This window comes from Methanosarcinales archaeon (assembly GCA_014859725.1).
Taxonomy (GTDB): domain Archaea; phylum Halobacteriota; class Methanosarcinia; order Methanosarcinales; family Methanocomedenaceae; genus Kmv04.
This window is the reverse complement of the sequence record JACUTQ010000001.1, coordinates 1-55,804: the sequence shown is the minus strand read 5'-3', so window position 1 is coordinate 55,804 and position 55,804 is coordinate 1. Positions and strand designations below refer to the sequence as shown.

Here is a 55,804-nt window from a genome sequence, read left to right as displayed (position 1 = left end):
GAAAATGTTATGGAAATTATTTTCATTCGGAACTACATATAATCGGAAGTACTGATATAACATTCAATGTGTAGTCCCGAAAAGATTTCGCATTCAATATCAACTTGAGATAATAGATCCTTTTTTATGAAAAACCTGGTGTTTTCAGGTTGTTTCTATTTTCGAACCATTTAACCCATTTCGTATAAACCTGGTTCAGATCTATTTCCCTCTGCCCGTCATGCATTTCATTCATTAACAACCAGAACATATTATTGGCCTGCCCTACTTTATCAGCTTCGAGCAGTTCGGGCCTGGTCCTCCCAGCCTCTGCAATAAGCCCTTTTATCTGTGATCGAATCTTGATATTAAGCAGTACTTCATCCACGCTTACTCCCCATTTTTTGGCGATCTTTCCAATCAGTTCTGACTGTCCCATATCAAGCAAGTCTGTAGGTTCGATACTATCGGCAACCGCATTGAACATCATCAGATCATTAAAGAACGTCCCGGACCCATCCCAATTGGCTGCCGTGACCTCTGAGACCTGGACAAGTCGTTTCTTTTTGCGCATACTACCGCTAATGCGGATATTTGAACAAACTACCACAGCATCAGTTGCCTTGAACGATTGTTCAGGCACTTCCAGGGCCCCAACGATCCGTTCATATACGGCCTGGGTGGATGCACCGTGAATAGTTCCCAGCACAGAATTACCGGCAGTACCCACCTGCATGGCCTCGTACAGTATCTTAGTTTCAAGCCCCCTGACCTCTCCAATGATCAAAGTGGAATTGCCCATTCGCAGTGCTGCCCTAAGAGCTGTATCAGGTGCGATCTCTGATTCGGAACCACCTACTGCCGAACGGGTGTTCATACCCTGCACCTTCCAGCCGAGGCGCTGAATATCCTGCAAAGGCAGCTCAGGAGTATCTTCAATAGTCAGGATACGGTATTTTTGCGGGATCTCTAACATCAATGCAGAGAGCAGGGATGTCTTACCGGCCCCCACAGCTCCTGCTATCAAAATAGATGAATTCCCGTCCACTAACAAACTTAATAATCCGGCAGCAAGGGGTGTCATAGCTCCTTTATTAATTAGCTTGGGGAGAGTCCAGGGTGTACGGGCATGTTTCCTGAAAGCATAGGCCAGTCCTCCCGCACTTAACGGATTACCGATACATGATACCCGTGATTTATATTCTGCCAGGTCCATATCCAGGATCGGGTTCGCCTCCCCGAAAGGGCGGCCGCTCAGTGCCCTGAACCGGGATATCATGGTATCAACATCTTCCTGCGACAGGAAGATATTTGATGAGCATTCTTCACCCTCGATTACCACGTGTACAGGGTTCATTTCTACTGGAGCATTGACATACACATCTGTAACTCTGCTATCAGACAGCACATCTTCCAGTATACCCAGTCCTGTAGTATATTTTGCCAGGATATCTGAGAATATTTTTATCTGGTCAGGTTTGAGCTTGAATCCCAGGTTACTGGCTTGTTCAGACAGCAATTGCTGGCTGCGTCGCCTGAAATATTCCCTGCTGTTTGCGGGATCCGCAAAATTCAGATCATTTGGGCGGTGGCGCATCAGATGCGAACGTACAGACTCCAGCAGTTTCAATTCATCAGGACGCAGGTTATATTCGGGTGGGATGATGAAGTATTGGCTCTCAGGCCTGTCAAAAAGGCTGTATATGGAAACTTCCATAACTCTGCCCCCGCTCCTGGACACATCATACCCTTCCAAAAAGACAGCATTATCTGGTGGTTCGGCATAAATACGCGACGTAGAGAACCTGGGTCTGGTATATGGCCTGATCAACCTTTCATAATAGTAACTGGAGGGTTTATTCAGGCTCAAGCCAATGACAAGTCCCTGGGTAGAGTTCTCCATCCTGGAGATAAGTTTATCAAAATCTCTCTTGCATCGATTTTCACTTTCATTCACGCATTGATCGACATTTTGATCATGATCAGACAGCATTTGGTATGCAAGAATGGGGTCTTTAGACATGGTTTCCAGGACTTTGCTAACAAATTCCTGACGCTCTTCAAGACATTTACCACACTCTGAAGGGACTTCAGCATATCTATAAACCTCCAGATTGTCGATGAACCCGGAGAGCATATATAACATTTCAAGACTGTCTGCTTCATAATCACGTTCATACAGGTGTGACAGGACAAGTCTGTCTACTACAGGTTCCCTGATCAGGATCTGGAAAATATTTTCCCGACAAAAAGGATTGTCAAGACCTGAATTACCAATATCACAGTTTCCACAATCGATAACTATGGATTTTTGTGAATCCATTAGGCGGGTTTTATATGAACAAATTCTTTTTACCTCTCTTTTTTTCAGATATTTTGTAAAGAAACTTCCAGTTAAATTTTTCTTTCTTGCTGATGCCAAAAAATACCCTCCATAAAATATGCAGGTAGTAAAACAGGACAGGATATATTAAGTTTGCTAAATTCTGCCGAATTATTAAAAGAAAATGAATATTATTGCAGTATTAAATTATGGAGTTAGTTATTGGTAATGGGGAGCTTGTCGTTTTACCTCACTAATTTCACACAAAATGGCCTAAAAATGGCATTTGCTTCTGTATTTGTATCCAATTTGAGACGTGTGTGCCTCACAATCTTTGTATCTGAGAAGCCTAACTTCCACATTATTAAGCGCATAAATCAAGTTTCTCTAGAATGTCATTTTGCTTTTTTATGGTTTCTGTAACCATAATATCTCCATTTGCCAACTGTATCTTTTTGATTTTCTCAAGTTCAAGAAGTAATTTCTCAACTGTATAATTCTTCAATAATCCAGTCTCTCTCATCTGGTTTATCAATCTCATCCTTATAATTAGACTTAAATAATTTACAAAAAGCAATCCTCTGATCGCACTTTCCTTTTTAGCATTGAGTGGTAAGGCCTTAAGATCATTTTTGAGGACATCGAACCCATTTTCCAAAGCATCTCTTTCACGATATGTCGAAAGACATGTCATCCAGTCAAACTCACCAGAGTAGAATATTAAAAAAGTTCCCATACGGTTGAGGCGCTGAGTGACTGCGTTCTTTTTCACCGTAACTTCAAAATGGTCATCTATCACTTTCCATTTAAAGTAATTGGCCATCTCTTTTGTCCTTTCTTTAAATACAAATTCAGCCTTCTTCCACTTTGGGATTGCTTTTTCCTGGACATATTCTCTAATATTATAGAGTCTAGTATAGAATGAATTTCTTTCATCCTGTTCTCTCTTTTGGTAATAATAACAATAGCCTTCAACCTTTGAATTGCTCAGATTAAGGGTAACCGGTTTGACGAATATGGGATTCTTGTTATATTTCTGGAGATATTGAGGTGCTTTAACATCTTTTTGAGCTTTGCTCATCAATTCTTTTACAGACTTTAATGCCCTCGGTGAGATAAGCCAGAGTCTCCAGCTCGACCTTGTAATTATTCATGATCAAAAACGTAGGTACTTGCCGACCATGATCTTTGAAGATCACCTGGCGAACCTTGAGGTTGGTCCGTAGCTAAGTGATTTCGCTCTCATACATCTTGAACTTGTTGAATTTACTTAGGCCATATGACCTCCTCTTCAAAACACCTATAAGTACGCTATGTGGCGTTATGCAAATCTTTGGCTCATTGAAAATAAATTCTCTGAACGGATAGATTTTGATGTTGTTCTGACCATTGTGGCTGATACGCTCTACAGATTGCTTGCTAAGGATTTGAAGAAATTTGAGGATTGTACTCCAAAGACTATCTTTTCCGATTTCATCAACTGCAGATGTAATGGAGAAGTGGATATCCTGACCAGGGTTCAATTATGAGACATAAACACTTGACGAAAATCGGTGTTCAACGCATAAATTATTAATAAAAGCCAGCCATTACATTCCCAACGAGGTCAAAACCATGAAAAAAGCAATAATAGAAACCGATAAAGGCAACATCACCGTGGAACTGTTCGATAAAGACGCACCCAACACGGTGGCAAACTTTGTGAAGCTAATAAATAAAGGATTCTACAACGGGCTCACCTTCCACAGGGTCCTCCCCAACTTCGTGATCCAGGGCGGCTGTCCCAAAGGCAACGGCACAGGCGGACCCGGCTATACTATAAAGTGCGAGATCAATCCCCGTAAACACCAGACCGGTACCCTTTCTATGGCCCATGCGGGAAAGAACACAGGTGGCAGCCAGTTCTTTATCACTCACTCGCCCCAGCCCCATCTTGACGGCATACACACCGTGTTCGGTCAGGTGATCGAAGGGATGGATGTGGTGAACAAGATCAAGCCGAATGACGTGATGAACAAGGTCAGTGTTGTTGAAGAGTAGAATGAAATATTCTTCTTTTTTTCCCTCAAAAATATTTGTTAATCTACTCTTTTAGAAGAAAATTTATTAAATAATAGCCACATATAAAATTACAGGGGTTCAGAAAATTAGTGTTGGTGTAAACAAAAAAACTGTTGAGCTAAACCTGAATACTCTTTGCCCTGTCAAAATTCAATCAAAGGAGTGAAAATATATGCCAAAATTTGAAGTGTTTACAGATAGAAGTGGTGAATTCCGATTCAGGCTTAAATCGCCAAATGGGCAGATAATTGCACAAAGTCAAGCGTATAAGAGTAAAGCGGGTTGCATGACCGGGATCGAATCAGTGAAGAAAAATGCTCCAATAGCAGAAATAATCGAAGTTGAGGAATAGGCTAACTACACTGAAAGAATAAAAATTGTGAAACTAGAGTGGTCAGGGTATCACCTTATTTTCTCTATTTTCAGCCTTTATTTCCTCTGAAAATTATTCCAATAAATAAATATTATGATAATGAACAGCATTCTTAAAGCTGAGATCTGTGAGAAATGCGCTCACCTGGATATCCCCCTAGTGGGTGTTGCATCCACAGATCGCTGGAAAAAACCATTGTTTTATCCCTGGATCCCTGAGGAATTTCATCCACAGTCGATTTTTAAGGAGGCTGTTTCTGTTATTGTGATCGGTCTACCTGTTAGCCTTCCTGTTATAGAGACCACTCCTTCCATTTATTACCATGAATTGTACCGGACTATCAATACCATGCTTGACCAGTATGGATACCGGCTGTCCAATTTTCTGAACAATAAAGGATATCCCTCAATATTCGTTCCCAGGGACGGATATGGTGATATCAGCATTTTAATAGAAAATCCAGTTGCATTCTTTTCCCACAGGCATGCTGCTTATCTGGCAGGTCTTGGAAATTTCGGTGTGAATAACACGCTGCTCACCAAAGCATACGGCCCCAGGGTAAGGTTCACATCCATTTTCACATCTGCTGATCTGCCTCCCGATCCCCTCATGGGAAAAGACCTGTGTATCAGGTGTATGGATTGCGTCAAGTGCTGCCCGGTAGGTGCTATTGATGAACAGGATTATCCAGAAGGAATAATCAATAAAAAGCACTGTGCCAGATACAGCGAACAGCTGCGCAACCGGTACATCTCACCATGCGGGGTTTGCATAAAAGTATGTCCGGTCGGGGATGACAGGGCACATTATGAGAGGCAGGACACTTCAATATATACGGATCCTAAAAAAAATCCTGAATACCAAAAATCGTGGGAACATGTAAGACAGTATGGTGGAAAATAGATCACATATTCTAAAAAACCAAAACATAACAATTATAATACTAAAGTGCAATTTACAATAAATATGGCAAAAAAGAAGCGAAAGAGAAATGTTGAACTTGAGAAAAAACCAAATAAAAACCTATTATATGCAGCAATAGCAGTAATCGCTGTCATAATTATTGCCTTTATATGGTCATTTTCGGGCACCTCTCCAGACGTACCGGAAGAAAAACGTCCCACATCTGGAAAATATTTGAAAATCAATGAACCCAGCACTTATGAACATGGAAAGGTAAAAATCATAGAATATTTCAAGTTTAATTGTGATCATTGTTATGGTTTGAATCAACAAATGCCTGAACTTGAGGAAAAATACGGCGATCAGCTTGAGATCACCTACAGGCCCATGCTGTGGGTAACTAATTCAGAAGACCAGCAATTCAGAAAGAGTAATGAAGCTTATATTGTCGCAGAAAGAATGGGCAAGGGTGATGAGATGAAAAGCGCCATGTTCGATGCCATGTTCATAGAGAGGAAAGATCTCTCAGATGTGGCCGTGCTTGAAGATATTGCCAGTAGCATTGGCCTGGGAGATGATTTTGCCACAGCATTAGAAAATGGAGAAGCAAAGGATGAAGCCCAGGAATATATCAATCTTGCCCAGCCCCTGGTTTCAGAGACACCAACTATAATCATTAACGGGAACCTGAAGGTCACTCCCACTATGACCGGCAGTGGAATCGATCAGATGGTAGATAATATGGATACGATTATCGGCTCGCTTTTGAGCTAGATAATTTCCATATACATGAGAACTGCAATAACTATTAACGTAATTCCAGTAAATAGACGCATTGCAGATCTTCTATTTTTCCTGAACTCTTCTACTTTTTCCGGATTCAGCCCGAAAGCAATGGCTGCGCCTATAATAAGGACAGGCAGTACAACTCCCAGATTATAGGATGCCAGATATAATATTCCTGCACTATCTCCGCTGCGGACCATATCAAGTATTACAAAATATACTGCACCTACACATGGTGCCTTGATAAGAGAGAACAATGCTCCCATAAAGAAGGCTGCTGGCAAACTCATATTCTTTGTTATATTTTCAGTCAAGCGGATGAATGACTTTGGAGTGTAGAATGAAGATTCAGTATTTTTCTTGATATGATAAGCATCATAAATATGCCACAGCCCTAACAGGGTGATCAGGATGATGATAATATTGGTAATAGTGCTCTGCAGGGCTGCGGACTGGTCAATTATTTGTAACAATCCGATGCCGACAATGAGGTAGGTTACAAATATACCCAGACTGAACATTAACACAATTAGCATTACATTCCGCCTTTTACCTGTTGTTGCCAGGGTAACGGATGCGATAAATGCCAGTATTGCAAGAAGACAAGGATTAAATCCTGCCAAAAATCCCACTACAAAAACAGATGGAATAGATAGTATGATCCTATCGTGCACTTCACCATTTTCTTGATCTGGATTGGCTATTGCTTCATTTAGCAGCGTTTCAAGTTCAGCTACATCTCCGTCATAATCGTCATAAGCAATTAGCTTCTTTTCATTAATCACAATAGAGGGGATGCCCGGGATCTTGTATTTTCGTGCCAGTTCAAGTCCTTCATCGGTTTTGACATTGTATTTTGAGAATGAGACCCCATCACCGTGAGATCTGATGATTTTATCAATTACAGGATATACCTTAGCACATTTCTGACAGGCAGGGTCATAGAAATATTCAACCAAAAATGCATTTGCCAAGGTGGTGTTGGTAATAGAAGAATCATTGATCAGGATATCATTATCTGTGACCTTATTCTCAGTAACATTACCTTCACTTTCAAGAATAATCTTCTTATAAGTCTCAAAAGAATTACTTTCAATGTTTATTGTGGCATTGAGGAAATACTCTCCTGGATCAAGAGCTGAACACTCCCCACAGGATGGCGTGTTAAACTCAAAATCAAATACGTTTATTCCTTTGTAGATCTTTGTTTTCTTTGTTTCACCAATAAATGGCTGACCAAATGCATTCTCAATTGCAGATACCTTGATTAATGCATCCGTATCTTTCAGGGATGAATATTCTACACGTACTTCCATGGTTTCGTTTGAATAGTACACGTCCCGGGAAGTTGTAATTATTAAAATTGGATCAATAGAGTCTGCCTCTATACTGCTGTTTTGATAAACTCCGCATATGTTTGCTAACACTCCATTTTTTTGGCAGGTGCCACTATAATTTTCTGACAGGCATATCTGAATTCCTGAAATACTATTGTTTTCAATTACCCCACTTATACAGACTTGTTTTTGTTGAAATTCATCTGGATTTGATATCAGATCCAAAAGCGAGACATCCTTGTATGTAGAACTCTCAATACAGCCGAAAACAAAAAATATTGCCAAAATAAGGATAATATGTAAATATTTCATTACCTTTTTCCTGTTATTAAAAAAGCTGCTTTTTGTGGGGTCCACAGTCAAGATTATTAAAATACATCATCAATCGTTTTTATTTTCAAACTTTTGAATAAATTTCCTTTACTCTTCCAACTTGTCCCTCTTTTAGTTTAACCTTTATTCCATGTGGATGATATGAAGATTTAGTTAATATTTTATCTACAATACCCTGAGTTATTTTACCAGTCTTTTGATCCTGCTTTAATACTATTCCAACACTTAATCCTTCGTTAAGATTTTTTCTGGTAGTACCACTATTCATAATGAAATTGTAATTTATTATTATTTGAACTTATACATTACCAATATTATTAACTCCCTTTTTAGGGCACAAATGTTCCAGCATGCACTCTTCATGTTTAGGTTTACGTGCCGAACACACGGCCCGTCCGTGAAGTATCAGGCGATATGAAAAATCACTCCACTCCTTTCTGGGGGCCAGTTTCATCAGGTCCTGCTCGATCTTATTGGGATCAGTATTATCAGTCAATCCCAGCCGATACGACAACCTCTTCACATGAGTGTCCACAGCAATGCCTTCCGTGATGCCGTAGGCACTGGACAACACAACATTGGCAGTCTTGCGGGCTACGCCGGGAAGAGTAATCAGTTCTTCCATGGTCCTTGGTACTTCGCCCCCGAACGTCTCAATGATCTCAATACTGCTGTTCTTAATGTTCTTTGCTTTCTGCCTGAAAAAACCCGAGGATTTGATATCCTGCTCGAGTTGTGCCAGATCAGCCCTGGCAAAATCCTCCACATTTTTGTATTTCTCAAAAAGTGTTTTGGTGATGATATTCACCCTCACATCAGTACTCTGGGCAGACAGGATGGTAGCCACCAGCAATTGATGTGGCGTGGAATAGGTAAGAGCGGTCCTGGATAAGGGATATTCTGTTTTCAATAATTCAACGATCTTCAGCATCCGCTCTTTTTCAGTCACGGTTATTCCTGCTCTGCAAGGTATTTTTCTGCCGATACCGCAGCCAGTGCCCCGTCCCCTACTGCAGTAGCTACCTGGCGAATCAGTGTAGTGCGGCAATCACCTGCACAAAACACGCCCGGGAGAGAAGTGGAAAGATCAGGTTTTGTGATGATAAAACCAGTTTCATCTTTGTCAGCATCCACAAAATCAGTATTTGGAATAATACCCACATACATGAACACCCCGCCCACTGATAGCTCTGTGATCTCTTCAGTAAGTTTGTTCTTGACCACAGCTTTCTCAACAGTGTCATTACCCTTAATAGCGATCAAATTGGAATTCCAGATAAATTCAATCTTCGGGTTTTTAAAGGCCTTCTCCTGGTTTATTTTCTCTGCCCTCAGTTCCTCCCTGCGATGTAACACATATACCTTGTTCACCATTTTTGTCAAAAACAATGCTTCCACAATGGCGCTGTCACCTCCACCCACAAGTGCCACATCCTTACCAGTAAAGAAGAAACCGTCACATGTCGCACAAGTAGAGACGCCTTTGCCCATAAATTCCTGCTCACCCGGGATACCCAGACTCTTTGGGTGGGTACCTGTGGCGATAATTACTGTTTTTGTTTTTATCTCCCCGTCTGAGGTGACCACTGTCTTAACAGAACCGCCGTCTTTGATCTGCAGGACCTCTGTGAATTTGATCTCAAGTTCGAATTTATTAACATGTTCTTCCATCTTCTGCATCAGTTCCATACCACTGATCTCAGGAAAACCGGGATAGTTCTCAAGCATGTGGGTTTTTATGATCTGACCGCCTATGCCCACTTTCTCGATAAGAAGAGAATTCATCAATGCACGTTTTGCATATATGCCTGCCGCCAGTCCTGCAGGACCGCCTCCAATAATAATTACGTCATATACCATAATATTTCATCCGACAATATTGATCTGTAGCTTGATAGCTCCGCTATATATCCTCTCCCCACTTTATATTTTTGCAGCTATTGGAACTTTTGATTGAAGCAAGGAATGCAGTAGACCTCTTTATTCTTTTCTTTGATCCTTGTCTCCATCACAGGCTCCCCACAATTATGACAGGCTACTGAGTTATGGATCTGAGCCTGTTGAGGTAATTCAATGGTAACATCCTCAATATCAAATAATTGCTGCTCATCCAGATCCAATAAATGTTTTATCCTCTCCTCCCTGTCTTCTTCCCGAAAAGCATCATTTTTTAAGCTAATCCGCACCCCACGACCGTCAGGCCGTATTGCTAGTGTATAAACATGCTTCCCATAATCTTTGAAAAAGAAGTTACCTTTTCCAAAGGTACAGCCAGTCATAACTTGTATGGCATCTACTGCACAGGAATTATTCTCAACGATCGTAACAAGTTCCTCATCCTCTGAACGCATGGCATGTATCTGTTTCATACCAGCTTTTGCTGCCCTGTAGCCGATCACAAGGCCGGGGCAGAGGTGTCCGTGGAAATCGATGATGGGTTGAAGGTCATCGGGGATGAAGGGTGCTTCCATTAATAATCAGGTTTGTCATTAAGGTTTATTAAGTTTTATGAGGAGTTTATCATTGTTACCTTTAGATCCGGTTAAAAATACCTATCCCGGTCAAAGATAAAGTTGTTACAATAACGCCTGCTATCAGCACTCCAAGGAAAATGGCTAATAGGGCATGCTTGAACTTAATTCCGACCACAAATGCAGCGGCACATCCAGTCCATGCTCCGGTTACAGGAAGAGGGATTGCCACAAAAATTGTAAGTGCCAGAGTACCGTATTTTTCAAATCTTTCGGTATGATTCCGGTGTGTCCTTGTAAACAGCCAGGTAAAAAATATATCCCCAACCTTCCACCTTCGCAGGAAGCTGGACACCGGTTCAAGGAACAACAGTAAGGGGATGACTGGTATCATATTGCCCACCACTGCCAGAATATATGCTTCAGGAACTGACATTTGGTATCCCCCCAATTCAACAGGGGCCAGGGCCAGTGGTATGGCACCTCTGAGCTCTGCTACAGGCATCATGGCAATTATAATAGTGGCTGCCCAATCAGGTATCCATGAGATCAGGGCAGCAATTTCAGCGCTAACTGACATCTCCTTTTCCGGCAAGTACAAAATAAGCTAGCAGCGCTTCTAATTGAATTCTTTCGTTGGCTCCTTCGGTCAGCCTGAAATCTATCTCTCCAATCCTGTCCATCAATTTCACTTTAAGTAGGTCAGGAATGGACCTGTCGAACATGGTCCTGTGTATCTGGACAATTACATCCTCACCAGAGAGACCCTGGTTGATCAGCAAATTATCCAGCTTAGTCCTGGCACCTATGAAATCGCCCATCAGGGCCAGGTCTATGAGTTCACCGATCTCTTCCGGTCTTGCAGTGGCAGTTATCTGATAGATGGATTCCATACCGATCTTCTTTTCCAGCAGTCCTGCAGCCTGCAAAGCATTAATTGCCTTTCTCATATCACCCTGGGATACATAGATCGCTGCATCCATCCCCTCATCAGTGACCTCCAGGCCTTCGTTTTGTGCAATATAGGCAATGCGCTGCTTTAAAGCTTCGTGGGATATGGGACTGAAGCGGTATACTGCACATCTGGACTGGATAGGATCAATGATCTTTGAAGAATAATTGCACGACAGGATAAAACGGCAGTTACTGGTATATTTCTCCATGGTACGGCGCAGCGCGCTCTGGGCATCCGAGGTCAGAGCATCAGCCTCATCAAGGAAAATGATCTTGAAATCAGCATCTCCCAGGGGAGCTGTCCTGGCAAAATTTTTGATCTTGTTGCGTACCACGTCAATGCCCCTTTCATCACTGGCATTTAGTTCAGTGAAATTATTTGTCCAGGTCTCGCCGAACAGGTCCTTAGCAACTGCAATAGCTGAAGCTGTTTTTCCCACACCCGGTGGGCCAGAGAACAGCAGATGGGGCAGGTTACCTGATTCCACATATGATTGAAGACGTTTGATAACTTCAACCTGCCCGACAACATCTTTTAACGTGGTGGGGCGGTATTTTTCGATCCAGATCTCTTCCTTTATTTTCTACCCTCCTTGTTGGATGGATGTATATGGGATTTGGTGTGTATAAGGTTTGTTGAATTCTTTTCAGGTAAACAGTAATGGAACTATATCCAGATATATAATTTCACATATACAAACATCCCCAAAACCAATGCCCCGACCCAGACTAAAAAAGCAGCCTTCATATATTTTTTTACTTTCCATTTCCATTGGTTGGAAACAAATAATATTCCAAGAATTACAGCGACAGATCCCAGGATTTTATGGACAAGCATTATGGATTGAAGATATAAGGGGATATAACCATGTATTGACGAATAAACCATATATGAGATCGAAATAATGGCTCCCATATAGGAAAACGTGGCTATTTTTCCGTGTTTTGGGAGATCTGTTTTCACCCTGGTTATGGAATAGATGAGCAGTACAAAGACTAAAACCTGAACCGTGAATGACACATCAGACAGCGTGATCAGTCGTTCATCAAAATACCATATCATAATCAGTCCCCTTTATTATTAGAATCAGGGTGTTTGTATAAAAAATGTTATACTTGAAACTCCATTAACGTTATGTTTATCAAAAATAAAGAATATTTTTATATATGACCCGAAAAGAGCCCAAATATGATATGTTGTTCAATGAAAGCACATTCAATGCCACTTTTTTAATAGGCCCTGACCCATGGGATGCACGTTTTGACTTTAGCGTCTTTCGGGAGGCCAGGCTCAAATTAAAAAATATTGGTTTTGATTTGACAAAACATATTATCGGGTTAGAAGAGTTCGAAACAGGGTTTACTTATAAGCACAATAATATCAGAGCACGTATTCGATTAGTACACGGCCGGATTTATCAGGAAGACCTGATCGAGCTCTGGAATAAAGCATTGGTACAAGAAGATCTGATATACCTCAAATCCCATGCTGGATACGGCAAACATCTTAGTCTTAGTAATGATGTGAGTTTCTTTACTGATGCTATGAGGGAAGGATTTCATCATCCAAATAAAAAACAATATCAATTGTACTATCTGGACTGCTGCAAGAGCGAAATGTATTATAGGGATGTATTTCGGGACTATGTTGGAAGTGTAGACCTCATTCTGCATAAATGGTTCTGCAATTATAGAATAATCGGACCAGTGGTCATTCTATTGAAAGAACTAATTGCAGGATCGAATTTTGAGACTATTGTAGCAGAAATGAACAATGAATATGGAATACCACATTTCGATGTTGAGGATGATCCTGCCGATATGAAACCTGATAGAAAGATGATCACATATTCGGTAAAATAAAAAAATGGAAAAATGGTAGATTAAGCCATAATTTTCCCGAAAGGACTTTCGAATAAATAACGTAAGAACATCTTTGATTGATCACCCATTCCTTCTTCACTACCAAACAACAGCCTTGAAAGTGTGGGTTTATTTTCATAAACCACTGTAGGTTTACCTTCAATATTTCCCAATTCTGCGGCAATGTTAATAGCATCATAAAAGTTTCCAGTCTCATCCACCAGGCCCAGTTCAACAGCTCTGCTGCCTGTATATACCCTACCATCAGCCAGTGCTTTCACATCTTCCTGGCTCATGTTCCTGCTCTGTGCGACTTCATTAACAAATCTCTGGAATACTTCCTGGATAACTTGATCAGAATAATTCTTTTCTGCATCTGTCAACCCTCTCCAGTCACCACCCATATCTTTGAATTCGCCGCTTTTGGCAACATAGAATTCAATCCCCTCCTCCTCGTAGAAAGCAGAACGGTTCTCAAATAACCAGATAACACCAATGCTGCCGGTCATAGTATCAGGATTAGCAATAATACGATCTGTTGGAGCTGAGATATAGTATGCCGCACTGGCAGCTACATCTCCCATGGAAACTACAACAGGCTTTTTTTCTTTGGCTTTTTTTATTTCGGTCACTATCTCCTGCGCCGCTGCCGGAGAGCCGCCGGGACTATTGACCCTGAGGACAATAGCCTTTACGTTCTTATTATCTGCTGCATCCTGAATGCTTTTACTGATATCTTCGGATGAGGCATATCCTAAATCACCAGGAATATTTCCCGTGATCATCGTCCCCTGGACATAGATCACCGAAACCTTATTGGAATCCATGGGAAGGCCCCCTGAATCCCCAAAAATAGCTAACAAACTTCCTGCTATTATTATCATTAACACCAGGACTGCTAATAAATAGACGAAACCGCGTGTTACAGACGATTCCTTCCGATGGGAATTTTTCGGAACTGGCTTATCGGGGGGAAAATATTCGGGTTTTTCATTCAATTCTGTTTGATTAATATCCTGATAATCCATATTATCTCTTAAATGTATATTTAGATATTAAAAAATAGTGGGTCAGAATGACCCAAGAATATATTTCCAGAATTGAATTTTCCACAATTTAGTTTGTTACTATTGAATAATCCTTCAATGCATGCTTCATATACGTGGCATGACCCACTTCTATCAGCTTTTTAGTGACGGCCATGGGTTCATCATCCATAGTGATCTTACCGTTTTCGATCATGATAGCTCTATGTGCCAGTTCATTCACAAAATCCATGTGATGGCTAATGAAAACAATGGTAGTATTGAACTGTGCATTGAACCTTTTAAGGGAATTGGCCACCTCTCGCAAAGTACGTGGGTCCAGATCTCCGAATGGTTCATCCAATAATAGATATTCAGGTTGTGTGATAGTCGCCAGGGCCAGTGCAGCCCTTACATTTTCTCCACCACTTAACTGGTATGGTTTTGCGTTAAGTGCAGATATGGGCAGCCACATAGCTTCAAAGATCGGTTCTGCATATTTCTTGACCTCATCCATAGTACTACTTGGGAAGAGGATGCTGATAATATCCAATTGATATCCCATCTCTTCCAGTTGCTCCTGGGCTTTTTCTCCGCCAATATCTGTCAACCGGTAAATAATATCAAGATCTTCATCAGGAATGCTCAATTCCTTTGCCTTTTTACGGGCATTCTCTATAACGTGCATACCCTTAACTCCCAGTTTATATGCCAGTTGATGCTTGATGGGTGAATTAGGGTACAGCGCAAATTCCTGGTACATGATACTGGTCCTTCTGCGAAGTTCCATTCGACTGGGATTATAGATGGTGATATCTACCCAATCATTGTCAACCAGGTAGCTTATCTCACCTTCATCAGGATAAATGAGCCCGTCCATGGCATGAAGCAATGTGGTCTTACCTCCGCCGCTGGGTCCTATGATTGCAGTGATCTCGCCTTTATTGAATTCAATGCTCATATCTTCAATATCCAGTACCTCTCCCTGGCGTATCAAATAATACCGTTGACTCACATTTTCAACCTTAATAACAGGAATTTTTTCTTTTATGTCAGGAAGTGGTACTATGGGTCGAATGTCCTTAAGGAATTCTTTAATTATGGTTTTTGGTTCACCCTGGGCCACGATCTTACCGTCTTCGAGCAATATTAGTTTGTCTGCAAGATAACCATGTATCTCAGGGAGATGTGAGACAACTATGGTCATGATCCCGGTTTCCTGATGAACCTTTTTTATTGTGTCCAGCACTTCCTGTTTGGTTGCGGGACAGGTCATGGTTGCGGGTTCGTCCAGTAATAAAAGCTTGGGTTTGGCAGCAATCTGCCGGGCTATCAATAATCTCTGTTTTTCACCACCACTGAGCACAGATGAGAAATGTTCGGCCTTATGATCAAGGCCCACTAGTTTGAGATATTCCATACTCTCGGCATACAGTACATCAAAATCCGGGTGATCCCTATGAGGAAGGGCTTCTTGCCCTACTTTAAGAGAATATATACGTCTTATAATGTTTTCAATTGCAGAACCAGTCCAGAGACCAAAATTTCTTTGAAGATGTATAGCAGTTATATCTTTTAGTGCTCTAATATCCTGGAATGAAGAATCCGGGGTAATGGTAAGTCCATCAATTTCGATCTCACCTTCAACAAAATTCTCAACGCCTCTTAACACCTTCATTAGTGTGGTCTTTCCGCCACCACTTCGTCCCATGATCCCTAATATATCACCATCATTAACCTCAAAACTGACACCATTTAGTACTCTAACCTTAGCATCATCTACATCATAGTCCTTTACCAGGTTCTTAACTTTCAACATCTAACGCTTCCTCCGCCGGTCTCAATTGAAACCATGTAATTAAACTTTACAGTAATAAATCATAATTTATGGGTTTTTCCACATGTTTGTGGTTCTATATATTGGTTACGGTAAAGCTTTTTGAAAATATTTGGTAATTGATACACATAAATTATATGTTATGTAAACTATAATAACTAAAGAGTTCAATAATATTACCGAGGTACATATTCTTGTATTTTGATAAGGTGGCAGTCATGAAAAAATTATTTATTTATGGTATAATTCTAACGATTTTAGTCATTGGCTTTTCTGGATGTGCAGAGCAGTATGAAGTATCAACTCCCCCTCCTTCAGGGACTTCCCCTCCAAAACCGACTGAAACTCCTACAGTTTCAGCCACAATTGACCCAGTCCAAATGCTAAATGCTCCATCCTGGACAAATAAACTTGGATTTAAAGCGTTTGATGTGACTATTTCAGATAATGGAGATTATTATGGAGGAATTTCTCTTCATAAAGCTATAATAAAAACACCCACAAAGAACATATTAACTAATCTATATTGGAAAAACGGAAAATTAATTTCACTATCAAGTTCAGGCGAATACATAGCTGTGGCTGATGAGAATTTTGTCAGGTTATATGATACCAATGGAGATAGCCTTGTATCATATGATGCAACCGGAATAGTCCACCAGATAGCTATACTGGAAAATGGTAATGTAATCCAGTCGAGCGAGAAAAAACCACATGTATCAATAATTGATAAGAAAGGTTCTGAATTGTGGGACTGGGATCTGGGAATATCAACTGCAAAAAATTTGATATTTGATTATACTGCCAATGGAAAAAATCTATTTATCGGGACCTATGAAGGAAAGATACATTATGTAAGTAATGATCTGAGAAACCTTTATTCAAAGGACCTGGGGTCAAGTGTTATCGATATTAAAATGTCTGAGAACGGTGAAAAGATGTATGCACTTACTGAAGACAATAAGCTCCATTCTTATGACCAATATGGCAACAGTAACTGGGTGAAGGAACTAACTGTAGATACTATCGAAATTGAGATCCCGGAAAGTGGAGATTATATCCTCACTAAACCAGTTAATAGGGCTAATATCCCCTCGTTCGTGTATATGGTCCAATTATTTGACAAAAATGGTAACGTAAAATGGCAGAAATCATTGACCGATGTTGGGGTCTTGGGTATATCTGAAGATTCCAGGTATATTGTGATCAGTGAGGATCGGGACTTAAGAATGTATGACCTTGATGGTAATGAATTAGCGAAATATCATCTTGACAGTGCATATGGATTGTTCTTCGTCTCCCTTGATATGATCCCGGATGCCAGCAAATTGGTACTGGGAACAACAAGATCAGTATTAGTATTCGGCTAAACACCGGATACTTCTTATTTTATTTATCTGAGATCAATACAGCTCTGGCTGGTGCTCCATCACAGCCTGCTATCTTAAGAGGAAGGCATACAAGGAAATAATCTCCTTCATTTACATTTGTCAGGTCAAGTCCTTCAATAATAATTATTTCTGCTCCTAATAGTATTCGGTGAACTTCGTTTTCCACTTCGTTCACAGCTATTGATAATGCTTCTGTGCCAATGGTCCTGACATTATTTTCTATAAGAACTTGGGCCCCTTCAATGGTAAGATGTGCCTTACTCCCTTTTAATAATATGATCTTCACATTTTCCAGACTTCCAAGTTCATGGGCTTCGATTGGTCTTTTAAGCCCGGAAATATCTATTACTCTAGCCGGACCTACCAGTCCCTGTAAAGGTAATTCATCTATTCCAGTTTTATTTAAGAAAAAATGCAGTGGCGAATCCACATGTGTGCCTGTATGACTTCCCAGTGTAATTTTAGAAACATTGTAGGAATCCCCATCTTCGATCTTAGAGAGTCTTGTTATTTTGGGGGCAACATCTCCATTATAAATCTTCATTTCAGGATGGATTGTCATTGAAATATCAATGACTTTCATACCACCATCTCAAATCCTACAGCAGGCTGCTGAAGTCCAAAATTGGAAATGACATCAGGATGCATTTCACCCAGTACACCGAGCTCCTTACCCTCAGAAAGTATAGCTGCTCGCCTGCCTTCTAAAAATGCAGGGTCATTTGTCCTTTCAATTGAATATTCCATCCCACGCTCACGCATCACTGCATCAACAGTTGCCCGTATCTCTGTGTAATTGACGGTCGGATGGATGCTAACTCCTGCTAAATGCTGCAAAGTAGAGCCTTCAACTACCACATCTCCCACTTCAAAAATACGCTGAGGAAGTTCGCGGTGCTGGTTTAAGGAAAGAATTTCCATCAGGTTAGGAAGGATGGTGGTTCTTACCATTGTCTGGTCTTTGGTTATTGGGTGTTTGATCGGAGTTGCTTTTAGATCAGGGATTCGAAGCATATTTTCATAATGCAGCTTTTCACTCACTAAAGTGAAAGGCATGACCTGGTAAAACCCAAGCCCTATCATTATCTGGATGATCTCACTGTTTTTTGTTGAAATTGGGTGCTGCTGCCCTACAGTAACGGTTTTTGGGATTTTTGGAGTAATATTATCATATCCATATCCAATAGCAATATCTTCCAGCAAGTCCCAGGTATGAAGGATGTCTGCCCTGTATGCAGGAGATTGGACTTTGATGTGATTTTGTTCTATCGAAGCCCCAAATCTCATTCGTTCGAGCTGTTGTACGATCTGTTGGGGTGATAATTTAATACCTATGAGGGATTCCACATCTTCCACATCCAGCTGCCACGTATCAGGTGTCAGATCAGGTGTTACCTGTGTACCTTCGATACTGTTATTAATTGTTACCTGCTCGATAGAACCGCCCCGTTCTGCCAGTGATGTCACTACAATATTGAGTGCAGAATAGACACTCTTGTTCAGGCCGGTCACATCAATAAAAAGATCCCTTGTGTCATGGTTGACCTTTGTAAGTTCTCCATTTATTATCGGTGGGAATGAGAGGACCTGGTTGTTTGCATCAAGGATCAGGGGGTATTTATCGAATCCATCCATAAGGTGAGCGTATTTGGTGCCCTTTGGATGTCCTTTTAGTATCTCTTCCATGCTCATAGGTACATCAAATTCCAGAGGTACAAAACTAAAACCAGGATCAGCAGCTACATACCTGAAAGGAGGTTTTACCTTACTGATGTCATGAACACCAATAGATACTTTTTTCCTGTCCCGCCCCAGCCCCCAATGAAGGTCTTCTTGCAGACCCATTAGACTTTCTATACTATAATCATCAAATTCAAGTCCTCTGACTACGGCACAACCTAGAATCGGGCGGATTTTCTTTATATCTTCGTCCAGTGTGATTGTAATATCAGACTTTTTTACCGTAAACTGAGGAAGGCCGGTTTTAATGTCAAGAAAACCTCTCATTGCTCTTGCAACCCCCTCAGGACTATAGAGATCAGGTCTGTCAGGGAAGAATTCAATGTCAATATGGTCATCTTCGATACGTTCGATATCGGCTCCTATCATAGGCACACGTTTAATAAATGTCTCTCGATCGATACCTGTAAGAGATTCGATATCTTTGTAATATAAAGTGATTATAGGCATGAAGTGACTCCTGTCCAGGTTGGTTATGAAATATAAGACTTACAATAAAGGTTTTTTCATGGATAGGGAACCAACATGCAACACTTATATATAACCAATGCTAAATTCAGTCAAAAGTTGCGAAATGTTTTTTTTTTACATCGAAGTATTTACTATTTAATAATACTATTATCGTATGAGGTAAGAAAATACAATGGTACATGAAATTATCCAGGCACAGTGTCCAGATTGTTCACCCGATGAACCTGTGCCTCATTCAATACTTAAAGAAAAACCCGGCATGTTGATAAAATGCACTCAATGCGATGCAGTACATCCGCATCATATTGAAAAAAAGAGACAAAAAGAGGTAAGGGTAGTAGTGAGCTCAGGAGAATCCTCTTTTATCAGGAAATTAACGCTTTATTCGGACGAGGCATTAACAGTGGGTGATGAATTTGTTGTGGAAGACGAATCCACAGGAGAAGCCAGTTTTGTTATAGTAACGTCGATTGAAACTGATATTAAAAGGGTTGATGAAGCTATAACCAATGACATCGAGACTGTATGGGCCCGTTCAACTGATAAGGTGATTGCCAAGATATCTATTACCAAAGGCTGGCAGACTGAATCAATTGAAATAGAAGTTCCGGGTGATCGTGAATTCAATGTAGGAGAAATCTTGAAAGAAGGGCAAGAAAGGTTTTTGATCAAAAAGATTAAGTTGAGGGTAGGTGGATTTCTTAGGGATGAAGGAAATTCTGCCCAGGCAAAATACATTAAACGCATTTTCGCTGATTCTATGGAACGAGTGGAATTTCTGAGCCGCCCGAAAAAAACGTATCGAAAGATAACTCACGGGCAAGGTGGTTCAATCATAAGGCCTAGGGGGTCTGCATCCTGGATTTCGAAGAAGAAAGGAGAAGACTGATAAAAAGTCTCAGATCACGGCATCCAGAAATATCTGACCATGTGCTGGATGCCATAGAAAAAGTGCCCAGACACCTGTTCGTGCATGAAAATGAGCGTCGCTATGCTTATTTAGATCATCCCCTTTCCATAGATCACGGACAGACAATTTCGGCTCCCCATATGGTTGGCTTAATGTGTAACCATCTGGACCTCCAATCCGGACAAAAGGTTCTGGAAATTGGTGGAGGATGTGGTTATCATGCAGCGGTAATTGCCGAATTAGTTGGACCTGAAGGCCATGTGTTTTCAATCGAACGTATACCCGAACTGGCAGAATTTGCCCGACAAAATCTATTGTCATTGGGATATGATAATGTTACAATGATCGTGGAAGACGGCAGCCAGGGTCTCTCCGATCAGGCACCATTTGACAGGATATCTGTAGCATGTTCGGCACCAGAAATACCAGATGTTCTTGTGGAACAATTGAAAACAGGAGGCAAGATGGTCATACCTGTAGGGGGTTATTTTCAGGAATTATACCTGGTTATCAGAACCAATGGTGTTATTAAGAAGCCAAAAGGTGGAGTAATATTTGTACCGCTGATTGGAAAATATGGTTTCAAATAAATGCTTTTACTAATTGAATAAATAAAATGACAACACAGTGTATATCCTGTAAGGGCAAAGGATTATGCGGACGTACATTGTGCCCCATAATTGAGAAGTTTAATTACCTGGGAAATATTCAAAAACTCTCTAACAATATCTTTGGTGCTTCCCCTCCTTCTGTGTTTATCGGACGTTATGGATATCCGGATGTTTCTGCAGGTCCTTTAGTGCCGCCAGATGTTACTGAAAAAGAAGCACATATTTATGATGATCCCAGCTCATGGAACCAATTGAGTATTGGTGATATCATTGGTCTACGATCCACATTGGTCAGGTCAAACATGCACTTCAAAGTAACGGATGCCAAGTCACCCGATATAATGCTTCAGAAGAGCCAGGAACTTTCAATTTCCGATAGACCGGTGGATACAGAAGTATGGTTTCGCAAAGCTCCCCATTTGGATTTGCGTTTCGATGGTGTACTCTCACCAATGGGTCCGGCTGGTGAGGTCATAAAACTGGATATAGCACAGAACCCTGTTGTACCTAGACAGGTGGATAAAATAGTATATGATACTGATGCTAAAGCTGTGGATGCTGTGGACGAATTATATAGGTCTGACATATCGATGGACCAGATTACCAGACTGCTTTCTATAGGGCTGTTGGGGAAGGAGAGAAAGCTCGTACCAACCAGGTGGTCCATCACTGCAACAGATGACATGATAGGGAAAATGCTCCTGGATGAGATCAGATATTTCCCAGAGGTAAATGATATTCAGGTTTATAGTGGAAGCTTGCACGGAAACCATTTTGAGATAATGATATTCCCGGGTTCATTTGCATTTGAGCTCATCGAGATATGGCTGCCAAAGGCGGTGTGGTCTGGTGGAAGCACAACAATGGAAGCAGATCGGGAGGATTTCAAGGGTAAGAAAGGATATTCCAACCTGGGTGGTGGCTATTATGCTGCACGACTGCCAGTGCTTGAACATCTAACCCAGATACGTCACAGTGCAAGTGTATTCGCAATCCGGGAAATCAGACCTGAGTACTGGGCACCGTTGGGTGTCTGGGTGGTAAGAGAAGCCGCCCGTCAAGCTATGTTGTCAGCACCCGTGCATTATGATTCTATTGAAGACGCACTTGTGGACATGTCATCGCGCCTTAATACAAAAATTGACGGGTGGCGTCACATATCCCAGGTTCTTGATAGAAGAATGAACCAGAAGACGTTAACAGATTTCCTGTAAATATTCTCAACCATCCTTATTAATTTATAGATCTCAATAATCTCGATAAGTTTTAATCATAGTATAATCATAGATTCGTTGATGCCTGAATTTGAACAAACCCGTCTTGAGAATATTGACCTTATCCATTCCCAAACTGTAAAATCCAAAAAGATGGCTCTGTTCAACACCAGCAGTACTGAACTGCGGCACCTGCTCATTGCATGGATCGCGATTTCTTACGCTTTTGCCATTCTTATTGCCTGGATTAAATTAGGCCATCAACCCTCATTCAGCCAGATATTCGGGCCGTTTATTCTTGATCTTATGGTAATATCACTGGTCACAGTAGGCATTTCCTTTATTGCCCATGAAATGGGCCACAAGTTCGTAGCCCAAAAGTATGGTGCGTGGGCAGAATTCAGGATGAGTGTAAATATGCTTCTTCTTGCTATTTTAATGGCCTGGCAGATAGGAATACTGTTCGCAGCACCCGGTGCTGTACAGATATTCGGACCACACTTGTCCAGGAGCCAGTATGGAAAAGTAGCAGCATCCGGTCCCTTAATGAATCTCTTTCTGGCTTTTGTTTTCCTGCCACTATTAACCGATAAAGGAATCATGCTGGAAATCGGACGTTGGGGAGTAATAATCAATATGCTGTTGGCCGGATTCAATATGCTGCCCATCAGTGTATTAGATGGACGTAAAGTGCTGGCCTGGAGTGTACCGGTTTATATTGGACTGTTCATACTGATAATCATGGTTGGACTTTTCATGGTAAATTTATTACCGCCATAAATTTTCAAAGTAAAACTTTTATAGTTTAAAACAATCAGAATGACTCTCGATGATTACATTTATCATTAATAATTTGCTTTTGAGGAAATATATTGACTGAAATGATAGATCAATTCGATCTTAAGATCGGATATTTGACCCCCAAAAATCCTGTTTGTCTTGCCCCAATGGCAGGAATTACTGATAGCAGGTTTGCCAAACAATTCACTGACCATGCCGGAATGGTCATTCTTGGAGGGTACAACCTGGATGATAAGACCAATGATGCCGCAAAACGAGAAGTCCAGCGGGGCCGCAGTGAATTCGTAACCGACTCACCATTTGAATTCTTATCCTCTGAACTGGAAGCTATGAAAGAAGACAACCATAACTGCTCAGTTATGGTAAATGTCAGGGCAGCTGGTATCGATGCTTATGTCGATGCAGCAAGGATCGCTAAAAAATGCAATGCAGGTATTGAGATAAATGCCCACTGCCGCCAGTCCGAGATAATGGAACTTGGGGCGGGGCAGTCGCTGCTGGAACATCTTGAAACATTAAGTGAGATTGTTCAAGCCGTAAAAAGTACCGGGGCAGTAGTATCTGTAAAAATAAGGGCCAATGTAGTAGACGACCTGGAAGCAGCAGAGGTAATAGAAGAAGCAGGAGCAGATATAATTCATGTTGATGCCATGGGCCTAAGAGGTGCAGATGCAAATGTTATTAAAAAAATTCGGAATAATACATCATTGTTTATTATTGGTAATAATTCTGTGGTGGATATTTCCACTGCAAAGTCTTTATTCTCCAGGGGCGCGGACATGGTGTCAGTAGCCAGGGCAGTCCTGAAAGAGCCGAATATAATACGATTTTTAGCAGATCAGATAACACGTTATCAAATGGATACGGGTTGGTACAATTCACCAAAACACATTTGCGGCGGCGGGGATTTAAGAGCACTGGCTTTTTGCTGCTTACCTGTAAAACCATGTGCAGTTCACAGTGCGCTTAAACAGATCGGAATGACAGCCGAAGAATTTGCCAGGTTGAAACTGGACTTTGTACAGGGCACTCCTCTGGAATATGGAGACAGCACATGTTTTGGTAGTATGGCATGGTGTTGTAAGATTACAAAGTCCTGTTTCTTGCGAGATGGTGTACTTGAGGTTGTGGGCTTGTCTGATGTGGAGTTCATGCAGATAAAAAAGCGCATGTCAGAAGAGATATTAGCTCGCAGGAAGAACTAAAATTGAAAAACAGGAGAAAGTCCATGGATTCCAATACACACGATAGAAGCATGAAACAGAAAATTCTGGCATTTGAATTATCACTTCTCATAGCTTTCATATCAACAATCGTCATTTACTTAATAGACAAGTTCCTGTTAAAACATACAGAGTTCAGTCCTCTTACTGAATTCCAATTTTATGGAGTTATTTTCATTGTAGTATTAGGATTAGTAATGGGCCTGCTGTTTTATCGTGAGGAAAAAGTAGAAATAATTGAAGTTGAATCAGATATTAAAACTAAAATGATAAAGAAGAAGCAAAAGAAATACAAAAAATCAAAAGCTTCTAAACGTTAGATCATTTTTCTGATATTATTATTCTGGCACGTTCTCCAACACTTAATTCAATCTCGTCATTCCATCCGGGTTTTGCATAACAGTCATTGATTTGTAATTTAGTCCCCAGGTCAATTTCCTGTAAGATATCTGTCTGTTCTCCCCATAATGATACTCTGATCCGGCCAGAGTCATCAGAAATATGGATGTTCACCACGCGACCCGTAGACCCGTCTTTTTTCTGGAATTCTTTTAATTCATCAAGTCCGGTAACATTGCCTACTATATTGTATGACTCATTAATTTCAATATCAGTTATTTGAGTGATTACCTCATTGAATTCAACCTTTTTACTGCTTTTTCTAAGAGAACTATTGTTCCCAAGGTTGACCTCAACCTGGTTATTGAATGTATTTTCCTTAGCATAACCTCCAAATATTTCGATGGCATCTCCAAGCACAAACGTATCAATTTTATTAACCAGATCGTCCCACAATGTGATCCTGATCTTACCGGATGCATCACCTATTGTCATATTCCTGACATTACCGTTTGAGCCATCCTTACGCTGGAATGTCCTGATGTTTGAGATATCCAGGATCTTTCCCAAAAGATGTATCTCACTCATTCCAGGTTTTATTTCTTCAATTTTATACGGTTCCTTCCTGACATCTATCTCTTCACCAATGGCTAGTTTATCAATTATACCCCCTCTGCCCACACTGATCTCAAGGCCATTTCGTCCTTCTTTTACAAAACCTGACACCTTAATTGAATCCCCAAATACTATTTCCCCGACTTTTACAAGGTCTGATGCCTCATCCCATAGAACTATCCTGATGCTACCCGTCTCATCTGCAAGAGTAAGGTTGGCAACATTTCCCGTAGACCCATCCTCCCTGTTAAATGTCCGAACATCAGAACATGATATGATCTTTCCCAGCACTGTAACGTTTGATATATCGGGCGTCACCTGATTGACCTTTATCTGGTTATCTGTTTCTCCCATATTGTGAATTACCAATCTGGCAGCAGTGATTTTGTCAGCCAGACCTCCCATGAAGCTTTCAGTTTCATCTACTTTTGCCAGAAACTCCTCAATGCTGATGCGGTCTTTCACTCTCTCATATATTTCCATTATCTCTTCCATAAATATCCAGTATGCTATGATGAATATAATTGATTTAAGTGTTTTCAATTTGGGATTTAGAAAATCTTTGTATGGAAACTTTTTTTATCCCTGCCGCTATTAATGACCACGGTGTAATCATCATGACAATCAAAGACGGAGATTTTATTAAGGTAACATATACTGGTAAATTGGAGGATGGCAAGGTTTTTGATACAACCAATGAAGAACTTGCCAGAGTTCATGGTATCTTCAACCAGAATGGAAGATACGGCGGAGACGTAATAATTATAGGTGCTAACCAGACAATACCGGGTCTTGAAGAAGATATAAAGCAACATGAAGCAGGGTATGAAGGAACGGTATCTGTTCCTCCGGAGTTGGGTTTTGGGCATCGGGATCCTAAAAAATTAAGAGACATTCCCACAAAAAAATTTAAGCAGACCCCCCAGGTTGGTATGCAGATCCAGATAGATGGAAGTTATGGCACAGTCACAAAGGTAATGGGTCGTCATGTAAGGATAGATTTCAACTCCCTTATGGCAGGTCAGACCGTTACCTATGATTATAAGCTATTAGAAGTTATCGAAGGTACAAAGAACAAAGCAGTAGGTCTTGGTACATTGTATACCGGCCATGAATTGGATATTGAGATAGAAGGTACAGTGGCCTCTGTTAATGTTCCTATCGAGTTTAATTATTCCCAGAGCTGGATAGTCTCAAAGGGCCAGATGGCGCTTGAAATAATAAAATATACTGATATAACAGAAGTCAGGTTCATAGAGGTATATACTGAAGAAATGCTAAAAATGCAATCTGAAGAACCAATTGAATCCGGAGAGGAGTGAATCCTCTCTAATATTAATTTACGTGCTGAGGTAGCCAAGCGGACTACGGCGCCGGTCTTGAAAACCGGTGGTGCACTGCGCCACAGGAGTTCGAATCTCCTCCTCAGCGTTTTAATTTTTTTTACTTAGAATAATTTTGACATATATGCTCCATCCCGCACAAACCCTAATCGTTCGTAGTACGGCCTGACACCTATTCCACTGATAACGGACAGTTTACCAAAACCAGCATTTTTTGCCCTCTCCTCCGCTTCCTTAAGCAGCTCTTCACCATAACCCCTATGTTGCCATTCTTTTTCCCTGGCTTTTTGACCCACACTTACCAGGGGCCCGTAGACATGCAGTTCTCTTATAAGGGCTGCATTTATCAATTCCGGCCTATGGGGTCTACCAGGATATCTTAGCCTGATAAAACCAACCAGTACATCTTGTTCAGGATCCTCAAATGAGATGAAATGTTCTTCGCCTTCGCAGGCCTGATAAGACTCAGACCTCATCCGGATATTGTCAGGTTCAATACCCTTGAGAGATAAATGGCCTGCTTCGCGACAGCGGATACACTGGCATTTTTTTTTTTGCCGGGCAAGCCGGATCCCTGCCAACTGTCTTATATTGCTTTTAGTTACCCCTGCTTCGATCTGCCAGGCAGGGATATCTCGCTGGACACGCTGCAGCCGAACCCATTTTGGCAGGACAGCTTTTATCCCGGCGATCAGTTCAACTGCATCTTCAAGTTCCAGAGCTTCGTATTTACCTGACTTCCATAGTTTATGTAAACCAGTGCCCTTCGTAATTAGCGTTGGATAGATCTTCAAATAATCCGGCTTGAACCTCTCATCATCAAATAAATGTTTGAACATGCGCAGATCCATATCAACAGATGAACCCGGGAGGCCCGGCATCATATGGAAGCCCACCTTGAAACCGGAATCCCTTAAAATCTTATTTGCCTGCTCTGTATCATGGATTGTATGCCTGCGCTCGATTTTCTCAAGGACAAAATCATAAAGACTCTGGACTCCCAGTTCCACTTTGGTCCCTCCGAGTTTCAGCATCATGTCAACCTCCCGGGGCCCTGCCCAGTCAGGTCTGGTCTCAAAGGTCATCCCCACATTGCGCACAGGACTTGTCTCATTTTCTGCCTGGACATCCTCTATGTACCTGAATGTATTGCTATCTGAACTTACCTCAAAATAATTCATTGCTTCCAGACATCGTCTGACAAACCATTCCTGATAGCAAATATTCCTGGCAGTGAAACTCCCGCCCATTATGATAAGTTCTGCTTTATCCACCTGATGTCCGATCTTTTTTAGCTGAGTAAGTCTGTTAGCCACCTGGGTGTATGGATTATAATCATATTGTATTGCCCTCATGGTAGCAGGTTCATGCCCCATATAGCTCTGTGGCGAATTATATTCGGAATCAACTCCGCCAGGACAGGGCAGGCAAATCCCATGGGGACAGGGGGCAGGGGAGGTCATAACAGCTATTACCGCAACTCCTGAAATGGTCCTGACAGGTTTTTTTTGCAAAATTCCAATTACCTTACCATATTCATGAGGCTGGACAAGTTCTAAAATCTCAGAATTGCCTGGGAGACTCTTCAAACGGTATTTGGCACTGATCTTTTTTTTAATTTTATTAAGTTCCAGTTCGTTTTGAATTTCATTATTGAGTATCAACCGGATAAGTTCCCTGCAAGCTGATTGAATATCATTTAGCATAAAAGTTATATTCTGAATTAATCGTTATCTATAAGTAGTTAATTATCTTTATGGACAATAAATATATTTTCATAGCTTAAAGTGGATATCACAGGACAGCTCTAATATATTCCAACAGTTAGATTAAGGGAAAAATCAACTTATTAAATTTCACCATCACGAATTGTAACGATCTTTGAAAATGGACATGTATATATATTTTAAATTGATTTACTGAGATTAATGATTATGAAGCCAAAAACATACCGAAAATTTGCTGACTTGTTGTCTTGTCCCAAGTTCAAGTATAATCTTATAATCATATTAATTTTATTTTTATTACTATATTCGATTTCGGGCAGTGCGGCAGCAGAGGGTGGCCCTGATTGTATAGGGTGTCATGATGTTGCAAATGAGACATCATCATATAATGTATCGGTATCAGCCATGAACCAGTCCGATAACATTCATGCCGAGTTAAACAACAACATGAATGCTATTGCTGCCGGTGAAGGCAATGCCAACAACAGTATATGCTGGGGCTGCCACCAGAGTGACGGTAGCAAACCTGATTCACATCCTGACAGGCAGAAAAATCCTTACAATTGCTACGAATGCCATAACGGAACGGTTGCATACGAAAATGTCAGCAGCGCACCAGTGGTAAAGGAACATTTCAAATCCGGCGATAATATTGCGGCGGTAACTACCGCTGCAAATGCAACTGAATCCTGTATTGAGTGTCATAACCAGACCGAGATGAAGCGTGCTGATTATTCAGAACCTGATACCAACTACACAAAATTATCATTGTCTTCCCATTACGGCAAAAAGAGAGATGACCTTGTTGTCTTGAACAACACTTCTGCCTACTGTATGTACTGCCACAACACTTCAGTTGCTTTTAGTTCCATTAATTTTTCTGTCACCAATGATCCCATGGAAAATCACAGCAGTGTAATCAATTGCACAAATCAGAGCTGCCATGCAGGTGGGCGTATCCACGATGAGTCTCTTGATAGGAATGAGACCGGAGGATGTGAGAACTGCCATGATGAAATGGATACAACATTACATAAATTCCCGGTATTGTCCTGCCTTCAGTGTCACAACAATAACACCCTGACATACACAGGAACCAAACTGTACACAGGTTCCTATAATGTCAAAACAACGATCCATAGCACTGACAACACATCCAGTAATAGCAATACGTTATCGCCCCTGTGCACTGAATGCCACACAAAAACCGCAGCTGAGATCCAGGAGGGATATGAAAACGCTTCGGGTGGTTATGCCATGATGGACGACAATATCACTCTAGCGCCGTATGGTTCGAATATGACGCACAAACTGGACACGTTAACGACCCGCACTGGCTTTGGAACTGATCCACCAGGTCCGGATTTCGGTGGGGATATGTATGCCAGACATGCAAACCCAAACACAGGTGATGGATGGGCTGGAGCATCTAACCTGTCAAGAGTGGCATATCCTAATCAGGTTTGCATCAATTGTCATTCAAAAATTGTTAATGAAGAGAAGGCAGATGGCGGGTGCGGTCCAAACGTATGTCATAATCTTTATGACGTAACTGGTTTATATCCAAGTGCGCACGAAGTTACAAGAATTAAATGCTATTACTGCCATTTCTCTGCCTCATTAAAATTTCATAAAAAGCAGCTTCCAATGCTCAATTTGCCAAAAAACTATTTAAATGTGGTTTTAGATGGCGATATGATGCTAAATGACAACGTTCACAGGACTATGACATGGAATGCGACAAGCAGTAGGCCCACGAATCAGACTGGTTGCCTCGTGTGTCACACCAATGTCATTTTTACCATAGATTATACTGCAGGCCCGTTAAAAATAAACATCACAGATCGTTTTGGGGTTCACACATGGAACTCAAATCCGGACTGCACGAAATGCCACTCTCTCACTGGTGCAAGTGAGGGTCCCACAATCCACGCTCATGCTTCTTTCGTTGCCGAAGGAAACAACACCCGGTGTCTGGATACATGCCATAAGGGCAACATTGAACCGTTCTCAGGACTAGCACTTCCACTTTCCCGTGGGCACGGGCACGATGTACAACCGGCAGGGGGTCCTGACTGTATCGGCTGTCATGACATAAGTAAACAATCCCCAAAGGTCAACTTCAGTATAGTGAACAATTCACTCTCTGTACACCAGAATATCAGCACCTATGACAGCATAACCGACGTAGATGATGTAAACGATACCAACAAGATATGTTGGGCTTGCCACATGAACAACAGTCAGTATACAGACAAAATAAACAAGAAAGCCCATGCTGACAGATTGGGCGATTTCAATGGCATCCCCGTCTATACCTGTGATGAATGCCACTTGGTGGGCGTATCCACTTCAGTAAATGCCTCGGTGTTAGTCCGGGCCCCTGATGTAGTGCAGCACTTTGCACAGGCCAGCAAGCTCACAGCAGGTAATACTTCAGATAATCTCAGTTCCTGCGAGATCTGTCACAACCTGAGCGAGATGAAACTTGATGTCACGATTCCTTCTGGCACGGACCCCGAGGATCAGAGCAATGCCAGTTACCTGATAGCCCACTACGGCAGGAAGCGCAGTATCGGTGCTGGTAATCTTAGGACCGGTACCAACGAGAGTGTAAATTGTAGTTACTGCCACCAAAACGAGAGTACTTCTTTTGATGTAGCCATGTCAAATCCGGAATTAAATAGTTCTATCAATAATCACAGTCTGCATTATAATAGTACGACGCCTGACTGTACATCTGTAAACTGTCATAACGAGGGATGGATGCATAGCGAAAGTCTCGATAAACCAGATCTAACTACTAATTATACGGGTGGTGAGCCCAGCAGTCAGGTTTGTCTGAACTGTCACGGTCCAGGTAATTATACTACATACACATCCATAACAGGTTTAAAAAATAGACACAACGATACACTGAACTGCACCGAATGTCACCTGTACGAAGCCCGTGACATACATGGCGTCAAGTACCTGCAGCAGGACGACACGTACAGTACTTTCAACATCTCTGCCGTCAACTGCCAGGACTGCCACGCTTCCAATAACCTCAGCACCAACATCACGGCAACCGACCGTCCTAAGGTACCGATGCAGACCGATTTCAACTTCACACACAGCCAGGTTAATAATGGATTGAGGTGGGCCAATGTCACTTTGGGTTCATACTGGAACAATACCAATGAAGCCTGTGAATACTGCCACAACGACACAAAACACTCTGTTTCAGCTCTCGGCCGTATCACAAGTATCAGTAGCGGTAATGTCAAGAACATTTCAATAGGTGATGACACCTGGTGTTCGGGCTGCCACTACAAAGGCGATTCCAATTACGATTCCATGATTGCCGCTTTCAGCCTGGTAGGTATAGCCCCCGAAATCACCAATGGTACCAACTGGCAGGGTGTCTCCCTTGATTATTATAACCATTCCCTGATCTCTTATAACGACAATGCATGCGGACCCTGTCACGGTTCATTACTGGTTGAAAAGACCACCAAAGAATTCCCGCACCGGGTGGCGGAAGGTACCTTCGGTGCCAACTGTACCTGGTGCCATGATATATCCAGCGATGTTGCACCCCGTATCAATGTCACTGCCCTGAACAGTACCTTTTCAATCCATTCCAATGTCAGAACCTATGCCGCAATATCCAATCCCTATTCATCAAACACTTCAGATGTCAACAAGATCTGCTGGCTCTGCCACATGAACGATTCAAACGCTCCAGGCAATTATACCGACCATGCTGACCGGGTCAGGACTTCAGATAACAATTTGCCAGGTCCCAATCCATTCACCTGCGATGAATGCCACATGGTGGGCGTATCCAGTTCAGTAAATGCCTCGGTGTTAGTCTGGGCCCCTGATGTAGTGCAGCACTTTGCACAGGCCAGCAAGCTCAAAGCAGGTAATACTTCAGATAATCTCACCTCATGCAGGAACTGCCATAACCTCACCGGGATGAAAGTCACTTCCAATCTTCCACCGATCCAGGGTATAAACAGTACCGGCTGGTATTCGCTGGTCTCGCACTACGGTAAGAAACGAAGTGTTGTGGGTGACTCCAGCGATCTCCGTATCTGGGCCGGAGGGGTGAACTGCAGTTACTGTCACCAGAACGGAGGCAACGAATTCGGTATTGACAGCATCATGACTAACAAAACTTTCAATGCAAACATATCCGGACACAGCCGATATGATTCCACTCCGAACTGTACAAACGCGACCTGTCATAATGGCGGCTGGATGCATAACGCCAGTCTTACAAAACCCGACCTGATGATCAATGGTACTGAAGACAGTGCTATCTGTCTTTCCTGTCATGACTCTACCAATTACAGCACCTATATGTCATTTACCACGCCTAAAGCCAGGCACAACAACACATTAAACTGCAGTGAATGTCACCTGTCCGAAGCCCGTGATATACATGGCGTCAAGTACCTGCAGCAGGACGACACGTACAACACGTCGAATAGCAGTGCGGTTGACTGTTACACCTGCCATTCATCAGGTGCAGTTGATACTAACATTAATGTAACAATACCAAAAGTACCTGACGAGAATTACGGATTCAGCCACAGCGAAGCTCCCACAAGCGGCAGCAGGTGGAATGAGACTAACTACTGGAATGACAGCAACGGAGCCTGTGAGTTCTGCCACAATGATACCAAACACAATACCAGTGCATTAGGTTTTATAGACAGTGTAAAGGGTGATAATGATCGCAATGTCAGTCTCGATGTCAGCAGCAATAGTTACTGGTGTTCTATCTGTCACAATTCCAGTTCATCCTACTACAATGGCACGAAACGATCCCCGGTTCCACCGACTATATTCAACAACAATACAAACAACAGTACATCATGGGATGGTACAGGTCAGGGCTGGTACAATCACTCATCAATCAATAGTAGTAACTACAACGATGTCGTTTGCAAAGGTTGTCATGGCAGTCTACTCTCCACAACCGCAACAACCACTGAATTCGTGCATAAAGTAGCGGCAGGTGGCGGAAAATATTGTGTAGAATGTCATGATATAGGCGGATCCGTACCAGCAGAATTCCAAATTGACGTTCAGGCTATGAACAAATCAGATGCAATACACTATGACCTTAACAGAGCTGCTACCAATGAACTGAGTGAAAATAGAAGTTCAGATAACGTGCGCTGCTGGGCATGTCACGGCGATGGTGATGGATCAGATGCAGCTCAGCTTGAAAGTGGTCATCCACTTAATTATAATAATCCCAGAAACTGTGCTGACAAGGACTGCCACAACATTAATCAATCTATCTTCAATGAACCAATGATATACGAGCATTTCAGATATGTTGATGAGATTGACGAAAATATAAGTACGTCAGTTGACTGTATAGCATGCCACTTAAACAGTATAATGAGCAACAATGATGACATTATACCTTCCAGCACATCACTGGTATCCCATTACGGTTCCACTGATGATCTGATAAATACAACAAGCTGTATCTACTGCCACCTTGATGAGGACAATGCAGAAGAATGGGGTAATGCACCTGATCCAACGACGAACATATCCAGGCTTTCAGATGAAGAACTGGAAATAACACTGTTAGTCGGCGATAAATGGCACCTTGGCAACCGGTACTTCCTTGTATTTGAAGATATCGGTATTAATGGTGACAATGCTTTCCTGCGATTATACCACAATGATACAATACTTGAGGAAATAGTGGTATCTGCCGATAATAACTTCACCTATGAAGGTGATTTCATTAATCCGGACGGTGATATGGAATATGACCTGGTAGTGCTTGAATTGAATTTTACTGCGGTATTCAGGGGTGAGCAGATAGGCCTGGTAAAGGTGGAAGGAAGATCATGGAAACGCATTCATCCCGAAGATAAAGACCCTGCCTGCTGGGCCTGCCATATGGATGACTACACTGTTGACAAGAAGAAATATCTTGTACTGGATGAGGATGAAGACCGCATATATTATCTGGAGAAATTACTGGACTTCTCAGACGAGGACACCGAAGATAAGGTGACCCTTATGCCAAGAAAACTTATGCTAATAGAAGGTTATAACCAGACCCTGGATGTTGACGGGAACTATATATTAACAGCTAATGAAGTGGATATTAATGGTAAACAAGCATATATAACCCTGGTCAAAGACGGCAGTGTGATCGAGGATAGTGTATACGGAGTAGGAGAAATTATTGAATTTGAGTATGACCTTTCATCTGAAAATCATAACATCGATGATTTTGTCATCTTAACAGCTAAAGTAGATAGTGTATTTCATGGATTTGATACCGACATTGTGAGCCTTACTGAGGTCAGGGTTTTTTCAGACAGGCTTATGGAAGCAGATATTGATGATGATGAGAAGGTGGGAGGGTATAACACCAGTCAGCTCCATATTAACGATAACTTTTCCATAGGTGGATCTCCTGATACATTCCATGTACCAACATTGAACGAAGGTAAGGATGGAGGGTCCGACTGTGTAAAATGTCATGATGTAAGTAATGGGTTTGGGATATCATCAGTAGATGCGATACAGAGCCGATTAGGCGGACATAGCCAGCTCAATGCCAATGCAACAAGCAAGGTCAACCTTACCGATGATATCAATAAGGCTTGCTGGGCCTGCCACGGAGAAGGAGTTGACCCTGAGCGGCATCCTGCTGATTACCTGTATCCCAGGCAGTGTCAGGATTGCCATACATATATGGAATTGCCAACCTATGGTGCAGTGGATCTAAGTGACGAGAATCACGGCCAGATTGAAGATTGCAACCGGTGTCATGCAGCAGATTATCCCGGACTCCATGTGATCAATATTTTCGAACCTGACATACCCTATATTGTCTCGATCAATATGTCTTCAGAGGTCGTCACATTCGGGGAGACAGTGACAGTGAATGCTGCTGCCATGTCCAGCTGGAAGATGAAAGTGAAAACAATAGAATATTTCATAGATGTTGAAGGTCCGCCAGGTACAGGTACGCAGCTTATGCCCCTGGATGGAACATTCGACGAGCAGGTGGAAGAGGTTGAATTTACCATTGATACCACCGGACTTGAACTAGGTGACCATACCATATATATTCGTGCAATGGAACGTGACAATAAATGGGGTCCTGTGAATGAAGCCGTTTTCTCGATACAAATACCAACCGAAGCTGAACAGGAATCTATGCCGATAACTTTAATAGTAATTGGTACCGGGGCAGGTCTTGCTGGTTTGATGCTTCTGCTAAGGAAGAGTGGATATTTGTTTAACTTTAATGAAGTTCCAGGAATCGATAGCGAAAAACTCCTAGAACAATTGGAACAGAATTATGGTATTGATTGGGCAAAAACAGCCAACATCGAAAAAATCGATGACGGCAAGATCATAAAAGTATCCACTGATGTAAATGATCTTACTCTGGAACTTAACGATGAAAAAACCAGGTTATACCTGAATATAAATGGCGGTAAAACTGATGAATTCATTGTGAAGATGAAAGATGGTGAGCAAAAGATATTCAAGAAAGGGATTCGTTATAAGAAATGAATTATTTAAAGCATTCACTTGTAAAGGTAATACAATGATTATGATGAAGAAGGCATTGTTTGGAGTAGCCATTGTACTGTTCATTATTATCGGGTCCGGGTGTTTATCCACACCCCAGGAACCCGAACTAATGCCAATAGAAGCAACACCTCCGGCGGCAGCCGCTCCGATTATTGAGTATTTGAGTGTTTCCGATGAAACCTGTGGAGAATGCCATATCAAGGCGTTCACTTCCATATCACAGGAAGGCAGGGGACACGATAAAGGTTGTACCCTCTGTCATATCCGGCACGGTCTAAAGCCAAAATGTACTGATTGCCATGAACTTGTCCACGGCACACAGCTTCAAGATTGCAGGGAATGTCATGATAAACATGCTCCTATGAGTATCACAATAAGCCTAGACTTAGAAAGCTCCTGTTCCCTCTGTCATCCCGGGCAAATTGAGGAGTTCTTTGATAATCCGGGTAGACATGCTGATCTGAGATGTAATTACTGTCACCAGACCCATGGACAGATCGAGGTATGCACCAACTGTCATGCGCCGCACGCCAGGGGGATGGCATATAGTGAATGCCTGAACTGCCATCCGGCACATATGCCCCAGGAAATCGATTACCCTGAAAGTATTGCCGGTGAAAACTGTGCTGTCTGTCATGAAGTGGTGAGTGATGTACTGGAGCAGGGGAACACAAAACATACAGCCTTAGGTTGCTCAGAATGTCACCCCGTCCATGAGCAGATCCCCGAATGCATGGATTGTCATATCCCTCATGCTTCAGATATGACAAATAGCGAATGTCTTGGATGTCATCCTGCTCATGATCCGGCTGTTATCAATATCCCCTCAAGTATTACAAGAAATGATTGTGCAATTTGTCATGAAGCTATTGATTCCGAGTTACGTTCAAGCAATACGAAACATGACGATCTGAATTGTATTTACTGCCATCCAAAACATGGTTACTTACCCACATGCGAATCCTGCCATGGGTTGCCGCATCAAAAGTTAATCCATGATTTATATCCTGAATGCAAAAAATGCCATATTGTTTTGCATGATGTGAAAAATATTGTGTTCACTAAATAATCGGTAATGTCCTAATATATAATTGATACCCCCTGCTTTAAGCATCAATAATTCCTTCTACGACCAAATATGATCTGTTATACCCTGAGTTTCAGGTAGTGTCCTTAATTACGATACTTAATATAATATAAAATCATATACTATATTTGTGATAAATATGGCTCGACCCCGTGGAGAAATCAAAGTAATATGCCAGAATGAGAAATGCACGTATTATCTAAAAGAAGAAGGTAAAGATATAATCAAACGTGGTAAGTACAGCACAGGTCATCAAAGATATTATTGTCATCACTGCAAGACCTTTTTCATGGAGACTAAGGGAACTCCATTATATCATAAACATCTTTCGAAACCCGAGATAATCAACATCTGCAAACACCTTGTAGAGAAAAATGGCATCAGATCGATTGAACGAATAACAGGCCACCATAGGGATACAATAGGAAATCTAATTGAAGATCTTGCCTTGCATGCTGAACTAGTAAATTCTATTCTTCTTCATGATGTAAAACTTGGACAATTTGAGGTTGACGAAATGTGGACATTCGTAAAAAAAAACAAAAAAACGTTGAGCCCGGAAGCCCTAATTCAGATATCGAAGGTGATGCATGGATATTCACTTTCATGACGAGAGGGTCATATCTCATCGTTGCTTATGAGATTGGGAAACGAACAAAAAAAACATGTGAAAAATTATTTGAAAAAGTTTTTGATAGGGTACAATTACCTTTTCCAGATAAGAAAATTGAAATATTTTCTGATGGACATGATGACTATACAAATACTATTCCTGAGTATTATGCAGAGACATGTGTTGACTATGGACAAGTTATCAAAATAAGGGAGGGAGGAAGAGTTGTTGATAAAATCAAAAAAGTCATTTATGGAACTCTTAAGATAGATGAAATCGAGACGACAGATATCGAAAATATGAATAGTATTTGTCGTGAAAGGCAGGGCAGATTAGTTAGAGAAACAAAATGCTTTTCGAAAAAGAAGCCAAAACTCATAAATTCTTTCGAATTGTTTCATTTTTATTGGAACTTTATGGATAAGTTGACAAAAACTGATACTCCTGCAATGTTGGAAGGTTTGGCGGATCATCAATGGAATTGGGAGCAATTTTTTAATTTTCAATTAAGTATTCTAAATTAGGACACTGCCGAGTTTCAGGGTTTTTACATACTACAAGATTTCAAAAGCCTATGAAACCCAGAAAGTCTGTTTGGTTCATATGACCCTATAAATAAAATGTAATTGTAGTGGTCAATATGAAAGATGTATACATATTAAAGAATGGAATGACGAAGGAGCAAATGTTTCGCCTTCGTTTAATGAATGGATTCAATTTTGCACCGATTACTGCAGATGCAATCCTTGAATTGTGCAACGATTTTTTCCAGAATAGTAACTCTAATATTCGTGATGGTCAGATACTTTATCTTGCGATCTCAGAAGAAGAGGGGCCAGAGAAGACAATTCTCGACGCGAAGCATAAAGAAGTTATCCTAACATTGGATGTTCCCGAAGATATGGAAGTATATGAGAAATATGGCATATCAGCTTACAGGCAACATATTCTTTTAAGAATAACACAAGAAGCAAGGGAGCAGAATGCCTTACTTACGATTAAAGATCTTGTAAAACTTCTGAAGAGTAGTTATAGCACAATCAAAAGGGACATAAAAGCCCTTAGAGAAAGAGGTTTCTATATTCCTATAAGAGGTGTCGTAAAAGACATAGGACCGTCATCGCATAAAGTTCAAATTATTATAATGAATATCAAAGAGCAACCTTAAAATAATTTAATAGTTTTAATTGGACGGATGAATTATGTATGAAAATAATGAGGGTGAAAATAAGAACGATTTGAAAGAAAAATTGAAACCCTTTGAAAATACACCCTTTATGGATGACTCCAGACCAATATTAAATAATTCAACAGATTCTGAAGATGTAAAAATCAAAGTTATGGAACATGAATTAAAGGAGAATGATAGATTATTATCAGATTTTATTATCCCTGACGGGGAAAAAATAGATTCCGATAATTTAAAATCCCGTGTTGGCGATAGTAGTGTGATCGAGCACAGAAGAGTAGTACTTCCTGAAACTGTTGAATCGGTCTGGGAGAAGACCCTAAAAGAGATCACACAGATAGAAGAAGAGGAACCGGTCCAACCCGAAATAATAAAATTACCTCTGAAACCAACGTTAATTCAGCGTATTGTCAGGCGATTTGAGAGAAAGAAGATTATTCTTGAAGACTATAATCCTGAAAAGCATGGTCCTCTGGTTGATCTTACTATGAGTGAAGACGCTTCCAATGATGAAGTTAAACTCTATCCAGTCAATGAACCGTATGCTTATATCAGGGTCTCATATAACCCTACAACACATACGTATCTTTATCAGGCCCTGGAACCGGAACTGTCCACTGGAGAAATGGAACTTTTCAATGAATTGAAGATGAGACTTTCAGAAACCCTGGATGTGAATCTCAAAGAGTTAGAAGACCAAGGTGCAAAGAAATATCTGAAAGATAAAGCGAATGATATTTTGTGGGATTATCAGATTGAACTGGATACGCTTTCATTCACAAAAATAATGTATCATGTTTATTCCGAGTTCATGGGGTATGGAAAGATAGATCCATTGATGCATGATCCGTATCTTGAAGATATTTCCTGTGATGGTCCATTTACGCCAATATTTGTATATCACAGAAAATACGAATCAATAGAAACAGACGTCATTTTTGAGGATGAAATTGAACTCGATGCTTTTGTGGTGAGAATTGCACAGATATGCGGTAGGCACATCTCTATAGCAGATCCCCTGCTGGATGCCACAATGCCAGATGGTTCAAGGATACAGATGACGTTGGGTAGAGAAGTTACCACACGAGGAAGTTCCTACACGATAAGAAAATTCAAGGAAAGTCCGCTTACACCACCAGATCTTATTGATTTTCATACATATTCCACAGCCACAGTGGCATATCTATGGCTCGCAGCCGAGAATAACAGAAATATAATTTTCGCTGGCGGCACTGCCTCTGGAAAAACAACAACAATGAATGCTATTGCACTATTTATTCCCCCTGAAACCAAAATCGTTTCAATAGAAGATACCAGGGAATTAAATATTCCACACCCCAACTGGATTGCCGGTGTGACCCGTGAGACCTTTACAGGAGGAGAAACGGGGGGTATTGATATGTATGATCTGTTAAGGGCAGCTTTGAGACAACGTCCTGAATACCTTGTAGTTGGTGAAGTACGAGGAGCTGAAGCTTATGTACTGTTCCAGGCCATGAGTACCGGCCATACCACATTCTCAACTATGCATGCGGATTCTGTAACCTCAGTTGTTCATCGACTTGAAAATCCACCCATCAATGTTCCCAGGATCATGCTTCAGGCCCTTGATATTGTAATTGTCCAGGTGCAGGTAAGGATCGGTGAAGAACGAGTAAGACGTGCAAAATCAATAACTGAGATCGTTGGTGTTGATCCAAGGACAGGGGAATTATTAACAAACGAAGTGTTTACCTGGGTGGCATCAAAAGACGAATACAATTATTCAGGCCGATCATACGTACTCGAAACTATTATGCACAACCGAGGATGGGATGAAGCATATCTTAAGGACGAATTAAAACGAAGGCAGGAAATCCTTGAATGGGCACGTATGAAAAATGTAAAGCACTATGAGGATGTCGCCAAGATCGTTGTTACCTATTATCGCGAACCTGATACACTGATGAAAATTGTGAGGCAAGAATTGTATGGCAGTTAATTTTATTACGAGTTATGCCTTCCAATTATTTGGCGGTTACTTTAAAAAGAGACGTACCAAATATTTTAGCCTGCGGCAGGAACTTCTGAAAACACGACTTAATATCAGTTATGATATGTATCTGTCATTAGCAGTTTTATGTTCGATAATAATGGCCATTATTGGATTGTTATTTGCTGTTATAATCATTTCAGCTTTCGGGACTCCTGATATAACATTATCACGGTCCATATTCACAGTTATTATTGCAGGATTCCATGAATATAAGAACCTGGCATTAAAAATCATTAGTGTAACAATTGTTATTCTAATTTTTGGCGGAGGAACCTATCTTGGATTCCTGAATATACCCAGGATCATAAATAGCGGTAGGAAAAACAAAATAAATGTTATGCTTCCTTATGCTGTCCATTATATGTCAGCTATGTCAGGGGCAGGTGTTGTTCCTGTTGATATTTATTCAAGTCTTGCCAAGAATAAAATATATGGTGAGGCTGCGGTTGAAGCTGCATATGTGGTTCGGAATGTTAAGATACTTGGTCATGATCTGGTTTCTGCCATGAAAAATGTGGCAGCAACTACCCCGTCCTATAGGTTTCAGGAATTTCTTCAAGGATCGATAACGATTGTAGCCTCTGGTGGAGATTTAGAAAGATATTTTAAATTAAAAGCCGAACAATTCGTAACTGAAAGCAAGCGAGAACAAAACGAGTTTCTTGAAACACTTGGTGTGATAGCTGAGACTTATGTTACTGCTTTTGTTGCTGGCCCGCTTTTTTTGATTGTCATGATGGCAGTAATGGCAACCATGGGCGGAATGCAAATGATTTTAATATATTTGTTGATCTATCTTGTGATCCCGGTTGGAAGTCTTATTTTTGTAATTCTCGTAAATGCAATAACACCTGAGGTGTGATTTTTGAATAACGAAGGTCCCACTTCCTTAGATACAATTCCTGAGATTAATGAAAAAAATCTTGAAGAACTGGAAAAAGATCAAGTTCAATTGCAAATGGAAGAGTCCAGAAAATGGATGAAGCTTCGTTATTTCTTGAAATCACCACAGGAAAAAATGAAGAAAGAACCTATATATGCATTGGTTTTTGCAATTCCTATTGCATTAATCTTCTTAATCATTGCCGGTTGGAAAACTGGATTGACCCCTGCTTTTGATCATGTGGTTTATTTTACTGTATTGATAATTATAGTCCCTCCAGGTTATCTTCAAATTGTACACATCCGAAAAATTAAAAAAATTGAAGAATATTTCCCGAATTTCTTAAGAGATATTTCTGAGATGAATCGTTCAGGTATGACCCTGACACGAGCAGTTAATACGGTTGCTAAAGGTGAGTACGGCGACCTGAGTGAAGAGATCAAATTAATTGATGCTTCGTTGTCATGGGGTATATCGTTTGAAGAATCTCTAAATAGGTTTGCAGAAAGGGTCTCAACCTCACTAATTTTCCGATCAGTGGCCTTAATTAATCAGGCAGGTAAGGCAGGTGGCAATGTACCGGATGTATTGGAGGTAGCTGCCAAAGATGCATATACCATTAAAATGATGGAGAGAGAGAGATTCAGTAGCATGATCGTGTATGTGGTTATTGTATATATGTCATTTTTTGTTTTCCTCTTCGTTATCGGAATTCTTACATACTCATTCATACCAGTAATGGCTGACGCAGCAAATCAAGCCGGAGCATCGGGCCCGCAAGCAGCACAATTTATTCAGAGATTTGATCCAGAAGAATTTAATAGATTATTCTTCCATGCCGGGTTGATACAGGGTTTTGCTTCTGGACTGGTTGCAGGTCAAATGGGTGAAGGAAACATGGTTGCAGGACTTAAACATTCTGTTATCCTTTCATTGGTGGCCTGGATAACCTTTGTCTTCATAATCTGATGACAAATATTAGTAAATTAATAGTTGCATAGGAAGGTATATTCATACCTTCTTACATTCTTTTATTATTAGACTTTTTATTGTTACAACAGGACGATCAATATGGTAATGGATAAACTTGGCAGTTCATTGCAGGACGCATTAAAGAAGATTGCAGGTGCTGGCAGGATTAATGAAAAGGTGGTAAATGATGCTGTAAAAGAGATCCAACGTGCCCTTCTGCAAGCAGATGTTAATGTAAAATTGGTAATGGAGCTTTCTAAAAAGATAAAAGAACGCTCCTTGAAAGAAGATGTCACCGCTGGTATGAGCCCCAGGGAACACGTGATAAATATTGTCTATCATGAGCTTATCGAAATAATGGGCCATGGTACTGATATTAAATTAAGCCCACAAAAGATCATGATGGTGGGGCTTCAGGGCAGCGGTAAGACCACAACCACAGCAAAACTAGCCAGGTTCTTCCAGCGAAAAGGAATGAAACCTGCAGTTATTTGCGCTGATACATATCGGCCCGGAGCATTCGAGCAGTTGAGCACGCTGTGCAGTCGATTAAATATTCCTTTCTATGGAGAGAGGGATAATAAGGATGCTGTGGAAATTGTCAAAAAAGGCATGGAAGCATTGAGTAAACATGAAGTATTAATAATCGATACTGCCGGGCGGCATGCTCTTGAAAAAGACCTGATCAAGGAAATGGAAGATATCCATTCTTTCGCAAAACCAGATCACAAATTACTGGTGATAGATGCGGCCATAGGCCAGCAGGCAAGCGAGCAGGCTAAGGTGTTCAATCGATCAATCGGAATAACAGGTGTGACAATCAGTAAACTGGACGGCACTGCAAAAGGCGGCGGTGCACTATCTGCAGTTTCAGAGACCGGTTCATCAATAGCATTTATCGGTATAGGGGAGAAGCCTGAAGATTTTGAAAAATTCGAACCAGACCGTTTTATTTCCAGATTGTTAGGAATGGGTGACATTAAAACTCTTGTCGAGAAGGCACAGGAAGCCATGGATGAGGACGAGTTCGATGTAGAGAGCATGATGCGAGGCAAATTGACCCTTAAAGACATGTATAAGCAGATTCAGGCAATGAACAAGATGGGACCATTGAAACAGGTCATGCAGATGCTTCCCAACATGCCCATGATCCCAAAGCTTTCTGATGATGATTTCCAAACGACTAAGGGTACCCTGGACAAGTTCAAGGTCATCATGGACAGTATGACTGAAAAAGAACAGGTCGAACCCACTGTTATAGGCAGTAGCCGGATTAAAAGGATCGCCCGGGGTTCTGGTACTTCACAAGAGGATGTCAGGAGTTTGTTAAAACAGCATAAAATGATGCAGCAGGCATTCAAAGGACTTCGCGGCGGGAAATTCAACATGCAGAAGATGATGAAAAAAATGGGTGGTTAATCGATCCCATTAAAATAAATCTATATTAGAGAAATTAATAAATACAACTTTGAATATAATTGCTGATTAAGATGAAAAATGGAGGGATGGATTATTCATAAATCTTTAGATAAACATTTTCTGCAAACAATGGCTGTTGTTGTAGGAATGTCTTTTACTATGATTGCTGTGGCTCTTGGTATTATGTACCTTTTTGAAAAAGGTCTTCCAATGCCAGCACCTTTTATCATATTGATATTTGCTACAGGATTCATACTAGGTAATGTATTTCTAGAACGAAGAGGGGCCGAGTATCCATGGTCACTTATTGGTGGGGCTATCGCATCCACAATCTTAACATTCATAATAATATCGCTAACTGGTGGAATTCTCTATGTTGCAACAGGTAGTCTTTCATCTATTTCAAAGGATACTTTTATTTATTCAATCTCAGCCTGCATGATCTTAAGTATGGTAACATTGAATTTGGCTTCATACAAGCTCCAGTATACTTGATAGCTGTAATTTTTTCTTAAATTGGGGTGCGTTCATTTGAAGATAAATACTAGTTTGCCAATTGAACTGGTAGATATAACCGACAATGTCAAGGATGAAGTTCGAAAAATCGGAATCAAGAATGGATTGTGTGTTGTTAGCACTCGTCATACTACTTCCACTATAATTATTAACGAAAATGAATCCGGTCTTCTCACTGACATTATAGATTTATTGGGGAAGTTAATCCCTCCATCTGCTGGTTATAAACATGACCGAATTGATAACAATGCCGATGCACACTTAAAAGCAGTAATGTTGGGTTCAAGCGAGACCATTCCCATTATAGAAGGAAGATTGGAATTGGGTACCTGGCAACGGGTTTTTTTTGTAGAATTAGATGGGCCCAGGAAAAGGAATGTAAATATTACAATAATCAGTCAGTAATCGTGCGAGCATATAAATGTATAACCTATCAAAACATAAACTCTATTGCTACCGAATTGTTTAATTTGGCATGAATTTCCCCAGATCAAGCATCCATAGGAAACCTTTATTAGTGCCAAAATATGTGTTACGTATTGGTGATTTCTATAAGCATACTAAAAGTAAAAGGTGAGAAAACACCTGATAAGGACATGTACGATATAGAAGAGATACTAACTGGTGAAGGCTATGAAATAAGTGCGAGAAGCGTCGCACGTGTGCTCTCTGAGCATGGTGTGACACTAAAAAAAAAGAAGACGAAGCCATCCCCAGAACCTTAAAAAGTAAAAGTACCAACCCAGAATTTGAAACCCTCTTAACCCAAAGCTATGGCAGCGGGTCGATCATGCGTATCTATCGTGATGTGCGATTCAGTAAAGATAAAAGCCCGTACAATACCAGGATCCTGCTTATCTTCTGGCTGGGGTCCGGAAAGGAAAGCCCGGGATTTTTTATCGGGATCGACCCGTGCTCACAGTATATAGGGATAACTGCTGCCTCTGATGTCATTTCAACACCTGAATTCGTTAATGAATGTTTTGAACACTGCCAAAATATGATGCCATTGACGGATTGGCAAACAAAAGTCCTTTAAATTAACACATGCCCCAAAATCAGAATAAGTATAAATAGTTTGAAAAATAACCTTTTTTATAAATACGTCATGATATTAGGAAGGGTGAAAATATGAATGAAACTGTAACTACTGAAAATAATGATAATCTGATGGCTGCTGTAGCATATGTCCTGGGTCTTGTATCAGGTCTTATCATTTATCTTATAGAAAAAGATAAACCTGGCAAAAGCAAATTTATCATGTTCCATGCCATGCAATCGATTATATTAAGCATTGCTTTGATCGCATTTGGCATTCTATTGTCCATTATTGCCATTATACCAATTGTCGGATGGATCATTGCAATTATTGCAGGACTGTTATTTCCACTAATTGCTCTTGTACTCTGGATATTCCTGATGTATAAGGCCTATTCAGGTGAAGAATATCACCTGCCCGTAATCGGTGAAATGGCAGAGAAATATATATAATTTTTATTTTTATTTTTATTTTTACATTGTAGTGTTGCTGCAGGTCCTCGTTACCAGAAGAATCAATCGCCCTCATCATTACTTCTGCATTCCGGGAATACAGCTCACCATCCCTGATACCTGTTCCACATTTTGAATTACATGGAATAAGAACAAGTAACTCAAAGGTGTAACCAGATCGTGTAAAATCCCTTTGCTCTACTCTATAGGGAATCCCCTGTGCAGGCCCAGTCCCTGTGCCATGTCAAGTACATTATAATATTCTTCTACATACGGAGCGTGGCTTATTTCTTCATACTCTTTTGCATAGTACACCGGTCGGTACTGAAACATGATGTTAACATAACTGTTCTTTGAAATTTCATTTGCAATGAACTCAAGTACATTAAGACTCCAGGCGGCATCATTGGGTAATAAAAGATGTCTTATCAACAGGCCGTGCCATGCAATATCATGGTCAATAACCAGATCACCCACCTGTCTGTGCATTTCTTTTACTGCCATCTTGTTGATCTCAAAATAATCAGGGGCATCGCTGTACAGTTTTGCACTTTCTGCTTTCCCGTATTTCATATCTGGCATATATATATCAATTATACCATCAAGCAGCTTCAATGTCTCAATGCTTTCATACCCGCTGCAGTTGTAAACAATGGGAAGTCTCAGGCCTTTTTGGGCTGCAATAGCAATGGATTTTACCAGTTGGGGAGTATAATGGGTCGGAGAGACCAGATTGATATTGTGACATCCAATTCGCTGAAGCCAGAGCATACTCTCAGCCAGCTGCTCTTCGGTCATACATTTTCCACTGCCCCTGTGGCTGATATCAAAATTCTGGCAGTACACGCATCGCAGGTTGCAGTTGGATAAAAAAACAGTGCCTGAACCGCCCAGACCAACTAAGGGTGCCTCTTCCCAGAAGTGAGGCTGGGCTGATGATACCACCAGGTTCGCATCGGCTTTGCAATATCCGATATTGCCTTCAAGTCTGTTTATATCACAATTTCTGGGACAGATATTGCACTGCTCAAGTTTCGAATAAAGCATGTCGATACGGTCGTCGATCTCTCCGCTTTCTACCAATTTTAGATAAGAAGGTTCAAATTCCATTATCATATTCCATTATTCAATTAATTACAGATCATCTTCTCAGGATCATTGTCCTTAAACGGTCTGCTGCCTTACTGGCACTATCAGCAATATTTCCAATATCCCGCAGCAGGCTTATCAAATAGAACACACCAACCCCACCCAGTTCATTCTCATGTTCGAAGATCTTTTGTTGGAGTTGTTTCTTGGTGATATCGGTCTCATGTTCCAATTGTTCTACCAATGGAACCTTCTTCAGTATCTGCTTGATTTCCTTCTTGCTAAACGATGTTTCAAGAAGTTTGGCGATATCATCCACCGTATTCTCATAGGCATCCACGGTCTTGAGGGTTCTTTCCATCAGTTCCAAAAGACCCTGTTTGATCTCCCTGGGAAGTTCGGTCTCCCGTAAGGTAAGCCAGTGGGCAGTATGATGGGCATGGTCAGCTATGGAATCCTGTGGTTTCAAGAACGAGAGCAGGTCATTGGGATCCACAGGCAACATCATGGAACTGGGTATGAGCTTGCGAATAGTCTGTTTGATGACATCTGCTTCATATTCGATAGCAGATATCTCTGTATCAAGGGTACGAACCGTGATATAATCCCCTTTAACATAAGCATCCACTGCTTCTTTGAGTTTATGTACAGCTTCCCCGCTTTTTTCCGCATGGGTATGGACCGGTTTAAATGGAGATTCACCGAAAATCCCAAGGACAGATCGGATGTATTCAAATGGCATTTAGATCACCTTCATAAGTACAGCAAATATTACACCGGAAGTAAGGGCAGCCACGGGAACTGTGATTACCCATGATACGATTATTTTTTTGATAACACTTAAATCAACCGCCGCAAGACCGCCAGCCAGTCCCACACCAACTACAGCACCCACAAGTGTATGGGTAGTGGATATGGGCAGGGAACTATAGGAATGGCCGACCACGACCAGTGCAGTGGAAAATTCGGCCGAGAAACCCCTGGTGGGGGTCAATTCTGTAATACCCTTTCCGATAGTCTCGATCACTCTCCAGCCCCAGGTTGCCAACCCTATCACAATACCGATACCACCTATTAATAAGACCCACTGAGGGAGTACACCATAGGGGGTAAGTCCTGCTGCAGACATAGCTGCAGACAAGGGTCCCACAGCATTTGCCACATCGTTAGAGCCATGGGCAAAAGCCACGAAACAGGCTGAAAATATCTGGAGATATCCGAATTTCTTTTCCAGCTTATATGGGTCTGCCACTCTGCCAAGCAACAGAAAACGTATCAGGGTAAATATGATAAATGCCAGAGTGGCACCTATCAAGGGTGATGTGATCCAGGATAAAACAATTTTTCCCAGTACCATCCATTTTATATGGGCGATGGTAAAATCATCAATAAAGAAGGTTGCTGCCAGCCCAAACCCTGTCACTGCACCTACTATGGAATGGGTTGTTGAGACCGGCATATGGTAAAAGGTGGCAAATGTGATCCAGAATCCCGCTGCCAGAATGGCTGCCAGCGATCCAATAATAACGATATTTGGATCAATTGTAATTAATTGCTCAATGGGAACAATCCCTTTGGCAATCCTGGAAGTAACGCGGTCACCAAAAAAGACCGCGCCTACAACTTCAAGAATTCCTGCGATTATTACAACCTGTTTAATAGATAATGCACCGCTGCCCACTGATGTGCCCATAGAATTTGCCAGGTCATTGGCACCGATGTTCCATGCCATGTACAGGCCGGCAACTATTACTGCTAAAATGATTGGGTCAAAAATATCCATTTTGCAGCCTCCTAGTTTAGATCCTCTTTTAAACCAGTGACAATATAGACCACACTTTCACACAGGTTGTTTATGTGGTCCCCCATCCTCTCCAGATAACGTGCAGCAAAGGTAAGGTGAGATGCGTTGGCAATCTTCTGGGGGTCCTCGATCATATATGTGATTAGTTCACGACGGATCTGGTCAAAAAGGGCATCTACTTCATCATCCCTGGAAGCAGTAATCCTGGCAAGATCAGCATCCTGTTTCTCTAAAGCATCAAGACTGCTATCCAGCATTTCCTGTAAGAGGTCTGACATTCTGGGGATATCGACCAACGGTTTGATATGGGGAGCATTAGCTGTCGCTTTTGTGATAAAAGCTATCTCAATGGCAAGGTCCTGGATGTTCCCAAGATCGATAATCATTTTTAAGGCACCCTTTAACATTCGAAGTTGGCTGGATGACACTTTCATTGTCATTGTTTTGGTGCATTTATCCTCAATAACATCTCCCAGTTCATCGATCCTTTTCTTATTTTCTATGACCTTGTCTGCCATACTGGTATTTTGTTCCTTAAGAGATGTTACAGACCTGTCTATAGATGTCTTGATGCAGAGTCCCATTTCCCGAATATCCTTAATTATCTCTTGAATAATATTATCAATATCTTTTTTATCAATATTTACCATTGTAACACCACTTGTTCATATAAAATAATGTATCATATCCATTAAACCATCCAAACGATTCATTTTGACATTCAATTGATGATTTAATATGAATTCTTTGGTTTTTATTTTCAGGAACTTTATTAATAGACATAATATCTAAATATTCCCTAGATAGACTATATAGTACTATATAGTTAGAAATTAACATCTGTTTTAATAATATCTCAATGCATATACTAGACCCATGCCCGACCTGATAATCAATAATGCCCGCATCTTTCACCAGGGACGTATCCATGAAGCAGAACTGGCTGTGAAGAATGGAAAAATATCCGATATAGCCAGGATGATCCCTAAAAAAAGCGCAGATAAGGTCATAAATGCCAAAAACATGCTGATACTTCCCGGGATAATTGATGTGCACGTACATTTCAGGGAACCGGGTATGACGCATAAAGAAGACTGGTATACGGGTTCCTGTGCAGCAGCAGCAGGTGGAGTGACTACTGTCATCGAGCATCCTAATACTTTACCACCTACCCTTGATAAAGATACATTTAATGGAAAATTGAATCTGGCAAGTTCCAAATCCATCATTGATTTCGGCATAAATGGGGGTGTTACCGATAACTATGATCACCTTGAACCGCTCTGGAAGTCGGGTGTTACCGCATTTGGAGAAATATTCCTGGGTGAGAGTACGGGTTCAATGACAGTGGATCGAGACCAGATGACGGCAGCACTTAAGATCATAAAGGATCTGGATGCCCTTGCTTGCATACATGCAGAGGACCAGGAGATTCTGGAAACAAATATTCAATTGAGTAAAAACGATCTTGAACCAGAGGCTTATTCAAAATCCAGGCCCAACATGTCTGAAGCTGTTGCAGTTGCAAATACTGTGGAAGATGCACTGGCTTTCGATGCAAAGGCCCACCTTTGTCATATAAGTACCCGGGAAGCAGTGGGAATAATCCGAAGTGCCAAGTATGGAGACTATGGGGGATCTGAAGGAACTATAACAGCAGAAGTAGCACCCCACCACATGTTTTTGTCAAATAAGGATTATGAGAGATTAGGTACATTTGGAAAAATGAATCCACCACTTCGTAAGCGAAGGAGCCTCCAGTATGTATGGAACGGATTGAACGACGGCACCATAGATATTGTGGCATCTGATCATGCACCCCATACCGAATCTGAAAAAATGACTGATATCTGGTCAGCCCCTGCCGGGGTGCCCGGGGTTGAGACCATGCTGCCACTGATGCTTCTGGCGGTTCGGCGCAACCTACTGCCCCTGTCCAGAATGGTTGATGTCATGTGTACTAATCCTGCTGTGATCTTTGGATTGTCATCTCACCACAAAGGCGCGATCTGGGAAGGATTTGATGCCGATCTCGTGTTAGTGGATACTACAAAAGTCACTGAGGTTAATATAGACAAATTGCACAGCAAAGCGGGATGGTCACCGTATGAAGGAATGGAAGCAATATTTCCTGCCATTACCATTTCCAGGGGAGAAGTAATATTTGATGATGGGATCCATGCAAAGAAGGGAAGAGGTCATTTCCTGCCAGGCCCTGGATTTGAAGAAAAACCGGCTGAAGAATCTGCTGCCATGTGCAGTAGGGATGAAAAATCTGAAAAAAAGGTTAAAAAATGAGCAAAATCATCCAGAGTATTTATAAAAAAGCTATGGAGAACCATGCCAGGATCGCGCTTGGTATTGACAGCGTGACGCCAAAACTTCTGCACAGTGCAGTAAAGGGACGAGAGTTTGCAGATGTGGTGCTTGTGGGTGATAGCTATGCTATTAATATGATCGGTACGGAATTGGAAGTGATCCATTCAAAAAAACCTGCAAAAACCTTAGTGGACATGCTGGTTTCTGGTGATGTGGATGGAGCTATCAGGGGAACCCTTTCTGCAAATTCCACTCTTTCTTATCTCAAGCAGGCATTTGGTCTAAATAAACTCTTCAGGGTGGCGCTGCTGGAAACACCAGATGGAACACCGCTGTTTTTAGCTCCTGTGGGAATTGATGAAGGCGCTACAAAGGAGGATAAACTGGAATTTATCAGACGTGTTTCTGAGCATATCCGCAGATTTGATGTGGAACCCAGGATAGCTGTACTGTCCGGGGGGCGATTTGAAGATAGGGGCCGGGACTCCTATGTGGATAAGACTCTGGATGATGCTGAATACGTAACAAAAAAAGCAGTGGAGGAAGGATATGATGTCAAACATTACGGAATTCTTATCGAAAATGCTGTGAATAAAGCGAATTTCATACTGGCACCGGACGGTGTGTCAGGGAATTTAATATTCAGGACTCTGGTGTTAGTGGCAGGTGGTTATGGATATGGGGCGCCTGTGTTGATGGAAAAAGTATTTGTGGATACCAGCAGGGTCGGGGGGCATTATACCAAGGCTATCATGATGGCTTCGGCGCTTGTAAGGAAAAGGCAGGAATATTAATCCATTCCTCTACTAAGCTGCATGTTCACGCATTGAAAGTCATATGACTATGGAGTTATTATATCTTTATGTTATATAGAATTGTAGTTTTTTTATATTATTTGCAAATTCAACAAACATTATTAATAATTAACATACACAGCATAAATCAATTATATTACCAGATTTAATAAGTGGTTAAAAATGCCCGAAGATCTAATCGCAAAAAACTGGCCTTCTGTCAAAGGAGACTACACAGTTATTGATCCTGAATCCCACATATCGGTCGTGACTCTTGCCAGCGACATGGCTCCCTTACCAGGCGCATGTATGATGGGAAGCTGCAAGACTGAGAACCTGGGGATTGAAAAGATTATATCCAATACAATTTCCAATTCCAATATCAGATATATTCTTGTATGCGGCCAGGAATCCAGAGGACACCTCTCAGGCAATACACTTTTAGCTATTCATGAGAATGGTATCGATGAAAGCGGCCGGATCATAGGCTCTGGTGGTGCCATACCCTTTATAGAAAATATTCCGGTTGATGCTATTAACCGCTTCAGGCAGCAAATCGAACTTATTGATCATCGCGGTCTTGTTGATACTGAAAAAATCCAATCAATAATCAATGAATACAGTTCCATGGGAGATCCATACCTGGAACCACCTATGACAATCGAATCAACAAAAAAGAAAAAGCAGAAGATTGTGCGTGAAATTACTGGCTGGGATATGATGGTTTCCCCGGGGATTATGATGGACTCAGCGTCCGGAATCATATTTGCCGAAAATTGATGAAAAAAAGGATTGATACTAATGTTCGTTTTCCAAAAAGAACAGCAAATTGTCAATATTGCCAATATAAAGATCGGGGGTCAACCCGGAGAATTACCCACTGTATTGGCAGGTACTATATTCTATAACAAGCATCACATTGTCTCTGACCCGGCGCAAGGTATTTTTGATAAAAAAGAAGCCGAAAAACTCATCAACACCCAGCAGGTTCAGGCAGATGAGACAGGCAATCCCCACATGGTACATATTTATGCTGAGTCAGAAGATGCAGCAAGAAAATATATGGACTTTGTGAGTGCGGAAACAGATGCCCCTTTCCTTATTGATTCCACAGATTCAAAAGTACGAATGGCAGCAGCTGGTTATGTTAGTGAAGTAGGTCTAGCTGATAAGACCATCTATAACAGTATGAATATGTCTATTACCGACGAGGAGTTAAATGCTTTGGGTCAATCAGATGTTGATAGCGCAATTATTCTTGGCTTTAATGCAATAGATTCTAGCCTTGACGGTCGCATGGAATTGCTGGAGAGTGGTTCATCAGTATTACCCAGAGGTTTATTAGAAATGGCAGAGGATTGCGGTATAACAAAGAAGCTCATAGATCCCGGTATAACTCCCATGGGTAACGGGGCTGGTGTTGCATTGAGGATGAACATTGCTGCGAAAGCAAAATGGGGTTTTCCTGTAGGTTCAGGCATCCATAATGCTCCATCTGCCTGGAACTGGTTGCGCAGTAAACGAAAAGAGGATAAACTCGTATACAAAATATGTGATATCGCGTCCACTGGTCTTCAGCAAATGGCAGCAGGTGATTTCGTACTATACGGGCCAATTGAATATGCTAAATATACATTCCCACTGGCGGCCATGTCAGATATTATGATCTCAGAAAGTGTAGCAGACCTTGATGTAGAACCTGTAGATGGTCATCCAATATGGAAATTGGTTTAAGGAAAAATATTAAGTTTATTATTTCAATCTAAATTTGAAGGTACAAATTGTGAAAAAACTTGGATTCTTAAAACGCAGGAAGTTTAAGAGTATATTAAAAAACTCAAATCGGGAACTGACAATACTTGTCAGGAAGGACCCTACCCCTGACTCCCTGGCTAGTGCCCTGGCATTAAAACAGATTGCTGATTATTTCCATATTAAATCAAAATGCTATTATTCTGGAATTGTCCATAATAAGGCCCTCCTCAATATTATGGGGGCAGATATAGAATATCTACCAGATGTAATAACTGATGAAATTTCTGAAACGTTTGCGTTGGTAGATGTAGTACCCAGCGAACTCCCGAATGGACTTGCTGCTTTAATAGAAAACCCGGCCATAATCATCTCTCATTCTAAAGCCAATACAAAAGATATTAAAAGCCGATACAAGGACATCCGCTCAAATGTCGAAACCACTTCTACAATCATGGTCCAGTATATGAAAGGTCTTAAGGTACCATTGGATAGTACTGTAAGCACTTTATTGTTATTCGCGATTAGGGATAGGACCAGGACATTTCTGGATAATTTGAACCATCATGGATTGGAAGCTTATCTTTGTATTCTAGAATTTGTGGACCATGATCTTCTAAATAAACTGGAAAATCCGCCTGTGAAATCAGAAACCTTCAATGATCTTGAAAAGGCCCTGGCAAACAGGACAATCAAAGATACATATCTCTTGACAAACACCGGCTATATCAAAGACCCCAGCACACTCCAAAAGGTCTGTAAATATATGCTTGACCTGGAAGGTATATCTACTTCTTTGGTATATGCTGTAAATACTTCGAAAATATATGCTTATGCAGCTTCTAACAATATTGAGGTCAATTTAAAACAGATATTTAAGAAAGCCTTTGGTCATTGTGGCAATGTTGTGGGAGGGACTTCTTATGCATCTACAACGATCCCACTGGGTGTGTTCGGTACAATTACCGAAGGGATTAATAATAGTGAAAGTAAAGAACTGATGCTAAAGACTATAGGGGATTCAATTTCTTCAAAATTTTTCAGAACAATAGAGGAAGGTGTGGGAGAAATGGAAAATAAATAAATTTGGTCTTAATAGTTTAAAGTAGAATCAACTGACCCTAAACTGCGTCCACGATTGCATTGTATGCAGACTCCTTTTAATGAATTAAAACAATTACTGCATACAATTCTTCCACAAAATTGGCAAGTATACATGGTATCTGATCGCTGGCAGATACTGCATATTCCTTTTAATTCCAAGATATACACCCCGTAAATTTGAATTTATTTACAATGATTCTTGGATCGGATTAGAACTTTAGGATGCCTGAAATGGTGTAAATAACTCCTCAATCATCCATTCACTAAGCTCGTCTTCCCAGCTTTTATCCATATCTTTTTTATGATCTAATAAAGCTGTTTTACTATCACACTTTTCGATTTTTTTGTTCATGATATGTTTAATAACATCAATATTTGATGTTTGGCTCCTTAAAGTATGACTACATTTATTCTATATTAAATAGTTATCTATTTTTGATTGCATTTGTGGCAGTATATACCTGCGGGATGATCTGCGAGATATTATTCCTGACCAAAGAACCGCCTGGCAGTGAGACGTTGTTCAGGA

At 41.1% G+C, this 55,804-nt stretch carries 53 protein-coding genes and 1 tRNA gene; 34 read left to right on the top strand and 20 right to left on the bottom strand.

The features are described 5' to 3' along the window. Window positions 1-124: 124 nt before the first annotated feature. Both IBX40_00270 and IBX40_00265 read right to left on the bottom strand, forming a co-directional pair. Window positions 125-2,302 carry a type II/IV secretion system ATPase subunit gene (locus IBX40_00270; GenBank protein MBE0522765.1) on the bottom strand — a complete coding sequence of 726 codons (2,178 nt, stop codon included), beginning with the start codon at window positions 2,300-2,302 and terminating at the stop codon, window positions 125-127. A gap of 364 nt (window positions 2,303-2,666) precedes the next feature. Continuing rightward, complete coding sequence (locus IBX40_00265) at window positions 2,667-3,383, bottom strand: IS1634 family transposase (protein ID MBE0522764.1); 717 nt, start codon at window positions 3,381-3,383, stop codon at window positions 2,667-2,669. A 232-nt stretch (window positions 3,384-3,615) separates the two neighbouring features. Between IBX40_00265 and IBX40_00260 the strand changes: the two genes are divergently transcribed. From IBX40_00260 to IBX40_00240, 5 genes are all read left to right on the top strand, one after another. Then, a complete protein-coding gene (locus tag IBX40_00260; GenBank protein MBE0522763.1) occupies window positions 3,616-3,831 on the top strand; it encodes a hypothetical protein in 216 nt (71 codons plus the stop codon). Window positions 3,832-3,916: 85 nt separating this feature from the next. Beyond that, on the top strand, window positions 3,917-4,342 hold the full coding sequence (locus IBX40_00255) for a peptidylprolyl isomerase (protein MBE0522762.1): 426 nt from the start codon (window positions 3,917-3,919) through the stop codon (window positions 4,340-4,342). A gap of 193 nt (window positions 4,343-4,535) precedes the next feature. After that, window positions 4,536-4,715, top strand: coding sequence for a YegP family protein (locus IBX40_00250; GenBank protein ID MBE0522761.1), 180 nt, complete (start codon window positions 4,536-4,538; stop codon window positions 4,713-4,715). Between the two features lie 120 nt (window positions 4,716-4,835). Beyond that, the gene (locus tag IBX40_00245; protein MBE0522760.1) at window positions 4,836-5,639 is read left to right on the top strand and encodes an epoxyqueuosine reductase; all 804 of its coding nucleotides are present in this window, start codon (window positions 4,836-4,838) and stop codon (window positions 5,637-5,639) included. A 63-nt stretch (window positions 5,640-5,702) separates the two neighbouring features. Next, window positions 5,703-6,413 (top strand): DsbA family protein, encoded by a 711-nt coding sequence (locus IBX40_00240; protein MBE0522759.1) that lies wholly within the window; start codon window positions 5,703-5,705, stop codon window positions 6,411-6,413. On the opposite strand, the gene IBX40_00235 is transcribed toward IBX40_00240, so the two are convergent. The 8 genes from IBX40_00235 to IBX40_00200 all read right to left on the bottom strand — a co-directional run bounded on the left by IBX40_00235 (window position 6,410) and on the right by IBX40_00200 (window position 12,583). Then, entirely contained in the window at window positions 6,410-8,047 is a 1,638-nt protein-coding gene (locus IBX40_00235; protein ID MBE0522758.1) for a cytochrome c biogenesis protein, read from the bottom strand. The genes IBX40_00240 and IBX40_00235 overlap by 4 nt on opposite strands. Before the next feature lie 112 nt (window positions 8,048-8,159). Continuing rightward, entirely contained in the window at window positions 8,160-8,363 is a 204-nt protein-coding gene (locus IBX40_00230) for a YwbE family protein (protein ID MBE0522757.1), read from the bottom strand. Window positions 8,364-8,393: 30 nt separating this feature from the next. After that, window positions 8,394-9,026: an endonuclease III gene (gene nth, locus IBX40_00225; GenBank protein ID MBE0522756.1), complete on the bottom strand. Its 633-nt coding sequence runs from the start codon at window positions 9,024-9,026 to the stop codon at window positions 8,394-8,396. Between the two features lie 20 nt (window positions 9,027-9,046). Continuing rightward, the gene (trxB, locus tag IBX40_00220) at window positions 9,047-9,955 is read right to left on the bottom strand and encodes a thioredoxin-disulfide reductase (GenBank protein MBE0522755.1); all 909 of its coding nucleotides are present in this window, start codon (window positions 9,953-9,955) and stop codon (window positions 9,047-9,049) included. Window positions 9,956-10,032: 77 nt separating this feature from the next. Beyond that, window positions 10,033-10,566: a TraR/DksA C4-type zinc finger protein gene (locus IBX40_00215; protein ID MBE0522754.1), complete on the bottom strand. Its 534-nt coding sequence runs from the start codon at window positions 10,564-10,566 to the stop codon at window positions 10,033-10,035. Window positions 10,567-10,627: 61 nt separating this feature from the next. Beyond that, complete coding sequence (locus tag IBX40_00210; GenBank protein MBE0522753.1) at window positions 10,628-11,146, bottom strand: small multi-drug export protein; 519 nt, start codon at window positions 11,144-11,146, stop codon at window positions 10,628-10,630. Continuing rightward, window positions 11,136-12,101, bottom strand: a complete 966-nt coding sequence (locus IBX40_00205; GenBank protein ID MBE0522752.1) for a replication factor C small subunit — start codon at window positions 12,099-12,101, stop codon at window positions 11,136-11,138. The genes IBX40_00210 and IBX40_00205 overlap by 11 nt, the downstream gene beginning before the upstream one ends. A gap of 86 nt (window positions 12,102-12,187) precedes the next feature. Further along, window positions 12,188-12,583, bottom strand: coding sequence for a hypothetical protein (locus tag IBX40_00200; protein MBE0522751.1), 396 nt, complete (start codon window positions 12,581-12,583; stop codon window positions 12,188-12,190). Window positions 12,584-12,687: 104 nt separating this feature from the next. Here IBX40_00200 and IBX40_00195 point away from each other — a divergent pair, with 104 nt between their 5' ends. After that, a complete protein-coding gene (locus tag IBX40_00195; GenBank protein ID MBE0522750.1) occupies window positions 12,688-13,383 on the top strand; it encodes a hypothetical protein in 696 nt (231 codons plus the stop codon). Window positions 13,384-13,403: 20 nt separating this feature from the next. Here IBX40_00195 and sppA read toward each other — a convergent pair whose 3' ends face one another. Then, window positions 13,404-14,411, bottom strand: coding sequence for a signal peptide peptidase SppA (gene sppA / locus IBX40_00190; GenBank protein MBE0522749.1), 1,008 nt, complete (start codon window positions 14,409-14,411; stop codon window positions 13,404-13,406). A gap of 88 nt (window positions 14,412-14,499) precedes the next feature. Further along, a complete protein-coding gene (locus IBX40_00185; protein MBE0522748.1) occupies window positions 14,500-16,227 on the bottom strand; it encodes an ABC transporter ATP-binding protein in 1,728 nt (575 codons plus the stop codon). Between the two features lie 236 nt (window positions 16,228-16,463). Between IBX40_00185 and IBX40_00180 the strand changes: the two genes are divergently transcribed. Beyond that, on the top strand, window positions 16,464-17,615 hold the full coding sequence (locus IBX40_00180; GenBank protein MBE0522747.1) for a hypothetical protein: 1,152 nt from the start codon (window positions 16,464-16,466) through the stop codon (window positions 17,613-17,615). 19 nt (window positions 17,616-17,634) lie between these two features. Here IBX40_00180 and IBX40_00175 read toward each other — a convergent pair whose 3' ends face one another. Then, a complete protein-coding gene (locus IBX40_00175; protein ID MBE0522746.1) occupies window positions 17,635-18,219 on the bottom strand; it encodes a cyclase family protein in 585 nt (194 codons plus the stop codon). Continuing rightward, window positions 18,216-19,826 (bottom strand): phenylalanine--tRNA ligase subunit beta, encoded by a 1,611-nt coding sequence (locus tag IBX40_00170; GenBank protein ID MBE0522745.1) that lies wholly within the window; start codon window positions 19,824-19,826, stop codon window positions 18,216-18,218. Before IBX40_00170 ends, IBX40_00175 begins: the two co-directional genes overlap by 4 nt. A 193-nt stretch (window positions 19,827-20,019) precedes the next feature. Between IBX40_00170 and IBX40_00165 the strand changes: the two genes are divergently transcribed. The 6 genes from IBX40_00165 (at window position 20,020) to IBX40_00140 (ending at window position 24,926) form a co-directional block, all read left to right on the top strand. Then, complete coding sequence (locus tag IBX40_00165; protein MBE0522744.1) at window positions 20,020-20,736, top strand: hypothetical protein; 717 nt, start codon at window positions 20,020-20,022, stop codon at window positions 20,734-20,736. Then, window positions 20,706-21,347, top strand: a complete 642-nt coding sequence (locus IBX40_00160) for a protein-L-isoaspartate O-methyltransferase (GenBank protein MBE0522743.1) — start codon at window positions 20,706-20,708, stop codon at window positions 21,345-21,347. The genes IBX40_00165 and IBX40_00160 overlap by 31 nt, the downstream gene beginning before the upstream one ends. A gap of 26 nt (window positions 21,348-21,373) precedes the next feature. Further along, window positions 21,374-22,582 carry a hypothetical protein gene (locus IBX40_00155; protein MBE0522742.1) on the top strand — a complete coding sequence of 403 codons (1,209 nt, stop codon included), beginning with the start codon at window positions 21,374-21,376 and terminating at the stop codon, window positions 22,580-22,582. Window positions 22,583-22,663: 81 nt separating this feature from the next. After that, window positions 22,664-23,362 (top strand): hypothetical protein, encoded by a 699-nt coding sequence (locus IBX40_00150; protein MBE0522741.1) that lies wholly within the window; start codon window positions 22,664-22,666, stop codon window positions 23,360-23,362. A 101-nt stretch (window positions 23,363-23,463) separates the two neighbouring features. After that, entirely contained in the window at window positions 23,464-24,588 is a 1,125-nt protein-coding gene (locus IBX40_00145; GenBank protein ID MBE0522740.1) for a methanogenesis marker 9 domain-containing protein, read from the top strand. Window positions 24,589-24,611: 23 nt separating this feature from the next. After that, window positions 24,612-24,926 carry a hypothetical protein gene (locus IBX40_00140; protein ID MBE0522739.1) on the top strand — a complete coding sequence of 105 codons (315 nt, stop codon included), beginning with the start codon at window positions 24,612-24,614 and terminating at the stop codon, window positions 24,924-24,926. Window position 24,927: 1 nt separating this feature from the next. Here IBX40_00140 and IBX40_00135 read toward each other — a convergent pair whose 3' ends face one another. Next, entirely contained in the window at window positions 24,928-26,043 is a 1,116-nt protein-coding gene (locus IBX40_00135) for a replication factor A (protein MBE0522738.1), read from the bottom strand. Window positions 26,044-26,177: 134 nt separating this feature from the next. Between IBX40_00135 and IBX40_00130 the strand changes: the two genes are divergently transcribed. Both IBX40_00130 and IBX40_00125 read left to right on the top strand, forming a co-directional pair. Further along, window positions 26,178-26,882: a peptidylprolyl isomerase gene (locus IBX40_00130; GenBank protein ID MBE0522737.1), complete on the top strand. Its 705-nt coding sequence runs from the start codon at window positions 26,178-26,180 to the stop codon at window positions 26,880-26,882. Between the two features lie 24 nt (window positions 26,883-26,906). After that, window positions 26,907-26,991, top strand: a tRNA-Ser gene (locus tag IBX40_00125). 16 nt (window positions 26,992-27,007) lie between these two features. On the opposite strand, the gene IBX40_00120 is transcribed toward IBX40_00125, so the two are convergent. Then, window positions 27,008-28,609 carry a tRNA uridine(34) 5-carboxymethylaminomethyl modification radical SAM/GNAT enzyme Elp3 gene (locus IBX40_00120; GenBank protein MBE0522736.1) on the bottom strand — a complete coding sequence of 534 codons (1,602 nt, stop codon included), beginning with the start codon at window positions 28,607-28,609 and terminating at the stop codon, window positions 27,008-27,010. Window positions 28,610-28,837: 228 nt separating this feature from the next. On the opposite strand from IBX40_00120, the gene IBX40_00115 reads away from it, so the two are divergent. The 14 genes from IBX40_00115 to IBX40_00050 all read left to right on the top strand — a co-directional run bounded on the left by IBX40_00115 (window position 28,838) and on the right by IBX40_00050 (window position 46,413). After that, window positions 28,838-36,187, top strand: a complete 7,350-nt coding sequence (locus tag IBX40_00115) for a hypothetical protein (protein ID MBE0522735.1) — start codon at window positions 28,838-28,840, stop codon at window positions 36,185-36,187. Between the two features lie 34 nt (window positions 36,188-36,221). Beyond that, a complete protein-coding gene (locus IBX40_00110) occupies window positions 36,222-37,277 on the top strand; it encodes a hypothetical protein (protein MBE0522734.1) in 1,056 nt (351 codons plus the stop codon). Window positions 37,278-37,434: 157 nt separating this feature from the next. After that, complete coding sequence (locus IBX40_00105) at window positions 37,435-37,905, top strand: IS1 family transposase (GenBank protein ID MBE0522733.1); 471 nt, start codon at window positions 37,435-37,437, stop codon at window positions 37,903-37,905. After that, the gene (locus tag IBX40_00100; GenBank protein ID MBE0522732.1) at window positions 37,815-38,432 is read left to right on the top strand and encodes an IS1 family transposase; all 618 of its coding nucleotides are present in this window, start codon (window positions 37,815-37,817) and stop codon (window positions 38,430-38,432) included. Before IBX40_00105 ends, IBX40_00100 begins: the two co-directional genes overlap by 91 nt. A gap of 116 nt (window positions 38,433-38,548) precedes the next feature. Next, window positions 38,549-39,076: a DUF1670 domain-containing protein gene (locus IBX40_00095; GenBank protein MBE0522731.1), complete on the top strand. Its 528-nt coding sequence runs from the start codon at window positions 38,549-38,551 to the stop codon at window positions 39,074-39,076. A gap of 109 nt (window positions 39,077-39,185) precedes the next feature. Next, on the top strand, window positions 39,186-41,078 hold the full coding sequence (gene tadA / locus IBX40_00090) for a Flp pilus assembly complex ATPase component TadA (GenBank protein ID MBE0522730.1): 1,893 nt from the start codon (window positions 39,186-39,188) through the stop codon (window positions 41,076-41,078). Then, window positions 41,068-41,994, top strand: a complete 927-nt coding sequence (locus IBX40_00085) for a type II secretion system F family protein (protein MBE0522729.1) — start codon at window positions 41,068-41,070, stop codon at window positions 41,992-41,994. Before tadA ends, IBX40_00085 begins: the two co-directional genes overlap by 11 nt. Before the next feature lie 96 nt (window positions 41,995-42,090). Then, window positions 42,091-42,984 carry a type II secretion system F family protein gene (locus IBX40_00080; GenBank protein ID MBE0522728.1) on the top strand — a complete coding sequence of 298 codons (894 nt, stop codon included), beginning with the start codon at window positions 42,091-42,093 and terminating at the stop codon, window positions 42,982-42,984. A gap of 102 nt (window positions 42,985-43,086) precedes the next feature. Further along, complete coding sequence (ffh, locus tag IBX40_00075; GenBank protein MBE0522727.1) at window positions 43,087-44,406, top strand: signal recognition particle protein; 1,320 nt, start codon at window positions 43,087-43,089, stop codon at window positions 44,404-44,406. A 129-nt stretch (window positions 44,407-44,535) separates the two neighbouring features. Next, entirely contained in the window at window positions 44,536-44,901 is a 366-nt protein-coding gene (locus IBX40_00070) for a heat-shock protein (GenBank protein MBE0522726.1), read from the top strand. A gap of 36 nt (window positions 44,902-44,937) precedes the next feature. Continuing rightward, window positions 44,938-45,327 carry a YjbQ family protein gene (locus IBX40_00065; GenBank protein ID MBE0522725.1) on the top strand — a complete coding sequence of 130 codons (390 nt, stop codon included), beginning with the start codon at window positions 44,938-44,940 and terminating at the stop codon, window positions 45,325-45,327. A 122-nt stretch (window positions 45,328-45,449) separates the two neighbouring features. Beyond that, window positions 45,450-45,647, top strand: a complete 198-nt coding sequence (locus IBX40_00060; protein MBE0522724.1) for a hypothetical protein — start codon at window positions 45,450-45,452, stop codon at window positions 45,645-45,647. Beyond that, window positions 45,632-45,961: a DUF2461 family protein gene (locus IBX40_00055; protein MBE0522723.1), complete on the top strand. Its 330-nt coding sequence runs from the start codon at window positions 45,632-45,634 to the stop codon at window positions 45,959-45,961. The genes IBX40_00060 and IBX40_00055 overlap by 16 nt, the downstream gene beginning before the upstream one ends. A gap of 92 nt (window positions 45,962-46,053) precedes the next feature. Continuing rightward, window positions 46,054-46,413, top strand: coding sequence for a DUF4870 domain-containing protein (locus IBX40_00050; GenBank protein MBE0522722.1), 360 nt, complete (start codon window positions 46,054-46,056; stop codon window positions 46,411-46,413). Window positions 46,414-46,611: 198 nt separating this feature from the next. On the opposite strand, the gene IBX40_00045 is transcribed toward IBX40_00050, so the two are convergent. The 4 genes from IBX40_00045 to phoU are packed head-to-tail and all read right to left on the bottom strand — an operon-like array spanning window position 46,612 to window position 49,956. After that, window positions 46,612-47,529: a radical SAM protein gene (locus IBX40_00045; GenBank protein ID MBE0522721.1), complete on the bottom strand. Its 918-nt coding sequence runs from the start codon at window positions 47,527-47,529 to the stop codon at window positions 46,612-46,614. A gap of 25 nt (window positions 47,530-47,554) precedes the next feature. After that, a complete protein-coding gene (locus IBX40_00040) occupies window positions 47,555-48,244 on the bottom strand; it encodes a TIGR00153 family protein (protein ID MBE0522720.1) in 690 nt (229 codons plus the stop codon). Beyond that, window positions 48,245-49,285 (bottom strand): inorganic phosphate transporter, encoded by a 1,041-nt coding sequence (locus tag IBX40_00035; GenBank protein MBE0522719.1) that lies wholly within the window; start codon window positions 49,283-49,285, stop codon window positions 48,245-48,247. A gap of 11 nt (window positions 49,286-49,296) precedes the next feature. Next, the gene (phoU, locus tag IBX40_00030; GenBank protein MBE0522718.1) at window positions 49,297-49,956 is read right to left on the bottom strand and encodes a phosphate signaling complex protein PhoU; all 660 of its coding nucleotides are present in this window, start codon (window positions 49,954-49,956) and stop codon (window positions 49,297-49,299) included. A 226-nt stretch (window positions 49,957-50,182) separates the two neighbouring features. Here phoU and IBX40_00025 point away from each other — a divergent pair, with 226 nt between their 5' ends. The 5 genes from IBX40_00025 to IBX40_00005 all read left to right on the top strand — a co-directional run bounded on the left by IBX40_00025 (window position 50,183) and on the right by IBX40_00005 (window position 55,255). Next, window positions 50,183-51,604 (top strand): dihydroorotase, encoded by a 1,422-nt coding sequence (locus IBX40_00025; GenBank protein MBE0522717.1) that lies wholly within the window; start codon window positions 50,183-50,185, stop codon window positions 51,602-51,604. Then, a complete protein-coding gene (mtxX, locus tag IBX40_00020; GenBank protein MBE0522716.1) occupies window positions 51,601-52,419 on the top strand; it encodes a methanogenesis marker protein Mmp4/MtxX in 819 nt (272 codons plus the stop codon). The genes IBX40_00025 and mtxX overlap by 4 nt, the downstream gene beginning before the upstream one ends. 183 nt (window positions 52,420-52,602) lie before the next feature. Further along, window positions 52,603-53,199: a tetrahydromethanopterin S-methyltransferase subunit A gene (locus IBX40_00015; protein ID MBE0522715.1), complete on the top strand. Its 597-nt coding sequence runs from the start codon at window positions 52,603-52,605 to the stop codon at window positions 53,197-53,199. Between the two features lie 21 nt (window positions 53,200-53,220). Next, window positions 53,221-54,153, top strand: coding sequence for a tetrahydromethanopterin S-methyltransferase subunit H (mtrH, locus tag IBX40_00010; protein MBE0522714.1), 933 nt, complete (start codon window positions 53,221-53,223; stop codon window positions 54,151-54,153). A gap of 49 nt (window positions 54,154-54,202) precedes the next feature. Next, window positions 54,203-55,255, top strand: a complete 1,053-nt coding sequence (locus IBX40_00005; GenBank protein ID MBE0522713.1) for a hypothetical protein — start codon at window positions 54,203-54,205, stop codon at window positions 55,253-55,255. Window positions 55,256-55,804: the final 549 nt, after the last annotated feature.

What these genes read in the sequence shown, in the direction of transcription:
- IBX40_00270 (MBE0522765.1), bottom strand. Translation starts at nt 2,302, where the DNA reads ATGGATTCACAAAAATCCATAGTTATCGATTGTGGAAACTGTGATATT.
- IBX40_00265 (MBE0522764.1), bottom strand. Translation starts at nt 3,383, where the DNA reads ATGAGCAAAGCTCAAAAAGATGTTAAAGCACCTCAATATCTCCAGAAA.
- IBX40_00260 (MBE0522763.1), top strand. Translation starts at nt 3,616, where the DNA reads ATGTGGCGTTATGCAAATCTTTGGCTCATTGAAAATAAATTCTCTGAA.
- IBX40_00255 (MBE0522762.1), top strand. Translation starts at nt 3,917, where the DNA reads ATGAAAAAAGCAATAATAGAAACCGATAAAGGCAACATCACCGTGGAA.
- IBX40_00250 (MBE0522761.1), top strand. Translation starts at nt 4,536, where the DNA reads ATGCCAAAATTTGAAGTGTTTACAGATAGAAGTGGTGAATTCCGATTC.
- IBX40_00245 (MBE0522760.1), top strand. Translation starts at nt 4,836, where the DNA reads ATGAACAGCATTCTTAAAGCTGAGATCTGTGAGAAATGCGCTCACCTG.
- IBX40_00240 (MBE0522759.1), top strand. Translation starts at nt 5,703, where the DNA reads ATGGCAAAAAAGAAGCGAAAGAGAAATGTTGAACTTGAGAAAAAACCA.
- IBX40_00230 (MBE0522757.1), bottom strand. Translation starts at nt 8,363, where the DNA reads ATGAATAGTGGTACTACCAGAAAAAATCTTAACGAAGGATTAAGTGTT.
- nth (MBE0522756.1), bottom strand. Translation starts at nt 9,026, where the DNA reads ATGCTGAAGATCGTTGAATTATTGAAAACAGAATATCCCTTATCCAGG.
- trxB (MBE0522755.1), bottom strand. Translation starts at nt 9,955, where the DNA reads ATGGTATATGACGTAATTATTATTGGAGGCGGTCCTGCAGGACTGGCG.
- IBX40_00215 (MBE0522754.1), bottom strand. Translation starts at nt 10,566, where the DNA reads ATGGAAGCACCCTTCATCCCCGATGACCTTCAACCCATCATCGATTTC.
- IBX40_00210 (MBE0522753.1), bottom strand. Translation starts at nt 11,146, where the DNA reads ATGTCAGTTAGCGCTGAAATTGCTGCCCTGATCTCATGGATACCTGAT.
- IBX40_00200 (MBE0522751.1), bottom strand. Translation starts at nt 12,583, where the DNA reads ATGATATGGTATTTTGATGAACGACTGATCACGCTGTCTGATGTGTCA.
- IBX40_00195 (MBE0522750.1), top strand. Translation starts at nt 12,688, where the DNA reads ATGACCCGAAAAGAGCCCAAATATGATATGTTGTTCAATGAAAGCACA.
- sppA (MBE0522749.1), bottom strand. Translation starts at nt 14,411, where the DNA reads ATGGATTATCAGGATATTAATCAAACAGAATTGAATGAAAAACCCGAA.
- IBX40_00185 (MBE0522748.1), bottom strand. Translation starts at nt 16,227, where the DNA reads ATGTTGAAAGTTAAGAACCTGGTAAAGGACTATGATGTAGATGATGCT.
- IBX40_00180 (MBE0522747.1), top strand. Translation starts at nt 16,464, where the DNA reads ATGAAAAAATTATTTATTTATGGTATAATTCTAACGATTTTAGTCATT.
- IBX40_00175 (MBE0522746.1), bottom strand. Translation starts at nt 18,219, where the DNA reads ATGAAAGTCATTGATATTTCAATGACAATCCATCCTGAAATGAAGATT.
- IBX40_00170 (MBE0522745.1), bottom strand. Translation starts at nt 19,826, where the DNA reads ATGCCTATAATCACTTTATATTACAAAGATATCGAATCTCTTACAGGT.
- IBX40_00165 (MBE0522744.1), top strand. Translation starts at nt 20,020, where the DNA reads ATGGTACATGAAATTATCCAGGCACAGTGTCCAGATTGTTCACCCGAT.
- IBX40_00155 (MBE0522742.1), top strand. Translation starts at nt 21,374, where the DNA reads ATGACAACACAGTGTATATCCTGTAAGGGCAAAGGATTATGCGGACGT.
- IBX40_00150 (MBE0522741.1), top strand. Translation starts at nt 22,664, where the DNA reads ATGCCTGAATTTGAACAAACCCGTCTTGAGAATATTGACCTTATCCAT.
- IBX40_00145 (MBE0522740.1), top strand. Translation starts at nt 23,464, where the DNA reads ATGATAGATCAATTCGATCTTAAGATCGGATATTTGACCCCCAAAAAT.
- IBX40_00140 (MBE0522739.1), top strand. Translation starts at nt 24,612, where the DNA reads ATGGATTCCAATACACACGATAGAAGCATGAAACAGAAAATTCTGGCA.
- IBX40_00135 (MBE0522738.1), bottom strand. Translation starts at nt 26,043, where the DNA reads ATGGAAATATATGAGAGAGTGAAAGACCGCATCAGCATTGAGGAGTTT.
- IBX40_00130 (MBE0522737.1), top strand. Translation starts at nt 26,178, where the DNA reads ATGACAATCAAAGACGGAGATTTTATTAAGGTAACATATACTGGTAAA.
- IBX40_00120 (MBE0522736.1), bottom strand. Translation starts at nt 28,609, where the DNA reads ATGCTAAATGATATTCAATCAGCTTGCAGGGAACTTATCCGGTTGATA.
- IBX40_00115 (MBE0522735.1), top strand. Translation starts at nt 28,838, where the DNA reads ATGAAGCCAAAAACATACCGAAAATTTGCTGACTTGTTGTCTTGTCCC.
- IBX40_00110 (MBE0522734.1), top strand. Translation starts at nt 36,222, where the DNA reads ATGATTATGATGAAGAAGGCATTGTTTGGAGTAGCCATTGTACTGTTC.
- IBX40_00105 (MBE0522733.1), top strand. Translation starts at nt 37,435, where the DNA reads ATGGCTCGACCCCGTGGAGAAATCAAAGTAATATGCCAGAATGAGAAA.
- IBX40_00095 (MBE0522731.1), top strand. Translation starts at nt 38,549, where the DNA reads ATGAAAGATGTATACATATTAAAGAATGGAATGACGAAGGAGCAAATG.
- tadA (MBE0522730.1), top strand. Translation starts at nt 39,186, where the DNA reads ATGGATGACTCCAGACCAATATTAAATAATTCAACAGATTCTGAAGAT.
- IBX40_00085 (MBE0522729.1), top strand. Translation starts at nt 41,068, where the DNA reads ATGGCAGTTAATTTTATTACGAGTTATGCCTTCCAATTATTTGGCGGT.
- IBX40_00080 (MBE0522728.1), top strand. Translation starts at nt 42,091, where the DNA reads ATGGAAGAGTCCAGAAAATGGATGAAGCTTCGTTATTTCTTGAAATCA.
- ffh (MBE0522727.1), top strand. Translation starts at nt 43,087, where the DNA reads ATGGTAATGGATAAACTTGGCAGTTCATTGCAGGACGCATTAAAGAAG.
- IBX40_00070 (MBE0522726.1), top strand. Translation starts at nt 44,536, where the DNA reads ATGGCTGTTGTTGTAGGAATGTCTTTTACTATGATTGCTGTGGCTCTT.
- IBX40_00060 (MBE0522724.1), top strand. Translation starts at nt 45,450, where the DNA reads ATGTGTTACGTATTGGTGATTTCTATAAGCATACTAAAAGTAAAAGGT.
- IBX40_00050 (MBE0522722.1), top strand. Translation starts at nt 46,054, where the DNA reads ATGAATGAAACTGTAACTACTGAAAATAATGATAATCTGATGGCTGCT.
- IBX40_00045 (MBE0522721.1), bottom strand. Translation starts at nt 47,529, where the DNA reads ATGATAATGGAATTTGAACCTTCTTATCTAAAATTGGTAGAAAGCGGA.
- IBX40_00040 (MBE0522720.1), bottom strand. Translation starts at nt 48,244, where the DNA reads ATGCCATTTGAATACATCCGATCTGTCCTTGGGATTTTCGGTGAATCT.
- IBX40_00035 (MBE0522719.1), bottom strand. Translation starts at nt 49,285, where the DNA reads ATGGATATTTTTGACCCAATCATTTTAGCAGTAATAGTTGCCGGCCTG.
- phoU (MBE0522718.1), bottom strand. Translation starts at nt 49,956, where the DNA reads ATGGTAAATATTGATAAAAAAGATATTGATAATATTATTCAAGAGATA.
- IBX40_00025 (MBE0522717.1), top strand. Translation starts at nt 50,183, where the DNA reads ATGCCCGACCTGATAATCAATAATGCCCGCATCTTTCACCAGGGACGT.
- mtxX (MBE0522716.1), top strand. Translation starts at nt 51,601, where the DNA reads ATGAGCAAAATCATCCAGAGTATTTATAAAAAAGCTATGGAGAACCAT.
- IBX40_00015 (MBE0522715.1), top strand. Translation starts at nt 52,603, where the DNA reads ATGCCCGAAGATCTAATCGCAAAAAACTGGCCTTCTGTCAAAGGAGAC.
- mtrH (MBE0522714.1), top strand. Translation starts at nt 53,221, where the DNA reads ATGTTCGTTTTCCAAAAAGAACAGCAAATTGTCAATATTGCCAATATA.